Consider the following 42,821-nt stretch of genomic DNA (forward strand, 5'->3'; position numbering starts at 1 on the left):
GGGCTGTTTGGGCCGTTCAGGCGCTGCGCTCCACCACAATCAACACATTACAAGGCGACTCGTCCACCAAGGCCTTGGCGGTCGAACCGCTCCACCAGCGGCGCAGCAAATTGCTCTCGTGCCGATGGCCCACCACCAGCAAGTCTGCCGACATGCGGTCGGCATACTCAGACAGCGCCTTGATGACTTCGCCAAATGTGCGGTGGCCTACAAGGCACTGGACAACTTCAAGGCCCGCATCCGGCAACTCACGCGCCGCTCGGGTGGGCGCAGCATGGCGCAAGTGGTGGAAAAGCTGCGGCCCTACGTGCTGGGCTGGAAGGCGTACTTCGGGATGTCGCAAACGCCCAGGGTCTGGCGAGAGTTGGACGAGTGGCTGCGTCATCGATTACGAGCGATCCAGCTCAAGCACTGGAAGAGGCCCAGGGCGATCTATCGGGAACTGAAGGCATTGGGAGCAAAGGAGAACGTGGCGCGGCAAGTGGCGGTGAATAGCCGTCGCTGGTGGCGCAACAGTGACCGGCTGCTCAAGACGGTGCTGACGATTGCGTACTTTGATAGGTTGGGAGTGCCAAGGCTGTCATGACCTCAAGCTCTCGAACCGCCCGGTGCGGACCCGCATGCCGGGTGGTGTGGCAGGGGCGGCTGCGAAAATCGCGGCCCCCCTATGCCGATTTCTTTGAAAAAGATCTCATGGTGGGATTTAATTATTAAATCTTGTCTGATTGAGATCGTTCGATAAGTCGAGGTAAGTTCCCAGTGCTAAATCAATGCTAATTTAGGGGAACAGGGGGGCATGGAAATGTTGCGTTTCTAATGAAATCAAGGACTTACGTGCCCCTGTATGCCCCTAGGTACCATTCAGATGAGGGTTCGAGCCCCATCAGCCACCCCATTTAAACCAACAATTTAGCCCACTCCTCACCGAGTGGGCTTTTTTGTTTCTGGCTCTTGCAAGCGACTTCGTTTGATCTTTTTGTGGCAAGCATGACGCCAATTTCCGGGTGCTTTTCACAGGCACTGAAGATGGCCACTTTCATTCTTGTCCTTTTCCAGTATTTTTGAATCTGGAGTTCAAAAACGCGCGACAGGCTTATCTGCTGTTATCCATTGTCTGCATCGCTGCCCGGCTGAACTCGCCGATCAGGTCTGCCGGAGCCCCTGCAACGTTTTCATTTGGCACGAATCAAAGTCTGTCTCAATGACAGGTGTGTCGAAAAATGACTAAGCAAATGAGATATAGCCCGTGACCCGGACACTACTGAGCAAGGGATACGTTTTTCGAGCGCAAGGTCAATCCAAATCGAAGGGCTTTGTTGATGAAGATCAACTTTTGGTTGACCCTGGCAGTCGATAACAGATCAATGTGCAATAGCATGAATGTTGATGAAACTTTTTGATGTAAATGGTTTTCTCTTGAATTTTGCTCTTGAGAGACGCATTAAAAATACCTCCTTTTAGCACCATGATCAACAGTCTTACGGATCTCGATACCCTTATAGCCCAGGGCGCAGTTTTGGTATTCATTGAGACCTTGGAGGATTCAAGGATCCTTAATCATGTTGAAGCCTTGGCTCGTGAACGACAAACACCCTTGTTCACGTGGAATGCAACAGGCGCGCTGACGTGTCTAACCCAATTGGACCAACAGCCACAGATCAAAGACATAAAGGAAGCACTCTCTTACGTCAAAAGTGACATTCACGCGGGCTTGGTCGTTATATTGGATCCGCAACCCCATCTCAAGGACCCTGCGGTCTTGCGCCTCCTGATAGATTTGGCGGAAGACGCGCATGGCCAATTACGAACAGTGATATTGGTGGGCGACCACCTTGAATTGCCCGATCACTTGAAGCGAGTTGGAAAGTATTTCACACCCCCACTCCCCGACAGTGAACTCATTCGTGAAATTTACTATGAAGAAGTCTATCGATGGCTGTGGGAAGACCGTGGACGCAAGTTCATAAAGCCTGGTGACATGGAGGACAAACTGGTCAGACACCTTGCCGGATTAAACGAAGAAGATGTGCGTCGACTGATGGCGGAGAGTATTCGTGACGATGGACGTTTGACACTGATAGACCTGAAGCGGATCCTCAATTTCAAAAGAGAAAACTCCGGTAAAGACGGACTGATTGAGTTTGTTATTGAGACACAAGGTCTTGATCTCGTCGGAGGACTGAACCACCTCAAGCAATGGCTGGAATTGAGGCGCGCCACTTTCACAGGAGAGCGCGCCGATCAGGGTATTGACCCGCCCAAGGGCTTGCTGCTTTTGGGCGTGCAAGGTACGGGCAAAAGTTTGGCGGCCAAGGCCGTAGCGGGGTGTTGGCATGTGCCGTTGATGCGCTTGGATTTTGGCAACTTGTACAGCAAGTGGCTGGGCGAATCCGAGCACAACCTGAAGGAGGCCTTGCGCCAAGCGGAGGCAATGGCGCCCTGTGTCTTGTGGATTGATGAAATTGAAAAAAGCGTGGCCAATGGCTCGGGCGATGCCGATGGTGGTGTATCACACCGGATTTTGGGCAGCCTGTTGACTTGGATGAATGAACGACACGCAAAAGTTTTCCTTGTGGCCACCGCCAACGATGTATCACGACTACCTCCTGAGTTGCTCCGAAAAGGCAGATTTGACGAGATTTTTTTTGTGGACCTGCCGAGTCAGGCGGTTCGACAAGATATTTTTGCCATTCACCTGGGCAAGCGCAATTTGGACCCGCGTTTTTTTGACCTCAGTCAGCTTTCACGAGCTAGTGAAGGTTTTTCTGGCTCAGAAATTGAACAGGTGGTCATTGACGGTATGTACCGCGCATTGAGCGAGCGAGAAAACCCCGGCACAGATCACATGCTCAAGGAGTTGTCTGTGACAAGGCCCTTGTCAGTTGTCATGCATGAGCAGATCGCTTCATTGAGGGCGTGGGCATCTGGCAGGACGGTCCCAGCTGACTAAAGCGCGGTCTTGGGTAAAAGGCGTGAACAGTTCCACATGGACCTCAGGGTGTGTGGGCAAGCCTTCACGCATGGGATAAGGGGTCGAGAATCAAGCCCACTGAAGCTCAGATGGGTTGGGTCTGAACATGGCCGTCACTGCATCACTTGCTCAGGCCATCCTTCTCCAACATTCCCACCATGGCCGCAAATCCCCGGGCTTTCGCCAGCACCAGCGGCGTATTGCCCTGGCGGTCGGTCAATCGGGTGCTGGCACCGGCCGCCAGCAGCGCCTGCAACACAGCTTGATGCCTGACACCACCCTGGCCCAACACAACGGACTCGATCATGGCTGTCCAATGCAGGTTGTTGACATGGTCCAGCGGAGCACCCGCAGCAATCAATTGCCTCACCACCCCGTCGTGCCCCAAGTGGGCCGCTGCAATCAGGGCGGTGCCGTCGTACCGGCTTGTGGTGAGTTTGGCACTGGCACCCAAACCGAGCAACACCCGCAAGGTCTCTTCGTCATCGGCCACTGCAGCAATCGTGACCGCGTCGTAGCGGTCGTTTTCCAGCAGTTCAAGGCTCGCACCCGCCAAGGCCAGGGCACGAATGATCTCGGGATGCTTGGCAAAAGTGGCCACATGCACTGGCGTGCGGCCAAATGGGTCTCGCGCATTGACGCTGGCACCGCTGGCGAGCAGCTTTTTAAGCTGCACCAAATCACCCTTGTGCGCTGCCGCATGCAAGCCTGTGTAACGCGCAGCCTCTGCCGCGCTGGGGGCTATCTGCGCTTGGGCTGGTCCCGCCCATGTGGCGAGGGCCAAGAGCGCAGCTGTGAACCAGGTGAGGAATGAGGTTTTGATTTCCATGTCTTTTCTTGCTTGGCTTAGAGTTGGCTTACTTCAGCATGTCTTGCAAACTGGCGATGCCTGCTAAGGCACATTTTTCATCCAGGTGGCCACCGGGTGCACCACCCACGCCCACGGCGCCAATCACCTCGTCGCCGACCTTCACTGGCACACCACCCCCCAGCAGCAGGTAACCTGGAATCATGGCCACATTGGCCGAAGCCGGGTTCTTTTGCACACCTTCCCACATGGCCGTGGTGGTATTTTTGCCAGAAGCCGAGGTGAATGCCTTGGCCTGGCTGGCGGCCAGGGTGTGTGGGCCAGCATTGTCAGCGCGATGCACTGCACGCACGCCACCAGCACGGTCAACAACGGTGGCGGTCACGTTGTATTTGTCGGCACTGCAAGCGGCCACGGTGGCGGCCGCGAGTTTGGTGGCCAGTTCAAGTGACATGTTCTTTTCAACACGAACGGCTTGGGCGCTGGCGCCCAAACTGGCCAATGACAAAACAAAAGCGGTGGAGTAATGAATGGATCGCATGGGGTTTCTTGCTTAAAAAAATGGGTGATGAAGCCACTGTTCATCCCCTGCAGAAAATGTAATCAAGCCTGCGCACGCTGACCATTCGTGCAGTTACGTGCGAGCATCCGTAGAACTACGCAGTCTTTCCGAGCCAATCAGCAAAGTAGCCGCTTGGTTCAGGCATCGGATTGCGCGGCCACCGTGGCGTAGTGGCGTATCAGGTGCGCCAGAGACTCCACTTGCAGTTTGCCAAACAGGTTGGCGCGGTGGGTCTCTACGGTACGGGGCGACAAGCCCAGAGAACGACCAATTTCCTTGTTGGTCAGCCCCTCGATGATCAGGCCCAGCACTTCACGCTCGCGTCCGGACAACTGTGCATAACGCTCATGCGCTTGCCGGCTGGCTTGGTGCCGTTCACGTGAGCGCACATGCTGGCGCACGGCGTTTTGCAAGGTTTCGACCAACAGCTCGTCATTGATCGGTTTTTCCAAAAACTCGGTCGCACCCGATTTAAAAGCACGCCGACACAGCTCTACCGTGCCGTGCCCGGTGAGCATGACCACGGGCTGATCCACACCTTGGGCCATCAGCGCGTCGAGCACAGTCAGGCCGCTGGTGCCGGGCATGCGCACATCGAGCACGATGGCACCAATGCCCTGACGGTCGAAACCCTGCATGAAATCCTGCGGATCAGCCCAAGTCTGCACCCGCAAGCCCACGGTGCCGATCAGCAGCGCCAGGCTGGCGCGTACGGCCTCATCGTCGTCAATCAAATGGATCAGCGGTGAGAGCGGTGCATTCATGGGCCGGGTGCCATTGGCAGGGTGAGGGTAAAAACCGCGCCACGTGGCGCATTGGCCTGGGCAATCAGTTGCCCATCCATGCCTGTGGCCAGAGTTTCACACAAGCTCAGCCCCAATCCGAGTCCGCCTTCGCGGGTGGTGAAAAAAGGTTCAAACACATGTGGCAAAGTCTCTGGTGCAATGCCCGGTCCGGTATCTGCCACGCGCAGCACACCCCTACCTGACACCACTTCAATGTGCAGACTCAGATGACGCTCTGACATCGGCACCAGGTCCAGTGCCTGCAAGGCATTGGTCAGCAGGTTGTGCACGATTTGCTCCAGCGCCACCCGTTCGGCCAGCACCTGGACAGGCTGCACCACTTGCACGGAGACGGTGACACCTCGGCGCTTGCCCTCGGGCGCCAGCAAGTCCAGCGCATTGCGCACGGCTTGTGCCAAGTCAACCACCTGACTCGGCTGCGCCGCGTTGGGTTGCTCTACCGCGCGGCGCAAGCGGGCCAATACATCGGCTGCGCGGCGGGCTTGCACCACGGCTTGATGCATGGCTTGCAGTGCGGCGGGCAGTTCGTCGGGGTCGTCTTGAAGCAAGCGTTTGGCCGCCTGGGTGTTGGCCAGAATGGCGGTGAGTGGCTGGTTCAGTTCATGGGCCATGCCTGCAGCCAGCTCCCCCAGCGTGTTCAGGCGCTCCACCTGCCCCACGCGCAGCAATTCTTCGGCACGTCGGCGTGCGTTGCGCTGGCGCTGCCAAGCTGACCAGCCCGCCATCAAGGCCGCCATCAGCAATGTCCACACGGCCATCACGCCCCAGGGCAACTCAAGCCAGCCCACCTGGCGCACGGCCACCAGCTCAAATGGCTGGCTCAGGCTGGCCAGATTTTTGCGAAACTCAAAGCGCCAGCCCGACGGGGTCACACGCCCTGGTTGCACCACAAACACTTTGCCCGCTTGCTCCAGCGTCACCCGAACGGGGCTGCTTTGCACTGGCATGGACCAGTCGCTCCAAGGCACGCTGGCAGACATGTCAATCAACAAAGAAAAACTGCTGGGTTGGGCCGCGAGCACCAGTTGGTAGCGTCCAAGTTGATCCGTGAAATCCAGATTCGCCAGTGCGGCGTGCTGCGTCTGGCGCGAGGCGTTTTCTGCATCCACCAAGCTGGTGTTGGGCCAGATGCTGCCAGGGTCACGCCGTTGCACACTCAGAATTTGCGGGTACACCGATGACAAACGCTGTTCTGCCGTGTCGGCAACGCCAGGCTGCGCCGTCGGTTGCAGCAAGGCCAGCGTGGCCAGCACTGCTTCGTGCTGGACCGCGCGTTGGCTGAGCAAGCGGTGGCTAATGCGGGCATCGGTCTCAAACGCTTCGCGCAGCTGCCTCAGCTCGGAGCGTGCCAGCAGCACAGCCCCCAGGGCAGAGAGCACCAACCACAGCAAGAGGCGTTGTCCATAGGCGTTGAGTTTGAAGGGCATGGTCAATTCTTGCATGACGCCAATTTCCGGGTGCTTTTGACAGGCACTGAAGATGGCCACTTTCATTCAAGGCTGGGCTTCCATTGACGACAAACAGTTGGCGTGCAGCGGGAACTGCACAGATGACAGACAAATCGCTGACTTTGGAATAACCTTGCTGAATGTCTGGACTGTTGGAGATGAACCGTGCAAAAAATGAAGATTCAAGCTTGGGCCCAAGGTCTGGGCATCCTGTCGGCTGCTGGCGTTTTGGTCGCCTGCAGCGCCTTGCCCGAACGCCCCGTGGCTCAACTCAAAGCCGCAACCGGGGGCAGTCTGGTGAACTGCACCGCATTGACGGGTCAGTTGAAGCTGGACCACACCCGCATTGAATCGGCTGCCGTGGTGTCCTCAGGCGCACTGCGGCAGGGCACACAAGCCATACCCGAGCATTGTTTGGTCAAAGGCCGCATGCATGAGCGCAAGGGCAGCGATGGCCGCGATTACGCCATTGGGTTTGAGATGCGTTTGCCCGTGGCGTGGAATGGCCGTTTTTATTACCAAGGCAATGGTGGCCTGGATGGCAACGTTCAGGCGGCGATTGGGGCCTTGGGTGGGGGGCCACTGACGGGGGCACTCATGCAGGGGTTTGCGGTCATCAGCTCGGATGCAGGGCACAGCGGACCACAAACCACGGTGTTTGGCCTGGAGCCCCAGGCGCGGCTGGATTACGGCTACCAGGCGGTAGAAAAACTCACCCCCATGGCCAAGCAACTGATTCGGGGGGCCTATGGCAAAGGACCTGACCGCTCCTATATCGGTGGCTGCTCCAACGGTGGGCGGCACGCCATGGTGGCCGCTGCGCGTTTGGGCGACCAGTACGACGGCTATCTGGTGGGGGCTCCGGGTTACCGTTTGCCCTATGCGGCACTGGCCCAAATCTGGGGCGCTCAGCAGTGGGCACCGCTGGCCACACCCGGGGCCACCGTCAAAAACCCGCTCAACCCCAACGGCACACTGCCCGATCTGGCCAGTGCCTTCACCCCGCAAGAGCGCTTGACCGTGGCCAAGGCCATTGCGGACAAGTGTGATGCGCTGGATGGGGCCCAAGACGGCATGGTGCAAGCCACGCAGGCTTGTCAGGCGGCTTTCAAGGTGAAGACCGATGTACCCACCTGCACGGGGGCGCGCCATGGCGCTTGCCTGACCACTGAACAAAAAGACGTGGTGGCCCGCGTGTTTGAGGGGGCACACACCCCCGCAGGTCAACGGATTTACGCCAGTTTTCCTTATGACCCGGGCGTGGCGGGTGCCAACTGGGGCACCTGGAAGTTCGTCGATTCTTTGATCCGCGATCCGCTGGCGCTTCGCACGATCTTCAGCGTGCCACCTACGCCAGTGGACCCGCTCAAGGACAACATCGCTGCGCGTTTGGAGATGTTCAGCGCCACCAACGACACCTACCGCGAGTCGGGTTGGTCGATCATGACCCCGCCCGGCGAAGCCCATCCCACCAACTTGGCCGCTGTGCGCGCTCGGGGGGCCAAGGTGGTGCTGTACCACGGGGTGAGTGATGCGATCTTTTCTGCCGAAGACACCCGCCAGTGGGTGGAGCGCGTGGGCAAGGCGGGCCTGAACCCCGGCGCTGACTTTGCACGCTACTTCCCGGTGCCCGGCATGAACCACTGCAGCATGGGCCCGGCCGCTGACCAATTTGACTTGCTCGGACCCTTGGTCAAGTGGGTCGAGCAGGGCGAGGCACCGCAAGCCGTGGCGGCCAGTGTGCGTGGTGCAGGCAACGCGGGCGGCGTGAACACCGAGCTGCCCGCCGATTGGTCGGCCAAGCGCACACGCCCGCTGTGCGCTTACCCCACGGTGGCCACTTACAAGGGCAGCGGCTCGCTGGAAGAGGCCAGCAGCTTCAGTTGCCGTTGAGCGCGTGCAGTTGCCAAGTACCAGGCGCGGTGAAATCTTCCGCGCCTGGCCTGTGTATGGCTGGAGACCTCAGCCCTGCGCACCCAGCAGGTAATCGATCTTGCCCACTTCCACGCCGTTGTGGCGAAGGATGGTGTACGCCGTGGTGATGTGGAAGTACAAGTTGGGCAGCATCCAGCCCGTCAGGTAATCCTGACCTTTGAGGGTGCGGGTTTTGCCCGGGCCTGCGGGGAAGGTGATCTCTTTGTCTTCGGTGCCGTCCAGCGCTGTGGCGGGCACAGTGGCGATGAAGGCCAGGGTTTTCTGGATGCGCTCTTGCAACTGGGCCAGGGTGGTTTCGGTGTCCTCAAACTTGGGCGCGTCGATGCCTGACAGGCGTGCCACGCCGTTTTTGGCGGCGTCGCAGGCAATCAAGACCTGGCGAGTGCAGGGGAACATGTCGGGGGCCAGACGGTAAGTGGTGAGCGCCGTGGGGTCGATCTTTTTGGTTTCGACGAATTGCTCGGCCTTGGCCAGAATGTGGCTCAGGTTGGTGAGCATGCGGGTGCACACGGGCAGGCTGGCGCTGGACATGGAAATGGTCATGAAAGTCTCCGGTTGTTGAAGGTTGCTGGTTTGGAAATTCAGGCGTTGACCACAGGCAAAGCCTGGACCGCCTCGCCAATGGCATAAAAGTGGCCGCCCGCCACATGGTGAAGGCTGCGCAATTCGGGTGGGGCGTTTTCAAAGTGCCAGCGGCCTTGGCTGAACACACGTTCATCGGCCCAGGCACCGATCACCTCGGCCAAAATCAAATCGTGTGGCCCCGCCACATGGGCAGTGGCGGGCAGCACGCGGCACTCCATCTGGGCGATGCAGCCTTCTACCAATGGGACGCCGGTTTGCGGTGCGGGCTGAGTGCTGATCTTGCACAGGCTCAGTTTGTCGGGGTGGTTCTTGCCGCTCATGCTGCCTGCGGCCATGACCAGGTGTTTCATGGCCACCGTGGGCACGCAGAGGCTGAGCACGCCCGAAGCATCGATCAGATCACGGGTGAGGGTGCTTTTGTCGACCACGACCGCGATCTTGGGGGCGTCAAAGTCCAAGGGCATGGCCCAAGCGGCGGCCATCACATTGCTTTGGCCTGCATGCTGGCTGCCCACCAGCACCGTGGGGCCGTGGTTGAGCAAACGGTAAGCGTGTTTCAGTTCAACAGGTTGCATGCGGTGTTCAACGGGGTTCGGGCGAGAGCACTGAGCGCTCTTTTTGGTATTGATCGTAGGACGGCAGAGGGGTTCCCGGGGCGGCGCCGCTGCCCACGGCCTTGGCCCTTTCCTGGGCGCGGATTTCTTCGTACACGCCTTGCGTTGAAATCAGGCCGCAACCTGACAGGCCCCCCAGCAGGGTCAGCGCGATGAGGGCCTTGTTCATGGTTTGCGTTGGTTGAACTTTTGCCAATACTGGAATTCGTCCGCACGGACTTCGTATTCAAGGTCTTCCACGCGCATGAGCATGCGCTCTTTGGCGTCGCTCACGGCGCGGTTGTAGATGCTGGGGCCGATTTCTTCGAGGACAAAACCAAGCAGGGCACCGGCAGAAATGTTGCCGATTTTCTGCTCGAAGTTGGCCTCAAAGTAGCGCTCGATGCTGGCAATCGCCTGAGCGCGGTCCTCTTTGCTCAGCTCAATGGGCATGGCCGCAGATCAGCCGATTTCGGCGATGAGTTCGATCTCGACGCAAGCGCCCATGGGGATTTGCGCCACACCAAAGGCGCTGCGGGCATGCGCACCGACTTGGGGGCCAAAGACCTGGCCGAGCAATTCGCTGCAGCCGTTGGTCACCAGGTGTTGCTCGGTGAAGTCGCCTGTGGAGTTGACCAGGCTCATCACTTTGACGATGCGCTTGACCTTATTCAGGTCGCCCACGGCGGCGTGCAGGGTGCCCATCAGGTCAATGGCCACGGCGCGGGCGGCTTGCTGGCCTTCGGCGGTGCTGATGTTTTTGCCATGCTGGCCGACCCAGGCTTTGCCGTCTTTCTTGGCAATGTGGCCGGACAGGAAAACCAGGTTGCCGGTCTGCACAAAGGGCACATAGGCCGCAGCAGGCACGGCCACGGGGGGCAATTCAATGTTCAGGGATTTCAGGGTGTCGTAAACGCTCATGGTGGTGATCTCGGTCGCGGGTTGAAGTTGGACTCCCGCCTGTGCAGGAGTGGCAAAAGGGAGATTGTCGCTGAAGGGGCGGGTGGATGGCCGCCGATATCTCACGCCCAGATCGCTGGTCCAGATCAAACGTCCAGATCAAATGTCCAGATCAAATGTCCAGAGGTGCCACCGTGACGGCGACCTCGAGGGTGTGCGAGCCGCCGCCTTGCAGCACGCCGCGCAGGGGCGAGACATCGGCAAAATCGCGGCCCACGGCCAGACGCACGTAGTCTTCGCCCGGACTCGCCAAGCCACAGCGGTCGTTGGTGGGGTCGAGGTCCAGCCAGCCTTGACTGGCGTGGCTGGCCAGCTCGGGCACATACACCGAGGCCCAGGCGTGCGAGGCGTCGCTGCCCACCAGGCGGGGCTGGCCAGGCGGCGGCTGGGTGAGCAGGTAGCCGCTCACGTAGCGGGCGGGCAAGCCCAGCGAGCGCAGACAAGCCACCAGGATGTGGGCAAAGTCCTGGCAAACCCCGCGTTTGTTTTGCAGCGCCTCCAGCGCCGGGGTGTTGATGTCGGTGCTGGCCGTTTCGTAATGGAAATCGCGGTGCATGCGGGCCGTGAGTTCTTGCGCGGCTTGCTGAAGTGGGCGGCCAGGGGGGAAGCTGCTTTGGGCATAGGCCACAAAGGCTTCGTTCACGGGGGCATGGTGAGAGCCGAAAACGTAGCCACTGTGCACATCACCGGCATGCCCGCCACGGTAACGAAAGTGCTCGCGGACCGACTCCCAGCTTTGCTTGCTGCTGCCCGGGGGCAGTGGCTTGGTGATGATTTCGCTGTGTGCCCGAACCGTCAGGCCATCGTGTGGATGGGTCAATGCCCAGTAAGCGCGGTGGTTCAAAAAGGCATCGATGTGGTGCACCACCGTGGCCTGGGGTTCGACCCACATGACATGGCTCACGACTTTTTGGCACGGGGTATGGGCCGGCTGCAAGTGCGCCACATGCTGCGCCGTTTGAACGGAGGGGCTGTAGCGGTATCGGGTGTCGTGCGTGATGGACAGGTGCATGCGGGGTTCGGGGTTCAAGCGCCCACGCTGTAGCGGGCTTGACCGCTGTGGGTGAAAAACAAAGCACACAACTGGTCTGAAACCTCATGGGCCGCAGTTTGGCAATGGGCCAACACGGCATCCAGGGGCAGTGCCAAGGTGCAGGGTGGACGTGGCCGCCCGGCACGGTCGTGGGTTTCAGGGGGCCACAGCGATTCGGGGGGCAGGTCAATCATTTGCGGCACTTGTTGGGCCAAGGCCAAGGTGGCACCGTCGGCCAAGTTGCCCATGCGCAGCAATCGGGAGCGCAGGGTGTGTGCCACCCAGCCGAGTGATCGCGGGTTGTCCGAATGCGTGACCAGCAGGTCCATCAAAGCCTGTGGGGTTCGACTTTGTTGGTACTGGGCATGAAAACTGATGGTGCTGTCGAACAGGTCCAGCACGGCGTCAAAGCCGGCTTGTTCGGCCATCAGCCCCAGGTGCACGGCTTCACTCAAAGCATGGGACAAGAAGGTCAAACGCTCAATGTGCCGGCCAATCGAGAGCAAACGCCAGCCATCGTCGCGGCTCATGCGGTCGGTTTGGGCACCGGTGAGGGCCGCCAGCATTTGGCTGGTGTCGGCCAAAAGGCTTTGGGCTGCCACGGTGTCGGGGGCCACCCAAGACACCTCGGTGCCGACGGGTTTGAAAAAACGTGTTTCGGCTTGTTCCAGCAAGCGCCAGTGTTCCGGGGAGAGGCGCTCGCGCACCGCTGCGGCAGCCAAACGCACAGAGCGCAAGTTGAACCCCACGCTGGTGGCCAGTTCGCGGTCCCACAGTCCGGCAATCAACGAGCGTTCAAACACCCGGTGCGCCTGCGTGGCGGCGGGCACACCGGCACGCACCAAGCCATGGCGGGTGGCCATGCGGGTGATGAAGTTCAGCAGGCTGGGCAGGTTTTGGTTTTCGCTGCCCAAAATTTCCAGGCTCAAGCGCACCAGGCGCAAGGTGTTTTCGGTGCGCTCGGTGTAGCGGCCCATCCAGAACAGGTTTTCAGCAGCCCGACTGGTGACCAAGCGTTGTCTTTGCAGGGCACTGACGTCGGCCTGCGTGTCCATGGCGCTGAGGTCCCGCGGGGCCACCGGAGCTGGCGCAGGACGCCATGGCATGGGTGACGACTGCGACTGTGACTGTGACTGTGACTGTGACTGTGACTGTGACTGTGACTGCGACTGCGACTGCGACTGCGTCGGGCCACTGGAGGCCTTTTGCACCCACACGTCGGCGCTGCTGCCACCGCGCTGCATCGATGCGATGCCTTCACGGGTGCCCAGTCTGGCCAAACCTCCGGGCAGTACCTGCCAGCCGCCCTGGGCATCGGTCACGGCAAACACCCGCAGCACCACGGGGCGCGATTGAATGCAGGCTTGGCCCTGTGCGTCGGTTTGCCAAGTCGGTTGGTGCGACAAGGGCAGCCACGACTGCAAAGTGTGCGCATCGGGGTCGCGCAAAATGCGCCCGGCCCATTCGTTTTGCGCTTGACGCGACAGACTGTGGCCCAACACCGGTTCAAAACTTTGGCGGTCCGTGTTGTAGGGGTAAGTGGGTTTGATCACGCAGCCCTGAATGCGCGGCAGCACGTCTTGCAGCGCTGCCGCTTCACCACACCACCAGCTGGGGATGGCGGGCAACTGCAGCGCTTGCCCCAGCAAATCACGCGCCAAAGCGGGCATGAAGCCCAGCAGCGCATTCGATTCGAGAAATCCCGAGCCGGGTGTGTTGGCCACCAGCACATGGCCGCTGCGCACGGCTTGCAGCAAGCCGGGCACGCCCAGGGTGGAGTCGGCACGCAACTCCAGCGGGTCCAGCCAGTCGTCATCGACGCGTTTCAAGAGCCCGTGCACTGGCTGCAGCCCCTGCAAGGTCTTGAGGTACAGCTTTTCATCGCGAACTGTCAAGTCATTGCCTTGCACCAGACTCAAACCCAAATAGCGTGCCAGATAAGCGTGCTCGAAATAGGTTTCGTTGTAGGGGCCAGGTGTGAGCAGCGCGATGTGGGCACCGGCACCGGCGGGGCTGCGGGCCTTGATGCCGTCGATCAGCGTGCGGTAGGTTTCGGCCAAGCGTTGAACCGGGAAAGCTTCAAAGGCCCGTGGAAACAGGCGCGAGACGATTTGCCGGTTTTCCAGCAAATACCCCAGCCCCGAGGGTGCCTGGGTGCGCTGGGACAAGAGCCACCAGCAGCCGTCTGCACCGCGTGCCAGGTCAAAGGCGGCCAGTGACAAGTAGCTCCCCCCCACGGGAGGCACGCCCTGCATGGCGGGCAAATAGGCGGGGTGACCCTGAACCAGGGCGGCGGGCAACTGGCCTTTGAGGACCAGTTGTTGCGGCCCATAAGCGTCGGCCATGATGCGTTCGAGCAGCTGCATGCGCTGCAGCACCCCCGATTCAATTTGTTGCCAGTCGGCTTGGTCCAGCATCAGCGGAAACAGGTCCAGAGACCAGGGCCGCTGGGGTTGGTCGGCTGCGGCGTACACGTTGTAGGTGATGCCGTTGTCGCGCACTTGCCTTTGCAAGTTGAGCATGCGTGTATTCAGATCGTGGGTGTCGGCCACTGCGTGGGGGCCATCTGCTGCCCCCTTGGGGGGCAGGGTGGCCATGTCCTGCTGCGCTGCAAAGCTGAGCCAGGCGCTGCTTAGCGTGGCTTGCGGCTTGGGGGGTTCATCGCGTCCGTTCAACGAGCTGTCGCCAGCTTCCGTCAAGGCCCCGCGCATTTCATCCCAGTGCCCTGCGGGCGCGCATTCTTGCTGCAGACCCAGCCACTGGTTGGCGTGGGGTGGCAAGGCAGGGTGGTTGGCGTGAGAGAACTCGTTCATCGGATGCATTGTCGCTTGCAAACTCCGCCATGCAGGCGTGAGTTCCAAGCGTCATTACCCAGCGTGTGTTTCACACCCTTCGCAAATCCAGGGTGTAGGGGAACTCTGCACTGGCGTGCAGCGAAGCGTTGGGCACCAGCGTGGGCAGGTGCTTCATGGTTCCGGGCGTGTGTCCCATGCGGAAGAAGCGGGCCATGCGGCGGCTTTCGGCTTCATAGGCGTTGACCGGGAAGGTGTCGTAACTGCGCCCGCCGGGGTGCACCACATGGTATTGGCAGCCACCCAACGAGCGCTTCATCCAGGTGTCCACCAAGTCCACCGTCAGCGGGGCGTGCATGCCGATGCTGGGGTGCAATGAGGAAGGGGGATTCCACGCTTTGTAGCGCACGCTGGCGACGTACTCGCCGACCACGCCTGTGGCTTGCAGGGGCAAAGGTTTGCCGTTGACGGTGAGGGTGTGGCGCGCGGGGTTCATGCCGCTGACATGCACCTCGATGCGTTCGAGCGATGAATCCACATAGCGGGCCGTTCCGCCCGCGCTGCTTTCTTCGCCCATGACGTGCCAGGGCTCCAGCGCATTGCGCAGGGTGACGACCGTGCCGTCCACCTGGATTTGGCCCACCAAGGGGAAGCGAAATTCAAAATGCGGTGCAAACCAGGTGGGGTCGAAGTGAAAACCAGCGTCGCCCAATTCGGTCAGCACGTCGTCAAAGTCTTTGTGGATCCAGTGCGGCAGCATGAAGCGGTCGTGCAGCTCAGTGCCCCAGCGGCTCACGGGGGCCAAATACGGTTTGTCCCAGAAGCGGGCCACCAGCGCTCTGAGCAGCAATTGCTGAACAATGCTCATGCGGGCGTGGGGCGGCATTTCGAAGGCACGCAATTCCAACAGGCCCAAGCGCCCGGTGCTGCTGTCGGGCGAGTACATCTTGTCGATGCAAAACTCGCTGCGGTGGGTGTTGCCGGTCACGTCCACCAAGATGTTGCGCAGGGTGCGGTCCACCACCCAGGGGGCCATGTCGGTGCCGTATTTTTTTCGGTTGCGCGTGATCACGCGCAGCGCAATCTCCAGCTCATAGACCTGGTCGTTTCGCGCTTCGTCCACACGCGGGGCTTGGCTGGTGGGGCCGATGAACATGCCGCTGAACAAATAGCTCAGGCTCGGGTGGTTGTGCCAGTAAAGGATCAGGCTGGCCAGCAGTTCGGGGCGGCGCAAGAACGGGCTGTCGTCAGGCGTGGCGCCTCCCATCACCATGTGGTTGCCCCCGCCCGTGCCGGTATGGCGGCCATCGGTCATGAATTTTTCGGCCGACAGGCGGGTTTCAAAGGCGGCTTGGTACAAGAACTCGGTGTGCTCGACCAGTTCGGTCCAGTTGTGCGCCGGGTGGATGTTGACTTCGATCACGCCGGGGTCGGGCGTGACCTGCAGCAGTTTCAGGCGCGGGTCGCGCGGGGGCGGGTAGCCTTCCAGGACGATTTTCATGCCCAGCTTCAGCGCCGTGGCTTCCACCGCGCTGACCAGGGCCAGGTAGTCTTCCAGACGCGCCAGAGGCGGCATGAAGACGTACAGCACGCCGGATTTTTCGCCTTTGGCCAGGGCATCGGCCTCGACTTTGGGGCCGTTGGCACGGTTGGGGTCGCGCACTTCTACGCACAGGGCGGTGCGCACCACCGAGGGGTCAGACTTGAATTTTTCAGGCGCGGTGCGGACCGTTGGGGCGGTGTGGTTGCGCGATTGCAAGCTCAGGGGGGTGCTGGTGGGCAGTGGCGTTCTGGGGGCAAAGGGGTCTTGCTCGATCATGTGCCAGCGCTCGGTCGGCGCGGCCCAAGGCAGCGAGTCCAGCGGCAAGCGCCAGCCCATGGGGGAGTCGCCGGGCATCAAATACAGGCGCTCTTCGCGGACAAACCAGTTGCCGGTTTGCCATGGCGAAACACTGCCTGCGGGCAGCGGGGCGCCTTCGGGCACCTCCACGGGCTGCAGCGGCAGCACATAGCCCACGGCCTGGTCCAACCCTTGGCTGAAAATGCGGCGCAGGCGGTTGCGCTCCATTTCGTCGTCCAGCCGCGCATCAAACGGGTCCACGTTCACCGGCAAACGGCGCTCGCGCCACAGGTAGTACCAGGTGTCTTCGTAGCCGGGCAGCACGGTGTCGTCCGGCAAACCCAGGTGTGACGTGAGGGCCTGCATGAAGCGCTGGGCATCGGCGCTGGTGTAGGCGCTGGGTTCGCGTTCATCGGCAAAGACCGCAGGATCTTGCCAGCAGGGCGTGCCGTCGGCCCGCCAGTAAATGCTCAGCGCCCAGCGCGGCAGTTGTTCGCCCGGGTACCACTTGCCCTGGCCAAAGTGCAAAAAACCGCCTTGGCCGTATTGCTGGCGCAGTTTGTGCACCAACTCGGTGGCCAGTCCCCGTTTGGTGGGGCCCAAGGCGTCGGTGTTCCACTCTGCCGCATCGCGGTCCTGCGTGGCCACAAAAGTGGGCTCGCCGCCCATGGTCAGGCGCACGTCTTGGGCCACCAATTGCGCGTCCACTTGCTCACCCAAGTGCAGCACGGCGTCCCATTGTTCTTCGGTGTAGGGCTTGGTCACGCGGGGGGACTCGTGGATGCGGGTGACGCTCATGTCATGGTGAAACGTCACCTCGGCCTTGTCCATCAGGCCCTCGATGGGCGCGGCGGCCGAGGGTTGTGGTGTGCAGGCCAGTGGAATGTGGCCTTCACCGGCCAGCAGACCCGAAGTGGGGTCCAGCCCCACCCAGCCTGCACCGGGCAAATACACCTCGCACCAGGCGTGCAGGTCGGTGAAATCGACTTCGGTGCCGCTGGGGCCATCGAGCGATTTCACATCCGGTGCCAGTTGGATCAAATAGCCCGAGACAAAACGGGCCGCGATGTTCATGTGACGGAACAGCTGCACCAAGAGCCAGGCCGAGTCCCGGCAAGACCCGCTTTTGAGCGTGAGTGTTTCTTCGGCCGTCTGCACCCCTGGCTCCATGCGGATGGTGTAGCGAATGTCCTGGTGCAGACGCTGGTTGATTTGCACTAAAAAGTCGATGGTGCGCTGGCGCTTGCGGTCCATGCTGGCCAGGTATTTCTTGAACAAGGGCGTTTTGTGTTCCTTGACCAAGTAGGACTGCAGCTCTTCTCGCACGGTGTCCGTGTATTTGAACGGCACTTTTTCGGCTGTGGGTTCCAGAAAAAAGTCGAAGGGGTTGAACACGGCCATTTCGGTGACCACATCCACCGTGACTTTGAACGAGGTGGTTTTTTGGGGGAAAACCAGACGGGCCTGGTAATTGGCAAAGGCGTCTTGTTGCCAGTTGATGAAGTGCTCCTCGGGCTCGACTTTGAGGCTGTAGCTCAGGATGCGGCTGCGGCTGTGCGGGGCAGGACGCAATCGGATGACTTGCGGGCCGAGCTGCACGGGGCGGTCGTAGGTGTAGTGGGTGACGTGGTGCAGGGCAACGTGTATCGACATATTTCTAAAGGCGCAACAGGGGCTGCACGCATGACAAATGCAGCTTGGGCGGTTACAACAAGCAAGACACGCGCCAGGATGGGCTTTTGTCTGCCCCTGCAGACCCGGGCAGACGCCATTCCAATACAAGAGCGCCACAAGCCAAGCACAAACACCAGCCAAATCAGGGAGGCTGCCATGAAGCGTGACGGTAAGACGGAGCAGATGAGCGAGCAGGGCAGGGGGTGCCATGGGCCAGAACGGCCCAGCCATGCACCCCCTCAAAACGCCCGGCACCCAGGGCAAGCCAGCACTGAGCCCAGACGCTCAGCAGCGGCATGTGCGGAGTGGGCGTCATGACATCGATGGGCTGGGCCCGCAGTTTGGGGTGGGCCTTGGCCGCTTGGTGCATGGGGGTGGCATTGGCCTTGCAGCAAGCGGTCTTGTGGCCTTGGCAGGCTTATGCGGGGGGCTTGTGTGCCGTGATGGCTGGCGCTGTGGTGCTGCGGCGTAAGCTGGGCCATGAAAGAGCCGGGTGGGCTGTTCATCATGCGGCTTGGGCCTTGGTGTGGGCAGCGGCTGCTTTTGGCGTGACGGGCTTGCATGCTTGGACGCGGGTCAGCACCATCGATCCGATCCTCGAGGGGCAGGATCTGGATGTGGTGGGTGTGGTGCAGGCCATGCCGCAGCGCCAGGACTTGGGTTGGCGCTTTCGTTTTCGGATTGAACAAGCCTGGCAAGTGGACGGATCGGGGGCCACAGGTGCCAGCCATGCGCTGGTGGTGGATGCCCAAGTGCCGTCCCAGGTTTATCTGGGCTGGTACGGCCAAGAGGGCCTGCACGACAGTGGCTGGAACCTGTCGCCCCTGCCCGAGCCCGTCAAAGCGGGTGAGCGCTGGCGCTTTCGGGTGCGTTTGAAAGCGCCACACGGCCACCTCAACCCGCGAGGCTTTGACTACGAGCTGTGGCTGTGGGAACAAGGCATCCGCGCCACCGGTTATGTCCGAACCCGTGCCAAAGACCCCGCTCCCCGGCGCTTGGCCAGCACTTGGGCCCACCCGATCGAGGGCTGGCGTCAGGCGGTGCGCGATCGCTTGTTGACCCATCTGTCTCCCCCAGGCAGCGATGCCGAGGCCGCCAAGCGGGCAGGGGTGGTGGCTGCGCTGGTCACCGGTGATCAGGCGGCGATTGACCGCAGCGATTGGGATGTGTTTCGGGCCACGGGTGTCTCGCACCTGATGAGCATCTCGGGCTTGCATGTGACCATGTTTGCCTGGATCGCCTCTGGCTTGGTCGCGGGGTGCTGGCGCAAGTCGGCTCTGTGGGGGTTTTCAGGTCCTTTGCGCTGGCCTGCTGTGCATGTGGGGGCTGTGGTGGGTTTGGCCTTGGCGGCTTTTTACGCTTTGTTCAGTGGTTGGGGGGTGCCGGCCCAGCGCACATTGCTCATGCTGCTGGTGGTGGCGGGCCTCAACAGCTTGGCCCGGCAATGGTCGGGTGCACTGATTTGGTGGACGGCGGGGGCCGTGGTCTTGACGTTTGACCCTTGGGCTTTGTTGCAACCGGGTTTTTGGTTGAGTTTTGTGGCGGTGGGGGTGTTGATGGCTTCTGGACCCGATCAAAAAGGTCCTCCCCAGTCACCTGCACCGCAGGGCCTGAGCCCGGGCACCAAATCAGAGCATCCTGGAGTCACGCACCGTTTGAGTGCAAAAAAATTACCCATTTGGGGATTTTTTGTGCTCCAGCGTTTGGTGGCTTTGTGCCGCGAACAAGCCACGGTCACGCTGGCTTTGGCCCCACTGACCTTGCTTTTTTTTGGTCAGGTGTCGGTGGTGGGCTTGTTGGCCAATTTGCTGGCGATACCTTGGGTGACCCTGGTGGTCACGCCCTTGGCCATGCTGGGGGTCGTCTGGACCGAGGCCTGGGTCCTGGCCGCTTGGGCTTTGTTGCCCATGGCTCAGGTGTTGGCATGGTTGGCGTCGTGGCCCTTGGCCAGTGTCGCGGTGGCCCAGCCGCCATGGGGTTTGGCGCTGTTGGCTTTGCTGGGCGCAGCGGGACTCGTGCTCAAGTTGCCTTGGTCCTGGAAATTGTTGTGCTTGCCCTTGCTTTGGCCTGTGATGGGGTGGTCTCCACAACGCCCTGCCCACGGCGTGTTTGATCTTTTGGCGGCCGATGTCGGGCAAGGCAACGCGGTCTTGGTTCGCACGGCCACGCACAGTTTGTTGTATGACGCCGGGCCACGTTATTCCGCCGAGAGCGATGCGGGCCACCGGGTGCTGGTGCCTTTATTGGCCCAAATGGGTGAACAGCTCGATGCCCTGGTGCTCAGTCACCGGGACAGTGACCACACGGGGGGTGCTGCGGCCGTGCTCGCCATGCAAGCGCAGGCCAAGTTGTGGACTTCGCTGGAGGATGAACACCCCCTGCACGCGCTCAGGCCTGACTGGACACCTTGTCAAGCGGGGCAGTCTTGGGTTTGGGACGGTGTTCATTTTGAAGTGCTTCATCCCTTGGCGGCATCCCGGGTGGCCAAGGGCCCAAGCGTGTCCAAGATCCGCCCCAACGCCGTCAGCTGTGTGCTGCGCATTCAGGGTGCAGGGGGGTCTGCCTTGTTGGCCGGGGACATCGAGGCAGCCCAAGAGCTGGATTTGGTGCGCCAGGGTTTGAAGCCCGTGGACTGGTTGTTGGTGCCCCACCACGGCAGCAAGACATCGTCGAGCACCGCTTTTTTGCAAGCCCTGCAGCCCCAATGGGCCATGGTGCAAGCGGGTTATCGCAATCGATTTGGACACCCTGCACCCGAGGTGATGGTCCGTTACAAGGACTTGCAAATCCAATGGGTGGACAGTCCCCGTTGTGGTGCAGCCCGCTGGCGCAGCGACAGGCCGGAGCAACTGGTTTGCGAACGGGTCCAGTCACGCCGCTATTGGCACCACCTTCCCCCTTGATGAACAATCAAGTCTTTTTCCCCTCGACATGGAGGATCTCTGCCCGTGCCACGGGGGTGGGTATACATCTTGCTTTGAGGTCATCAGGAGTGAAGAGTCATGCGCCAATTCGATGAAATGTACAGCCGCTTGCCTGCAGCAGGCGATACCGCAGAAGTCAGAGACCATTACTTGGCCTATGCCCGATGGTTACAAGCGCAAGACCCCCAGACCATGGCTTCGCGACGCGAAGAAGCAGAGATGATTTTTCGCCGTGTGGGCATCACTTTTGCTGTTTATGGCGACAAAGACGAAGACGGATCGGGCACCGAGCGCTTGATCCCCTTTGACCTGATTCCCCGCGTCATTGCCGCCCAAGAGTGGAAAAGCATGGAAGCCGGGTTGGTGCAGCGCGTCACGGCCCTGAACCGCTTCATCCACGACGTCTACCACGACCAGGACATCTTGAGGGCCGGGGTGGTGCCGCGCGAGCAGATCGAGCGCAACGCCCAGTTCCGCCCCGAGATGGTCGGCGTGGACGTGCCGAACAACATCTATTCACACATCAGCGGCATCGACATCGTGCGTGCCCCCGACAGCGCAGGCCATGGCGAGTACTACGTGCTCGAAGACAACCTGCGCGTGCCCAGTGGCGTGAGCTACATGCTGGAAGACCGCAAGATGATGATGCGGCTGTTCCCCGAACTGTTCAGCCAGCACCGCGTGGCCCCGGTGGCGCATTACCCCGACTTGCTGCTGGAGACCCTGCGTGCCAGCAGCCCTGCCACCACGGCCGAGCCCACGGTCGTGGTGCTCACGCCCGGCATGTACAACAGCGCCTACTTTGAGCACGCCTTTTTGGCCCAGCAAATGGGTGTGGAGTTGGTCGAAGGGCAAGACCTGTTTGTCAAAGACAAGTTCGTCTACATGCGCACCACGCGCGGCCCCAAGCGGGTGGACGTGATCTACCGCCGGGTTGACGACGACTTCTTGGACCCGAATGTGTTCCGCCCTACCTCCACACTGGGCTGCGCGGGCCTGATGGACGCCTACAAAGCCGGTCATGTGGCGATCTGCAACGCGGTGGGCACGGGCGTGGCCGACGACAAGTCGATCTACCCCTATGTGCCCGACATGATCAAGTTTTATTTGGGTGAGGAGCCGATCCTCAAAAACGTGCCCACTTATCAGTGCCGCAAACCCGACGACCTGCAGTACACCCTGGCCCACCTGAAAGACCTGGTGGTCAAAGAAGTGCACGGCGCAGGCGGCTACGGCATGCTGGTCGGCCCCGCTTCCACCCAGGCAGAGATCGAGCGCTTCCGTGGCGCATTGCTGGCCAACCCCGAGGGCTACATCGCCCAGCCCACGCTCAGCTTGTCCACTTGCCCCACGTATGTCGACAGCGGCATCGCGCCGCGCCACATCGACCTGCGCCCCTTTGTGCTGAGTGGCCGCACGGTGCAGATGGTGCCTGGCGGGCTGACCCGCGTGGCGCTGAAAGAAGGCTCTTTGGTGGTCAACAGCAGCCAAGGCGGCGGCACCAAAGACACCTGGATATTGCAAGACTGAACCATGCATTCACAAGGTCTCCCCGTAGGTCGGCGGCTTTAGCCCCGACATCGTGCTTGATTAACCTTGAATGTCGGGGCTGAAGCCGCCGACCTACAAAAACCAAGTCAAGCCTGTCCAAGAATCTCCAAGGAATTCACCATGCTATCAAGAACCGCCGACCACCTTTTCTGGATGTCCCGCTACATGGAGCGGGCCGAGAACACGGCCCGCATGCTCAATGTGAGCTATGAAACCTCGCTTTTGCCCCAGTCTGCCGCTGCGGTCGAAGTTGGCTGGGAGGGCATTTTGTCCATCAGTGAGCTGTTGCCCTCGTATTTGTCACTCTACAAAACCATCACGCCGCGCGATGTCATGGCTTTCATGGTCAAAAACGAGAACAACCCCTCGTCCATCCTGTCGTGCTTGCGTGCCGCCCGTGAAAACGCCCGGGCGGTGCGCGGCACCCTGACCACCGAGGTGTGGGAGACACAAAACCAGACCTGGCTTGAAGTCAACCGCATGCTCAAAAGCGGCGAGTTCGAACGCGACCCGGGGCAGTTTTTCGAGTGGGTGAAATTTCGCTCGCACCTGTCACGCGGCGTGACGGTGGGCACCATGCTGATGGACGAATCGCTGTACTTCATGCGCATGGGCACATTTTTAGAGCGTGCCGACAACACGGCCCGGCTGGTGGACGTGAAGTTCCACGCCATGAACAACGACTTTTTTGGCGCACCACAATACGGCGCATCCGAGACCGAGAGCACGCAGGAATACGACTTTTATCACTGGAGTGCCATCTTGCGCAGCGTCAGTGGCTTTGAGGTCTACCGCAAGGTTTACCGCGACGTGATCCGGCCCGAGCGGGTCGCCGAGTTGCTGATCTTGCGCCCGGACATGCCGCGCTCGTTGCACGCCAGCCTGAACGAAGTCTTGTCCAACTTGAAGCTGGTCTCGCACGATGCTGACAGTGACACCTTGCGGCATGCGGGGCGTTTGCGTGCCGAACTGGCCTTTGGCCGCATTGACGAGATCTTGGCCACAGGTCTGCACGCCTACCTGACCCAGTTTTTGGAACGGGTGAACGTGCTGGGCGGACGCATCAGCCGTGAGTTTTTAATGCCCAGCCACGGTTGATGCAGGCCGCTGAGTCCCTTGTGTTGGCAGGGGCACAACGCCTTGCTCAGTCGAGCAAAAAGTAGTCCGACGATGGCCCCGATGCATGGATCAGGCGCAAACCGCCGCTGATGCGTTCGGCGCGAAAGGTGTCGTTTTGGATGCTCAATTGCTGACCGCTGAGCCACTGCCCTGGCACCGTCAGGCCTTGCCGGAAGACTTTGATTTGCCCATTTCTCTCGATGGTCAAGTCTTCGTTTTTTTGTGTGGACGGGTTGCGTCCTCTGAACCCACCCACCGCCCAATTGGGGGGCATGGTCGCCGAAGAGCTTGCCGCTGGTGGGGCTTTTTTGTCGTCATCGCCCATGGCCAATGCGCCTAAAAGCAAACCCCCAATGATGATGGCCGCTGCGGCTTCGCCATTGGACAAGCCGCTGTCTTGGGTGACCTCAAATTCGGCTTCGCAGCCGTTGTCCACCCACACCCCGCGTTTGTCGTAACCCCAATCACGCCCTTCGCGGCAGGATGACACCGACAGTTGCCGTTTGAGTCGCACGCTTTTGTTGCTGATGTCGCAACGCACACGTTCGAAATCGCGGCTGTCACAGGTGATGGTTTTGGTGCTGGCCGCGTAAACGGGGGCCGCTGGAACCATCAAGATGAGCGATTGCGCGAGGCAGACAGCACGGACCAGAGGGTGTTTGAGAAAGGGCATTGTCAAAATCAGAAGTTTTTCTGATTTTAAAAATTACGATTCATTTTTTGGTTTTTTAAAATAAAAAAGGGTAAATTTTTGTAATCACCCTCGTAGACCACCAAGAATCGCCCCGAGGGCGGGGCTCCTACAAAATCCAGGGGCTCCCACAAAATGCGGGGCCTCCAAAAAATGCGGGGCATTCCCTTGTAGGAGAGACGCCCTCGTCGCGATCACCCTCGCAGACCACCACCCATCGCCCCGAGGGCGGGGCTCCTACAAAATCCAGGGGCTCCCAAAAAATACTGGGCCTCCAAAAAATGCGGGGCCTTCCCTTGTAGGAGCGACGCCCTCGTCGCGATCACCCTTGCAGACCACCACCCATCGCCCCGAGGGCGGGGCTCCCACAAAATGCAGGGGCTCCCACAAAATCAAGAGACTCCCACAAAATGCGGGGCCTTCCCCTGTACAAACTTCACAGGGCCGGACCCATGGCCTTAGAGCGTGATGACCACGGGCGCGTGGTCGCTGGGGCGCTCGTTTTTGCGGGGCGCACGGTCAATCACGCAAGCCGTGGCCCGGGCTTTGAGGGCTTGGGAAATCAAAATATGGTCAATCCGCAGGCCCCGGTTGCGTCGGAACGCAAACTCGCGGTAGTCCCACCAGCTGTAGCTTTTTTCAGGCTGCTCAAACAGCCGGAAGCTGTCGGTCAGGCCCAGGTCGATCAGGGCTTGCAGCTTTTCACGTTCGGCGACGGTGCAGTGGATCGTGTCCTTCAGGCCCACCGGGTCCCACATGTCGAGTTCGTCAAAGGTGATGTTGTAGTCACCCAGCAGCACCAAGTTCGGGTGTTTTTGCATCTCGCTGGCGACCCACTCGCGCAGCGCATCCAACCAACGCATTTTGTAGACAAACTTGTCGCTGTCGGGGGCCTGGCCATTGGGAAAGTAAGCACCAATCACCCGAATTTCACCACCCAGGCCATCCGGGTAAGTGGCCGCAATCACCCGGGACATGTCGTCTTCGAAGCCCGGAATGTTCTTGACCACATCGTGGCCCGAAGTGCTGGAAATCAAGGCCACGCCGTTGTAGGTTTTTTGGCCAAACCACTGCGCTTGGTATCCGGCCTCGGCCAATGCGGCGGCGGGAAACTTGTCGTCGGTGAGTTTGAGTTCTTGCAAGGCCAGCACATCCACACCGCCCTCGGCTTTTTGTGCGGCCAGCCAATCGAGCACCTGAGGCAGGCGCACCGACAAGGAGTTCACATTCCAAGTGGCAATTTTCATGAAGCCCCTTAAATGTGCAAAGCAGCCAGGCCGCCGATGATCACGCCCACAGCACCCGCGCCGTACATCACGTATTCGAGCCACTTTTTCTTGGACAACAGGGCAATGGCGGCCATGGCAATGGCCACTTGCAAGACGGTGGTGGCCTGGGCCCAACGGTGGTGTTGGTGCATCTGCTCATCCGATTGCTGATCCCATGACTTGGATTCGGCTTCCAACTTTTCAGCGGCCACTTTGATCTCGGCTTTTTCGCCCTTGTAGCGTTTGATTTCGTCGACGTAAAAGTCTTTTCGGCTCGCAGGTGCCAACTCCAGCGCCAATTCGCTCAGGTTTTGCTTGCTACTCTTGGCTTGGTAATAGTTCCACTGGTTGGACGCCTCGGTCTTTTTGATGGCGGCGTTGTTTTTGTACAGACCTGCATTGGCCTGTGTGGCCCCACCCATGTAACCAAACAATGCACCCACTGTGGCAATGACCGCCGTGAACATGGCAATGCTGTTGGTGTGACTGCCGCCATGGCCTTGGGCGGCGTGCTCGAGTTCGTGGTCGTGCGGGCCGTGCACGTGAAAACCGTGTCCTGACATGTGAGGATTCCTTAAGGGGTGTGTTGGTAATGGACAAAACTGAAGTGCAGGCCTTGTGCCGAAACATGCGATTCACGCTGCACTTCATGCCAATCTGGGCCGAATTCGGGGGCGAAGGCATCGCCTTCGACATCGAGTTCAATTTCAGTGACCACGGCGGTATGGGCCAATGGTTCGGCCTGGCGGTAAATGTCGGCGCCACCCATGATCCAGGCATCGGGCACATCGCCACACAGACGCATGGCCTCTTCGATGGAGCCTGCCCGAAGTGCGCCATCGGCCTGCCAGTCGGTCTGGCGTGTGATGACGATGTTCAGGCGACCGGGCAGTGGGCGAAACCGGGGGGGCAGAGAGTCCCAGGTCTTGCGCCCCATGATGACCGGCTGGCCTAAAGTGACGCGCTTGAAGTGCGCCAAGTCTTCGGGCAGGTGCCAAGGCATCTGGTTGTTCTTGCCGATGACGCCATTGCGGGCGCGGGCGTAAATCAGGTGCAGCTTCATCGAATTGGGTCTCAAACCGCCACCGGGGCTTTGATGGCGGGGTGGCATTCGTAGCCCACGACCTCGAAGTCCTCAAATGCGTAATCAAAGATCGACGCAGGTTTGCGCTTGATGTGCAGTGTGGGGTAAGCCATGGGCGAGCGGCTGAGCTGCAGCTCGACTTGCTCGTGGTGATTCGCGTAAATATGGCAATCACCACCGGTCCAGATGAAGTCGCCCACGTCCATGTCGCATTGCTGGGCCACCATGTGGGTGAGCAAGGCGTAACTGGCGATGTTGAAGGGCACGCCCAAAAAGATGTCGGCGCTGCGCTGGTACAGCTGGCAGCTGAGTTTGGCTTTTTCACCGGGGTTTTGTGGTGGGGCCACATAAAACTGGAACAAGGCATGGCAAGGCATGAGGGCCATTTGGTCCAGCTCAGCCACGTTCCAGGCACTCACGATGATGCGGCGGCTGTCGGGGTTGTTTTTGAGTGTGTCCATGACCTGCTGCATCTGGTCGATGTGGCCGCCGCCCGGTGTCGGCCAGCTGCGCCATTGCACCCCATACACCGGGCCGAGCGAGCCGTCTTCACGCGCCCATTCGTCCCAGATGGTGCAACCGCGCTCTTGCAGCCATTTCACGTTGCTGTCGCCGCGCAAAAACCACAGCAGCTCCACGATGATGGCCCGCAAAAACACCTTCTTGGTGGTCACCAGCGGGAAGCCTTCATTCAGATCAAAACGCATTTGGTGGCCAAACACACTGCGCGTGCCGGTGCCGGTGCGGTCGCCTTTTTGCACGCCTGTGGTGTAGACGTGGCGCATGAAGTCTTCGTATTGGCTGCGGATGGGGTGTTCAACAAGGCTCATGGGCGTGAAGTTTAAGGCAAAGGTCCCCCGGCGAGGTCGGGCAAGTTCTTTTCATTTTCAGGGGGTCTTGTGGCCCTGAATCGGGGGGTGTGTGCCACAGCGCACTGTCCACTTTGGGTGTGGCCTTTAGCCTGATGGCATGACTTTGTTCTCTATTTTTTGACATCGAAAGTGCTTATGCAAACAAACCCCTGGAGCCCTTGCCTTTTGCTCATGGTGTCAAGTGGTTTGATGGCCCAAACCCTGCCCAGTGCAGGTGGGCTGTTGCAGCAAATGCCGCTGCTGCCCGCTGCGCCACAGCGTGCGCCCCAGCTGGACTTGCCAACACCCAAGCCTGCATCCGGTTTGCCAGCCCCTGCGGCGGTTTTTGTGGCACAACGCTTGAATGTGACCGGTGCCAGCGCCTACACCGAGGCCGAATTGGTCAAGGTTGCAGGTTTTGAGCCAGGCCAATCCCTGAGTTTGAGGGTGCTCGGTGAGATGGCCGACAAAATCACCCAGCATTATCGGCAGCGGGGCTATGGGGTGGCCCAGGCTTATTTGCCAGCCCAGGAAGTTCAAAACGGGGCGGTGACCCTTGTGGTGTTGGAAGGGCAATATGGCCAGATCACCCTGAACAACAGCAGTGACCTGGACGATCAACTGCCCCGGTCCTTGCTGGCTGACTTGAACTACGGGGATGTGATCATGGCGCAGCCGCTGGAAGAGCGCCTCTTGTTGTTGTCCGATGTGCCGGGTGTCCAGGTTCGCTCCACCTTGATGCCGGGCGCATCAAGGGGTTTGTCCGACCTGGTGGTGGAACTCAAGCCCGGCCCCTTGGTCAGTGGCAGTCTGGACGCCGACAACGCAGGCAACCGTTACACGGGCGAATACCGGGCCGGTGCCACGGTCCATTTGAACAACCCCAGCGGACGGGGTGACTTGTTGACCTTGCGCGGACTGAGCTCGGGTGAGGGTTTGAATTACCTGCGCGCCGCGTACCAAGCCCCCCTGGGCCGAGCGCGTTTGGGGCTGGCTTACAGCGACTTGTCGTACCAGTTGGGCCATGAGTTTGAGCCCCTGCAGGCCCAGGGTCACGCCCGAATCACCACCTTGTTTGCCAGCTACCCCTTGCGCCGTTCTCGGCAATCCAACATGAATGTGGGCTTGAGCTGGGACCACAAGGTGTTTCAGGACCGCTTGGAGGCCATGGCCTTGGTCACGGACAAACAGGCGCAAGTGGCCACGGTGTCCTTGTATGGCGACCAACGCGATGGGCTAGGTGCTGGCGGTCTGAACACCTATTCCTTGGCCTGGTCGACTGGCCATGTGGACATTCAGACGCCCGCAGCACGGGCGCTGGACGCCAGCACGGCCGACACCAACGGCCACTTCAACAAACTGTCATTTGCCGTATCCCGTATGCAGCAAGTGCGTCAGGGGCTGACCTTGTGGACTTCGCTCAGTGGGCAGATGGCCTCTCAAAATCTGGATGTTTCAGAAAAAATGGCCTTGGGGGGCATGTACGGGGTGCGCGCTTATCCCGAGGGCGAAGCGGCTGCCGACGAAGGTTACTTGCTGACCCTTGAAGTCAGGCAGCAATGGCTGGGCTTGGCACCGGCAAATGGGCAGGTGCATCTGGCGGCTTTTGTCGATGCGGGTGTGGTCAAGCTCAACCACAGCCCCTGGACCAGCACACCGACCCACCGCCACCTCAGCGGTGCCGGTGTGGGGGTTTATTGGACACAGACGCGTGACTTTTCAGTCAAGGCGTTTTACGCCCGCAAATTGGGCAATGCCGACGCCGTTTCTGCGCCAGACCGCTCAGGCCGTTTCTGGATTCAGGGCGTCAAATATTTCTGAATGGCCGATGCCGCCCCTTGCTTTACTGCGCCCCTTCCATTCCTTGCGAGAAAACACCATGTCCACCATACAGCCACTTCGAACCCACTCAGTTTTCCCCACCGGCTGGGTCTTTCAAGCGGTGAGCGTCACCGCCCGCCGGGCAGCCGCCGGTGGCCGCTGCAGCCGGGGGGGCCGCTCGGGCCTGGGCTGGCGAAAATTGTCTTGGGCCCTGATGTTGGCCTGGTCGGGTGTGGCGCAGGCCCTGCCCAGTGGGGGCGTGGTGAGTGGAGGGCAAGCCAGTTGGGGTGGCCTGCCGGGTCAGCTGACGGTCACCCAAACCACGCCCCAAGTGGTGCTCAATTGGCAAAGCTTTGGCATCTTGCCCGGTGAATCGGTGCGTTTTGTTCAGCCCAACCGGCACGCGCTGGCGCTTAACCGCGTGCTGGGGCCAGAGCCTTCGGTGATCCAGGGCAGTTTGACCGCCAACGGTCAGGTCTTTTTGATCAACCCTCAAGGGGTTTTGTTTGGGGCCGGGGCTTCGGTCAGTGTGGGCGGCTTGGTCGCCTCGACACTGGGCCTGAGCGATGCCGATTTTCTGGCGGGTCGTTACCGTTTTGACGGCGCAGGTCCGGGCAACATCGTCAACCAGGGGCAGCTCCAAGCTGCAGACGGCGGCTATGTGGCTTTGCTCAGCCGCAGTGTCCACAACGAAGGCGTGGTCAAGGCTCAGCTGGGTTCGGTGGCCTTGGCGGCCGGTCAAGTGGTGACCCTGTCGCTTTTGGGGGACGGCTTGCTGAATGTGGCCGTTGACCAAGGGGTCGCGCAAGCCTTGTTGTCCAATGCGGGCTTGTTGCAAGCCGATGGCGGCACCGTGCTCATGAGCACACAGGCGGCTGGTCAGTTGCTGGGCAATGCGGTCAACAACACCGGTGTGTTGCAGGCGCAAACGCTGGAAAACCAGCAAGGCCGCATTGTTTTGTTGGGCAGTCCCGACAGTGGCACGGTGAACTTGGGCGGGCAGTTGGATGTGCGCGGTGGCGCAGGCCAGCAGGGGGGCAGCGTGACCGCCCTGGGGCAGCATGTGGGTCTGTTCTCGGCGCAAATTGATGCGTCAGGCGGGCTGGGCGGGGGCGCGGTTTTGGTGGGGGGTGGTTTTCAGGGCAAAAACCCGGATCTGCCCGCCGCCTCGGCCGTGTACATGAGCCCGGACTCGCTCATCCGTGCCAATGCGACGGCGCGAGGGCCAGGCGGACAGGTGGTGCTGTGGGCCACCGATTCGGTGCGTGCAGGTGGGCAGATCTTGGCGCGTGGCGGTCCCCAAGGGGGGGCGGGTGGCATGGTTGAAACGTCGGCGCACGGGCTGAATGTGCAAGGCTTGAGGGTTGACACGCAGGCGCCGCAAGGCCCAACAGGCACTTGGTTGCTGGACCCCGCCGATGTGACCATTTCTTCGTCGGCCACGACCGGTGCCAGCCTGGTGGGCAATGTGTTTATGCCCGATTCGGGCACAGGTGCGGCACAAATCAATGTGGCCGATTTGGTCACCGCTTTGGGCGGCACCAACGTCACCGTGACCACCACCAATGCGGGCGTGAGTGGCGGGGGTTTGGGCGATATTCAGGTGAATGCGGCCATTGTCTGGACGGCCCCCACCACCCTGAGCCTGAACGCCGCACGCGATGTGCGGGTGAACCAAGCCATCACCGCCACCGACGGCAGCTTGGCCGTGACAGCCGGTCGCAACGTCCAGGTGGATGCGGCCGTGACCACGACCACGGGCCAGCTCAGCTTCACCGCCGTGCAGGATGTGGCCCTGAACGCGGCCACCACCATCACGACAGGCCAATTGACGGCTGTGGCTGGCCGAGACGTCATGGTGGCTGCGCCCGCCACCGTGACCACCGGCAACATGGTGTTTCGCGCCGACAACGATGGCACGGGCCCCGGGGTGGCTGCGGGCACCGTCAACATCAGCTGCAGCCTCAATTGCCTGACGCTGACCACGGGCCAACTCGATGTGCGTTTCAACCCCGTCAGCTACGCCAGCACCAGCGCTGAAATTCTGGCCTATGCCAACAAGCTCACCGGTGGCGGCACCCTCAACGCCAAGGCCTGGGTGTTTGGCAAAGGAGACAACAAAATCTACGACGGCACCCCCAGCGCCACAGTCAGTGGCCTGTTGCCCGATGTGACCAGCGTTGCGCCCCCGGTGGCTTTGGGGTCGGTCAGCGCCGCGCAATTTGACACCCGCCACGTTGGCACGGCCAAGCCCATCGTCTTTGAGACCACCTTTTTGGAGGCGGCCTACGATTTGTTTGCGCCCTTTGGAACACCTGCGGGCACTTACCAGGCCCGTGCCGATGTGCTGGTCCGCCCCTTGACCGTCTCAGCCGTGACCGATGTGCGGGCCTATAACGGCAGCACCCAGTCGGTGGGGGTGCCCACGGTGACAGGCTTGCAAACCACAGACACTTTGAATGGCGTGTTGAGTCAGGAATTTGCCAGCCAAGACGTGCTGGGCACCGGCAACAGCACCTTGGTGACCAGCGGGAGCTACACCGTGACCGATGGCCATGGGGGCCAGAACTATGCCGTCTCGGTGCTCACGGCCCCGGGCACCATCACCCCGGCCGCGCTGACGATCACGGCGCAGGATCTGAGCAAGGTGTATGGGCAGACCCCCGCCTTGACGGGTTTCAGCACCAGTGCTTTGGTCAACGGCGAGACCGTGGGCAGTGTGACCTTGAGCAGCCCCGGCCAGTCGGCCACGGCAGCGGTGGCCGGCAGCCCTTATGCCATCACCGCCAGCGACGCCACAGGCGGCACTTTCACGCCGGGCAACTACAGCATCAGTTATGTCAATGGTGCACTGAGCATCACCCCAGCCGCGCTGACGATCACGGCGCAGGACCTGAGCAAGGTGTATGGGCAAACACCGGCTTTGACCGGTTTTGTGACCAGCGCCTTGGTCAACGGCGAGACCGTGGGCACTGTGGCCCTGAGCAGCCCAGGCCAGTTGGCCACGGCATCGGTGGCCGGCAGCCCTTATGCCATCACCGCCAGCGACGCCACAGGCGGCACCTTCACGCCGGGCAACTACAGCATCAGTTATGTCAATGGTGCACTGAGCATCACCCCGGCCGTGGTGCCTCCACTCGTGGTGGTGCCACCCGATGTGGTGATTCCCCCAGACGTAGTGGTGCCGCCGGTGGTGGTGGTGCCACCTGAGGTGGTCGTGCCCCCCGAGGTCGCGATCCCCCCGCAAGTCACTGTGCCCAACGAGGCGTCGATTCCCCCGGTTGCGCCGTCAGATGACTTTCCAGTTGTGTTGGGCCTGATCCCGCCCACGGCCACCGTGCCAGGCCCTGTGGTGGTGCCGGAGGCTCAGGCGCTCACGCCCGTGCCTGTGCGGCCCGCCCAGGCCACGCCAAGCCGAGCTGCCACCACACCCCCTTCAAGTCCACAAACCACCCCAGCGCTCAAGCCTTTGACGCGGCCCCTTGCAACGCCTGTTCTGCCACGCAAGCAAGACCGCAATTGAGCCCCTGAGGTCCTGCGCCCTTGAGTTCCGTGACTGCTTCACTCCACCGCCCACAACGCTGGACTTGGCGTCGTCCGGGAGTGGCCGCTGCGCTGGTTTTGGGCACACCCATCTGGGCCAGCGCCGTGATGCTGGTGTCTTTGCACACGCCAGTTCTGGCGCAGGTCCAGTCCATTGACTTTGGCCAAGAACGGCCTTCTGCCGAAGTTCGGGCCGTGGCCCATGGGGTGATGCAGTCGGGTGACCACCAGGCATTGCCTTTTGTGCTGGTCGATAAACACCACGCCAGGGTGTTTGTGTTTGACCGCCATGGTCATTTGCAAGGGGCCTCACCCGCCTTGTTGGGGCTGGCCCGTGGCGACGAGGGGGTGGCCGGTATTGGCGACCGACCCCTGTCGAGCATTCAGCCCTGGGAGCGCACCACCCCAGCCGGCCGATTTGTGGCGACCATGGGGCGCAATGTGGCCGATCAAGCCATTTTGTGGGTGGACTACGAGCAGGGCATCTCCTTGCACCCGGTTCGCCGTCATCCAGCGAAAGAGCGCCGCCTGCAACGCCTGGCCAGTCCTGAGCCGGACGATAACCGCATCTCTTATGGTTGCATCAATGTGCCGGTGGCCTTTTGGCAAAAGGTGGTGGTGCCCACGTTTGCGCAGCACATCGGCGTGGTTTATGTGTTGCCCGACACCTTGCCGCTGCGTGCGGTGTTTGAGATGCCCCTTGCACCATGAAAAATGCACGCAAACGCGTGCATTTTTCAAGTGCCCAGATCGTGTCCGCCACGAACTGTGGCCGCGCCCGCGAGGCCTTGGGGGTTCAGGCCTTGGGCGCTGGGTTCATGCTGGCCAAGTTCGGTGCTGGGTCAGCTGGATGCGCGGGGCTCAGGGCCGAACCGCGATCTCGTTTTTCACCGAGGTCACGCCTCTGACCCCGCGTGCAATGGTCTCGGCCTTGTTGCGTTCCAAGGCGCTTTTGGCAAAGCCAGACAGCATGACTGTGCCGTTCAGTGTTTCGACACTGATGGCGGTGCCTGCCACATCCTTGTCCTCAAAAAAGCGCGACTTGACCAAGGTGGTGATGCCTGTGTCGTCCACGTAAGCCCCCATGGACTCTTGTCCGCGCGAGACCGCGCAGCCAGAAGCAGCCAGCAACACCAAAGAAGCGGCCAATGCGGCCCAGGTCGTTTTTTGAATCATATGAAGTCCTATCGTGCAGTCAGTCAGAACGACCAAGCCAAGGCCTGGCCCCATGCGTGAACAGGAGCTGAATTAGCCTTCTGTTCAAGCCTCTTCATCGTAGAAAGCAATGGCTGTGTGGTCGGTGCGCTGCACCACCAAGGGGCTTCATTCGATGGGCGGTACATCGACCCAAGTGATCAGCACCCCAGGGGCCAAGGGGTTGGGGCAGGCCGCAGCGCACACGGTTTGTGGGGCTCGGCCACGCACGGTCAAAGTCAATTGCAGGCTTTGGTGGGTGTGGGTCTGCTGAACTTGGGACAGCCAGGCTTGAAGGCGGGGGGTGTCCTGGATGGGCAGCCATGAGGCCAAAGGCGTGCCTTGCAAGGTGGGCAGCGTTTGCTGCAAACAGGCCAAGGCCTGGGCATTGCAGGCCAGCACAGCACCTGCAGCGTCGAGCGTGATGTGGGCACTGGGCCAGGCGTCGTGCAACAGTTGCTGGCGCTGGCAGGTTGACTCCAGCTCGGCGCGTGAAGCCAACAGTTCTTCGTTTTGCAGGTCCAACTCCACTTGGTGCACCTGCAACTCGTGCAGCAAAGCCAGAGCGTCGTGCGCCGTGTCTGGCGAGGAGGCCAAGTCAAACAAGACCTTGAGGGCCGAGCTGGCATCGCGGCCCACCAGGGCGTCATGGGCGTTGCTTGAAAGCTGGGTGCGGGCTCGTTCACGCAAGCTGGGTGGGGTCGGCGTGCTGGACATTGATGGCTGGTTCATGGGGTGTTCCGGTTGGATTGAGGTTCAATTGGCTTCGCGCAAACGAAACTCCAAGGCCTTGGCCGTGCTGATGTCCACAAAAGTCAGCACCGCACCATTGACGGTGTTGGCCAGCGTCTTGTAGGGCATGATGCGCACCGAAAACCAACGACCGTCTGCCGCGCTGACCGCTTGGGTGTGGGCGGTCAGGGATTGCAAGGTGGCTTGCACATCGTGCAGCAAACCTGGGTAGTTCAATGTGTTGGCCAAATCACTCAAAGGTCTACCCACATCGGACTCACGCAGGTGAAAGATGGGCACCGCTTGTTCGGTGTAGCGGCGCACATTCAGCCCGTTGTCCAGAAACAGCGTGGCGATGTCGGTGCTGTTGAGCAGGTTTTGCATGTCGCTTTGCGCCAGCGCCAAATCGTCCAGTCGTGTTTGCAGTTCACTGTTGATGGTTTGCAACTCCTCGTTCATGGACTGACCCTCTTCTTTGGCCGTGGTCAGTTCCTCGTTGGCCGCCTGGAGTTCTTCGTTGCTGGCTTTGAGCGATTCGTTGAGCGCATGCATCTGGTTTTTGGAGCTGCTCATTTCCTGGCGCAAGGTCTGCATTTCATCGCGGGCCATTTGCAGTTCGGCCTGTTGCACGGGGTCTTTGTTCCCTGTGGCCTTGTCGGGCAGGGCCAGGGCAGCCAGACGGGGCATCTCTTGGAATATCAGCATGGCGGTGCCTTCCAGACCCTTGGGCTCTTGCAAGGGGTGCACCGTGATTTGCAGTTGCCGATCTGCCACCGCTTGCAGGGGCAGGGCATTGAGGACCACGGTTTGCTGGTCCTGCAAAGCCTGGCGCAAGGCCACGGCCACTTGAGCTCGCCAGGCTGGGCGCAGCATGACATGCACATTCCAATTGGCTTTGCCCGCAGCGGGCTCCAGGTAAGCACCTGTATGGCCGCTGATGTAGAGAATGTCGCCCGAGGCGTTGACCAAGACAGCCGCCGGTGAGAAGGTTTGCAGCAACACATGATCGGCCAGCGATTGCAGGTTGTGCGGGGGAGTGGTGGGGGCTGAGGACACGGTCAGTTCCTTGTGGGTGGGTCGCGCGTCGAGGCGGCGTTGAACCGGGAACACCAGCGAGTCGGTGGGCGCACTTTGCGCCATGCGGCCATAAATGCGCGAGCCCGGGATCAGTGATGTGAACAAATGTTGCGATCGCCCGACTGTTTCTGCGCTGCCCAGCACCAAGACGCCTGCATTGCGCAAGCTGAAATGAAACAGGGGCATCAAACGCCGTTGCAGCAAGGCGCTGAAATAAATCAGCACATTGCGGCACATCAACAAGTCCAGTTGCGTGAAAGGCGGGTCAACAATCACATCGTGTTGGGCAAACATGACCATGGACCGGATGTCGGGATGAACCGTGTAACCACCGTCTTTGGGGATGAAAAACCGCTCACGCCGTTCTGGGCTGACAGAGGCCAAAGCCGCTGCGCTGTACCAGCCTTTGCGGGCCAAGGCGATGGCCGCAGGATTGAGGTCGGTGGCGTAAATTTGCACGGCCCTGCGTGGGCCTGAAGCCAGGTCTTGCGATTCGCGCAAGGCCATGGCCAGGCTGTAGGCTTCTTCGCCGGTGGAGCAACCCAAGACCCAAGCCCTCACACTGGGCTGCTGTGCTGCGTCAAGCCATTTGGGGAAAACATGGCTTGCCAGATCTTGCCAAATTGGCGGGTCCCTGAAGAACGAGGTGACCCCGATCAGCATTTCCGAAAACAGCAACTTCAACTCTTGCGGGTTGTCCTCAAGATGTTGCACATAGTCGGCCATGCGGCTCAATTGGTGCACATGCATGCGCCGCTCCACCCGGCGTTGCAAAGTGCTGGGCTTATACAGAGAAAAGTCGTGGTGCAGTTGCTGGTTCAGCATGTCCACAATGGCCCGCAATCCATCGACTGGCCTTGAGCTTGTCGTGTCAGTGTCTGAGTCGGCGCTGGGGGCAGGGGGTGTTGACGTGGTGCCCATGGACGCGGCTTTTTGCAGCAGGCACAGGGGCAGGTCTTCGGGCGAGGCCACCGCATCGATGCCTCCGGCATCGATGGCACTTTGTGGCATGGAGGCAAACGCGGCGGTCTCGGGTTGCTGCACCAAGCACAAGCCGCCCGCTGCATGAATGGCTTGCATGCCCTGCACCCCATCGTTGCCCATGCCCGACAAAATCACCCCCACAGCCCGATCTTGTTGGTCCAGCGCCAAAGACTTCAAAAAGTCATCGATGGGCCAGTGCAGGCCCTGCGCTTTGGGGGCCACCTGAAAATGCAGGCAACCGCGCTCTACGGTGAGTTCGCCGCCGGTGGGCATCACATGCACAGTGTCGGGTTTCAACACAAGGCCGTTGTGGGCGTCTTGCACGGGCAAACGGGTCACGGTCTGCAACAAAGAGGCCAACAAGGTTTTGTACTGCGCACTGGTGTGCTGCACCACCACAAAGGCCAGGCCTGTGTCCAAGGGCACATGGGCGAAGAATTTTTCCAGAGCGTCAAGCCCTCCGGCTGACGCACCGATGCCCACAATGCGCGGACCCTCAAGGGGTGAGGCCCCGGAATCGTCAGTCAACAGCGGCAATCGTGGCGGTCATGTGGGGGGCTTTGTCATTGGGCCATCAGCTTGGGCAACAAGCGATCGTATTCGGTCTTGATCACTTTGTAGCATTCACAAGTGCTTTGCTCCAGACCCGTGCGATCGAGCAGCTGAATGTGCCCTCGAGAGTAACGGATCAATCCTTGTCGCTCCAGGCGCTTGGCCGCTTCGCTCACCCCGACACGCCGAACGCCCAACAAGGTGGCGACTTTGTCATGGGTCAGCAGCAGTTCTTTGTCTGCGGAGCGGTCCAGGCACAAGAGCAAAAATCGGCTGAAGGCGTTTTCGACGGTGTGATGGCGGTTGCACACCGAGGTTTGTGCCATTTGCGTGATGAGCGCTTGTGTGTAGCGCAGCAGCACATGCAGCAAGGGCGTGGAGTGTTCAAACTCTTGCAGCAAATCCACCGCACGCATGCGCAAAAAGGTGCCCGCCAACAACACCGTGGCATGGCTGGTGGTGGATTGACCCCCCATGAAGCTCGACACCCCCACAAAGCCTTCGTGGCCCACCAAAGACAGCACGGACGAGTCACCGTTTTCTACCAAACCATGCAAGGCCACGATGCCCAGCAAGGGAAAGTACACATGCTGAAAACGGCTGCCTGCCTCGTGCAAAGATTGCCCAGAGGGCAGATTGACCAAGCTCAGCAGGGGCCTTAGGCGCTGCCAATCGGCCTCGGGCAAGCAGGACAAAATTGTGTTGGCCGGACGCGTCAGGGTGTCCATCATGCTGGCACTCGGGGCGAACTCGCCTGAAGGCATGACCGTGTGATGGACGGATTTGCAAATCGTCTCATGAAGCCTTTTGTAAAAAACCGATTCGGCCCTTGCTTTGGAGTCAAGCAGTGCAGGGTCTTGAAATCATCTTGCACCAGCAGCCAGGGCACTGATTGACTTGCATCAATCAACAGCTTGTTTCAATTGTGGTTATTGACCCCGCCGGGCACGACGACGGGGTGCCGGGACACACAGCTTGGAGGGCCAACCCAAGAATGCGTGGGTGCGTGCGCCACACCACAGACCCCAGCGCAATGGGCTTTTAAAGTGAACACGTCTCCTTGGTTTTCATTCACTTCAAAGGCTTGTATGTCAGATTCCAAAACGGCTCAGGAAAAAATTTCGTCCATGGGTGCCAATGTGTCCAGCCACGTCAACGACGCGATCAAAGAAGCGCGTCCGGTGATGGAGCGTGTGAGCCACCGCATCAAAGATGAGCTCAACCACATGGGCGATGTCGGCATGGATGCCGCTGCCGATGTGAAGCACAAAATTGAAAACGAAGCCCACCACGTTCGCGTGACGGCCGCGCATTTCGTCCAGCACCAACCCCTCAATGCCATCTTGATCGCGGCAGGCACAGGTGCTCTGGCGGCCATGGCTGCTTCTTGGTTGTTGCGCTCGCGTCAACCCTGATGCTCAAGCTGCTGTTCAAGTTGTTGGCCTTGTCCCCAGATTTGTACAAAGGGCATGCCAAGGCGTATGCCGATTTTGCAAGCTGGGCATGGGCTCAACATTTGCGCAGATTGAGATGCCGCTGGGCCTTGTATGTGCTCAGCGCAGCCAGCCTCATGCTGGGCCTGACTTTTTCAGGCCTGGCGATCTTGCTCTGGAGCGCCTTGCCCGTTGTGGATGGCCGCTACATCGGGGTCATGTGGGGGCTGCCGTCGCTCTTTTTGGGCTTGGGTGTGGCCTTTGGGGTATGGGCCAGAAGTTTCCAGACACAGGCTTTTTGGGACGTTCTCAAAGAGCAGATTCAGCTGGACATCCTGATGCTTGAACAAGCCAAAACGCCTTGAAGGCCGAATCGCTTGGGCCATTTGACCTTGCGCAGGGCGCACCTCAAGTACCGGCGAACTGTCCCTTTTGAAGTTCAACGAATTGACGCTCATTTCAAGGAATTCCCTCATGAGTCACTCCCTCTTGCGTTCTGGCCATCTCGCTGGCGTGTTGGCCTTGGTGTCTGCGGTCACTTTGACCGCTTGTGGCGGCGGCAAAGATCCGATTTTGGGCCTGGGCACCGGACCTGCTCTGGTTCCCAGTGTCAGTGCAACAGCACCCTTGGCCCGTCAACCGGCGGTCACTGGCGTGGCGACCAACACGCAGTTGGCCGCCACCTTCAACAAGCCCATGGACCCCGCGACACTGAATACAGGCACTGTTTTGTTGGCCTGCCCCTCGGCTTCGCCGGTTGCCGGCACGGTGACCTATGAGCCAAACAGCCGTGTGGTGAGCTTTGTGCCGCTTGGCTTGTTGCCCGCCAGCACCTTGTGTGTGGCCACCGTGACCACGGGGGCCCAGGATGCATTGGGGGTGCCCCTGGCCAGTGATTTTGTGTGGTCGTTTGAAACCGCTGCTTCGGCCGACACCCAAGCCCCCTTGGTGACGGGTTTTGTTCCGGCCTTGAACGCTGTGGCGGCCACCAATGCGCAGATCACGGTGAGCTTCAATGAAGACATGGCGCCCTTGTCGCTCAACACCGCCAGCCTGATGCTCAACGCCAGCGTGGGCAATGTCCCCATCAGTGGCACGGTGAGTTATGCCGTCGGGGCTCGCACGGCCACATTCACACCGACCAACCCGGCGCTGCTGCCTGCCAACACCGATTTCACAGCCACGGTCAGCACGCTGGCCACGGATTTGGCCGGCAATCCCTTGGCGGCCAACACGGTCTGGACATTTTCCACCGCCAATGCGCTCGACAGCACGCCACCCTTGGTCAGCTTGACTTTGCCCGCACCAGGCAATTTGGGCATTTGCATCAACCCCACCCTGACCGCCCAATTCAGCGAGGCCATGGACCCCTTGAGCCTGACCACGTCCACCCTGACTTTGGCCCCAACAAGTGCGCCGGGTGCCGCAGTGGGTCTGGTGCTCAGTTACGACCCCCTGACGAACACCGTCTCCATGAACCCCGGCTCCATGCTGAGTGCCCAGACCGCTTACACCGCCACGGTCCGCTCGGGCACTTTGGGCGTGAAAGACTTGGCCAACAACGCACTGGCCAGCGACAAGGTCTGGTCGTTCACCACGGGCAACGCCACTTGCCAGGTGCCCGTCGTTTTGGGCGCATCGTCTGGTTTTGCCATTCTGGCCTCCGCATCTGTGACCAACATTCCCACATCCACCATCGTGGGCCATGTGGGCTTGACGCCGGACACCGGGGCCAACATCACCGGCTTCAGCTCGCCGCTCACTTGCCCTGAAGTGGTGGGGCAAATTTATGCGGTGGACAGCACCGGTCCGGCCTGTGCCTTGCCCGATGGGGTGCTGTTGAGCCAAGCCAAAACCGACGCCTTGGCCGCTTTTGCCAATGCCAACCATGCCGTGCGCGGTACCCCTGTGTCGGTGACCACCAACTTGGCAGGCCTGACCTTGTACCCGGGTCTGTACGAGTCCCTGACCTCGCTGGATTTGTCTGCCGGTGGTGCCTTGACCTTGGACGCCCAAGGCGATCCGAACGCCGTGTTTTTGTTGCGCAGCGCCACCTCGATCACCACCTTGTCGACCAGCCAAATCGTGCTGAGCGGCGGTGCCAAAGCCAGCCAAGTGTTCTGGACGGCGGGCAGCGCCATCACCCTGGGCGTCAATTCGGTCATGAAAGGCACTTTGCTGGCAGGCACGGCCGTGACCTTGCAAACCGGTGCCACTTTGGAGGGCCGAGCCCTGAACCAAGGCCCGGCAGCGGCGGCCATCACCTGTGACGCCTGCACCATCACCTTGCCCACACCGTGAGCAAGCCTTCCCCTTTCGGTAGAGGCATTTCGCCTGTTTTTTGGAGAAAAAGAAATGAAACGATTGACTTTCAAACAAGGTCCGGTGCTGGCGGCTTTGGTGGTCTTGACCACCCCGATGCTGCATGCTCAGGACGCCCCCGTGAACACGGGCATGTACATGGGCATCAGTGCGGGCGAGTCTCGCGCCAACATCGACAACGCCCGCATCACACAAAGCCTGCTGGGCGCTGGTTTCACCACGGACAGCTTGACCGAGGACCGACGGGGCATGGGCTACAAAGCCTTCATTGGCATGCCGATCAACCCGACCTGGGCGGTCGAGGCAGGCTACTTTGATTTGGGCCATTTTGACTTTGTGGCCAACACCGTTCCGTCTGGCAGTTTGACGGGCCGCGCCCGCATCAAGGGCCTGAATCTGGACGTGGTGGCCACTTTGCCCATCACCGAGCGTTGGTCCTTGCTGGGGCGTGTGGGGGCTGCTTATGCGCAAACCCAAGACACCTTCAGTGGCACCGGTGCGGTCACCGTGCTGGACCCTTCGCCCCGCAAACGCGAGACAAATTACAAATACGGCGTTGGCACCCAGTACGCTTTCACACCCGCTTTGACCCTGCGCCTGGAGGCCGAGCGCTACCGAGTCAACGACGCTGTGGGCAACCGGGGTGATGTGGACATGGTGTCGGTGGGCCTGGTTTACCGTTTCGGCGGTTCACAGCCCTCGGTCAAAACGGTCTACACCCCTTATGTAGCCCCAACGCCCGCCCCGATGGTGGCGCAAGCACCTGCACCCCAGCCGCCCGCAGCCCAGCCGGTCATCGTCGTGGTGCCCGCACCTGTTGCGGCCCCCGTGGCGGCCCCGGCACCCAAACCTTGGGTCAAGGTGAAACTGCAAGCGGATTCTTTGTTTGGTTTTGACCAAGACCGTCTGCAAACCGATGGCAAGCAAGCTTTGGACAAACTGCTGCTCGAACTCAAAGAGGTGAACGTCGAGGCGATCCAGGTGATTGGCCATACCGACCGTTTGGGCACGCCCGCTTACAACGACAAACTCTCGATGCGACGGGCCGAAGCGGTGCAGAATTACCTGATCCAAGTCGGTGGTGTACCGGCCAACAAGGTCAGTGCCAAAGGCGTGGGCTCGAGCCAGCCCGACACCTCGCCAGACGAGTGCAAAGGTCAAAAGGCAGGCCAAGCCCTGATCACTTGTTTGCGCGTGGATCGCCGTGTGGAAGTTGAAGTCACGGGTGCCAAGCAAGTACGCTGAAGCAGCCCATTCAAAAGCCTGCACCTTGGGTTCAAGGTGCAGGCTTTGGTGTTGTTGGAGGGTGCCCTGTGCAGACAGGGCCCCTGAGCGCCTGCTAAAGTCGTCTGCCTTGAATCAAGCGCACCAACAGGGTCACCACGGCGATGACCAACAAAATGTGGATGAAGCCACCCAGCGTGTAGGAAGACACCAGCCCAACCACCCACAGCAAGAGCAAAACGATCGCAATGGTTTCAAGCATGGTGTGGGCCTAGTTTGTGTTCTTGTTGATTTCGTGGCCAACCACACCCCCCACGGCCGCACCACCCAAGGTGCCTGCCGCGCTGCCGCCCGTCAAAATGGAGCCGCCAACGGCCCCCACACCTGCGCCAATGGCGGTTCTTTTTTTTTTNCTCCGTCATGCCCGCGCATGCGCTGAGGGCC

At 60.5% G+C, this 42,821-nt stretch carries 35 protein-coding genes and 2 pseudogenes; 13 read left to right on the plus strand and 24 right to left on the minus strand.

Going from position 1 to position 42,821, the window contains the following annotated elements:
• Positions 1–16: 16 nt before the first annotated feature.
• On the minus strand, positions 17–283 hold the full coding sequence (locus AMM41_RS20145; protein ID WP_089963543.1) for a universal stress protein: 267 nt from the start codon (positions 281–283) through the stop codon (positions 17–19).
• Here AMM41_RS20145 and AMM41_RS20150 point away from each other — a divergent pair.
• Together AMM41_RS20150 and AMM41_RS20155 are read left to right on the plus strand one after the other, a co-directional pair.
• A pseudogene (locus AMM41_RS20150) lies at positions 203–586 on the plus strand (group II intron maturase-specific domain-containing protein); the annotation flags it as partial. The gene AMM41_RS20145 and the pseudogene AMM41_RS20150 sit on opposite strands and share 81 nt — an antisense overlap.
• Before the next feature lie 879 nt (positions 587–1,465).
• On the plus strand, positions 1,466–2,950 hold the full coding sequence (locus AMM41_RS20155) for an AAA family ATPase (protein WP_089963545.1): 1,485 nt from the start codon (positions 1,466–1,468) through the stop codon (positions 2,948–2,950).
• A 142-nt stretch (positions 2,951–3,092) separates the two neighbouring features.
• Here the strand turns inward: AMM41_RS20155 and AMM41_RS20160 are convergent, their stop codons facing one another.
• The 4 genes from AMM41_RS20160 to AMM41_RS20175 form a co-directional block, all read right to left on the minus strand.
• A complete protein-coding gene (locus AMM41_RS20160) occupies positions 3,093–3,800 on the minus strand; it encodes an ankyrin repeat domain-containing protein (protein ID WP_089963547.1) in 708 nt (235 codons plus the stop codon).
• Between the two features lie 28 nt (positions 3,801–3,828).
• Positions 3,829–4,320 carry a GlcG/HbpS family heme-binding protein gene (locus AMM41_RS20165; protein ID WP_089963548.1) on the minus strand — a complete coding sequence of 164 codons (492 nt, stop codon included), beginning with the start codon at positions 4,318–4,320 and terminating at the stop codon, positions 3,829–3,831.
• Between the two features lie 158 nt (positions 4,321–4,478).
• Entirely contained in the window at positions 4,479–5,105 is a 627-nt protein-coding gene (locus tag AMM41_RS20170; protein WP_089963550.1) for a response regulator transcription factor, read from the minus strand.
• The gene (locus tag AMM41_RS20175) at positions 5,102–6,589 is read right to left on the minus strand and encodes a sensor histidine kinase (protein ID WP_228769378.1); all 1,488 of its coding nucleotides are present in this window, start codon (positions 6,587–6,589) and stop codon (positions 5,102–5,104) included. Before AMM41_RS20175 ends, AMM41_RS20170 begins: the two co-directional genes overlap by 4 nt.
• 180 nt (positions 6,590–6,769) lie before the next feature.
• Between AMM41_RS20175 and AMM41_RS20180 the strand changes: the two genes are divergently transcribed.
• Positions 6,770–8,488 carry a tannase/feruloyl esterase family alpha/beta hydrolase gene (locus AMM41_RS20180; protein ID WP_089963552.1) on the plus strand — a complete coding sequence of 573 codons (1,719 nt, stop codon included), beginning with the start codon at positions 6,770–6,772 and terminating at the stop codon, positions 8,486–8,488.
• Between the two features lie 69 nt (positions 8,489–8,557).
• On the opposite strand, the gene AMM41_RS20185 is transcribed toward AMM41_RS20180, so the two are convergent.
• The 8 genes from AMM41_RS20185 to AMM41_RS20220 form a co-directional block, all read right to left on the minus strand.
• Positions 8,558–9,073, minus strand: a complete 516-nt coding sequence (locus AMM41_RS20185) for a DUF1993 domain-containing protein (RefSeq protein ID WP_089963553.1) — start codon at positions 9,071–9,073, stop codon at positions 8,558–8,560.
• A gap of 38 nt (positions 9,074–9,111) precedes the next feature.
• Positions 9,112–9,690 carry a flavin reductase family protein gene (locus tag AMM41_RS20190; RefSeq protein WP_089963555.1) on the minus strand — a complete coding sequence of 193 codons (579 nt, stop codon included), beginning with the start codon at positions 9,688–9,690 and terminating at the stop codon, positions 9,112–9,114.
• A gap of 7 nt (positions 9,691–9,697) precedes the next feature.
• Positions 9,698–9,898 (minus strand): hypothetical protein, encoded by a 201-nt coding sequence (locus AMM41_RS20195; RefSeq protein ID WP_089963557.1) that lies wholly within the window; start codon positions 9,896–9,898, stop codon positions 9,698–9,700.
• Positions 9,895–10,161, minus strand: a complete 267-nt coding sequence (locus AMM41_RS20200; RefSeq protein ID WP_089963559.1) for a DUF2164 domain-containing protein — start codon at positions 10,159–10,161, stop codon at positions 9,895–9,897. The genes AMM41_RS20195 and AMM41_RS20200 overlap by 4 nt, the downstream gene beginning before the upstream one ends.
• A gap of 9 nt (positions 10,162–10,170) precedes the next feature.
• Entirely contained in the window at positions 10,171–10,629 is a 459-nt protein-coding gene (locus tag AMM41_RS20205) for a RidA family protein (RefSeq protein WP_089963560.1), read from the minus strand.
• 151 nt (positions 10,630–10,780) lie between these two features.
• Positions 10,781–11,698, minus strand: a complete 918-nt coding sequence (locus tag AMM41_RS20210) for a transglutaminase family protein (RefSeq protein ID WP_368664980.1) — start codon at positions 11,696–11,698, stop codon at positions 10,781–10,783.
• Positions 11,695–14,514, minus strand: a complete 2,820-nt coding sequence (locus AMM41_RS20215; protein ID WP_089963562.1) for a circularly permuted type 2 ATP-grasp protein — start codon at positions 14,512–14,514, stop codon at positions 11,695–11,697. The genes AMM41_RS20210 and AMM41_RS20215 overlap by 4 nt, the downstream gene beginning before the upstream one ends.
• 70 nt (positions 14,515–14,584) lie before the next feature.
• Positions 14,585–17,986, minus strand: a complete 3,402-nt coding sequence (locus tag AMM41_RS20220; RefSeq protein ID WP_089963564.1) for a transglutaminase family protein — start codon at positions 17,984–17,986, stop codon at positions 14,585–14,587.
• Positions 17,987–18,321: 335 nt separating this feature from the next.
• On the opposite strand from AMM41_RS20220, the gene AMM41_RS20225 reads away from it, so the two are divergent.
• The 3 genes from AMM41_RS20225 to AMM41_RS20235 all read left to right on the plus strand — a co-directional run bounded on the left by AMM41_RS20225 (position 18,322) and on the right by AMM41_RS20235 (position 23,580).
• Positions 18,322–20,910, plus strand: a complete 2,589-nt coding sequence (locus AMM41_RS20225) for a DNA internalization-related competence protein ComEC/Rec2 (RefSeq protein WP_089963595.1) — start codon at positions 18,322–18,324, stop codon at positions 20,908–20,910.
• Positions 20,911–21,009: 99 nt separating this feature from the next.
• Positions 21,010–22,461: a circularly permuted type 2 ATP-grasp protein gene (locus AMM41_RS20230; protein ID WP_089963565.1), complete on the plus strand. Its 1,452-nt coding sequence runs from the start codon at positions 21,010–21,012 to the stop codon at positions 22,459–22,461.
• A 141-nt stretch (positions 22,462–22,602) separates the two neighbouring features.
• On the plus strand, positions 22,603–23,580 hold the full coding sequence (locus AMM41_RS20235) for an alpha-E domain-containing protein (RefSeq protein ID WP_089963567.1): 978 nt from the start codon (positions 22,603–22,605) through the stop codon (positions 23,578–23,580).
• Between the two features lie 46 nt (positions 23,581–23,626).
• On the opposite strand, the gene AMM41_RS20240 is transcribed toward AMM41_RS20235, so the two are convergent.
• The 5 genes from AMM41_RS20240 to AMM41_RS20260 all read right to left on the minus strand — a co-directional run bounded on the left by AMM41_RS20240 (position 23,627) and on the right by AMM41_RS20260 (position 27,474).
• Positions 23,627–24,274, minus strand: a complete 648-nt coding sequence (locus tag AMM41_RS20240) for a DUF3011 domain-containing protein (RefSeq protein ID WP_089963568.1) — start codon at positions 24,272–24,274, stop codon at positions 23,627–23,629.
• Between the two features lie 476 nt (positions 24,275–24,750).
• Positions 24,751–25,539 carry an exodeoxyribonuclease III gene (gene xth / locus AMM41_RS20245; protein ID WP_089963570.1) on the minus strand — a complete coding sequence of 263 codons (789 nt, stop codon included), beginning with the start codon at positions 25,537–25,539 and terminating at the stop codon, positions 24,751–24,753.
• 8 nt (positions 25,540–25,547) lie between these two features.
• Positions 25,548–26,123, minus strand: coding sequence for a DUF4337 domain-containing protein (locus AMM41_RS20250; RefSeq protein ID WP_089963572.1), 576 nt, complete (start codon positions 26,121–26,123; stop codon positions 25,548–25,550).
• Between the two features lie 11 nt (positions 26,124–26,134).
• Entirely contained in the window at positions 26,135–26,623 is a 489-nt protein-coding gene (locus tag AMM41_RS20255) for a dihydrofolate reductase (RefSeq protein WP_089963573.1), read from the minus strand.
• An 11-nt stretch (positions 26,624–26,634) separates the two neighbouring features.
• Entirely contained in the window at positions 26,635–27,474 is an 840-nt protein-coding gene (locus AMM41_RS20260) for a thymidylate synthase (protein WP_089963575.1), read from the minus strand.
• A 177-nt stretch (positions 27,475–27,651) separates the two neighbouring features.
• On the opposite strand from AMM41_RS20260, the gene AMM41_RS20265 reads away from it, so the two are divergent.
• From AMM41_RS20265 to AMM41_RS20275, 3 genes are read left to right on the plus strand one after another with little or no spacing between them, the layout of a single operon-like run.
• The gene (locus AMM41_RS20265; protein WP_089963576.1) at positions 27,652–29,316 is read left to right on the plus strand and encodes a ShlB/FhaC/HecB family hemolysin secretion/activation protein; all 1,665 of its coding nucleotides are present in this window, start codon (positions 27,652–27,654) and stop codon (positions 29,314–29,316) included.
• Positions 29,317–29,374: 58 nt separating this feature from the next.
• Positions 29,375–32,839, plus strand: a complete 3,465-nt coding sequence (locus AMM41_RS20270) for a two-partner secretion domain-containing protein (protein ID WP_194944904.1) — start codon at positions 29,375–29,377, stop codon at positions 32,837–32,839.
• A 29-nt stretch (positions 32,840–32,868) separates the two neighbouring features.
• Positions 32,869–33,570: a hypothetical protein gene (locus tag AMM41_RS20275; RefSeq protein WP_228769379.1), complete on the plus strand. Its 702-nt coding sequence runs from the start codon at positions 32,869–32,871 to the stop codon at positions 33,568–33,570.
• Between the two features lie 150 nt (positions 33,571–33,720).
• Here AMM41_RS20275 and AMM41_RS20280 read toward each other — a convergent pair whose 3' ends face one another.
• The 4 genes from AMM41_RS20280 to AMM41_RS20295 form a co-directional block, all read right to left on the minus strand.
• Complete coding sequence (locus tag AMM41_RS20280; protein WP_089963581.1) at positions 33,721–34,035, minus strand: BON domain-containing protein; 315 nt, start codon at positions 34,033–34,035, stop codon at positions 33,721–33,723.
• Between the two features lie 147 nt (positions 34,036–34,182).
• Complete coding sequence (locus tag AMM41_RS20285; protein ID WP_089963583.1) at positions 34,183–34,785, minus strand: PAS domain-containing protein; 603 nt, start codon at positions 34,783–34,785, stop codon at positions 34,183–34,185.
• A 24-nt stretch (positions 34,786–34,809) separates the two neighbouring features.
• A complete protein-coding gene (locus AMM41_RS20290) occupies positions 34,810–37,374 on the minus strand; it encodes a chemotaxis protein CheB (protein WP_089963596.1) in 2,565 nt (854 codons plus the stop codon).
• 35 nt (positions 37,375–37,409) lie between these two features.
• The gene (locus AMM41_RS20295) at positions 37,410–38,129 is read right to left on the minus strand and encodes a Crp/Fnr family transcriptional regulator (protein WP_368664981.1); all 720 of its coding nucleotides are present in this window, start codon (positions 38,127–38,129) and stop codon (positions 37,410–37,412) included.
• Between the two features lie 357 nt (positions 38,130–38,486).
• Between AMM41_RS20295 and AMM41_RS20300 the strand changes: the two genes are divergently transcribed.
• The 4 genes from AMM41_RS20300 to AMM41_RS20315 all read left to right on the plus strand — a co-directional run bounded on the left by AMM41_RS20300 (position 38,487) and on the right by AMM41_RS20315 (position 42,398).
• Positions 38,487–38,813 (plus strand): hypothetical protein, encoded by a 327-nt coding sequence (locus AMM41_RS20300; protein ID WP_089963584.1) that lies wholly within the window; start codon positions 38,487–38,489, stop codon positions 38,811–38,813.
• Complete coding sequence (locus tag AMM41_RS20305) at positions 38,786–39,196, plus strand: hypothetical protein (protein WP_194944905.1); 411 nt, start codon at positions 38,786–38,788, stop codon at positions 39,194–39,196. The genes AMM41_RS20300 and AMM41_RS20305 overlap by 28 nt, the downstream gene beginning before the upstream one ends.
• 109 nt (positions 39,197–39,305) lie before the next feature.
• Entirely contained in the window at positions 39,306–41,132 is a 1,827-nt protein-coding gene (locus tag AMM41_RS20310) for an Ig-like domain-containing protein (RefSeq protein WP_089963588.1), read from the plus strand.
• A gap of 54 nt (positions 41,133–41,186) precedes the next feature.
• A complete protein-coding gene (locus tag AMM41_RS20315) occupies positions 41,187–42,398 on the plus strand; it encodes an OmpA family protein (protein WP_089963590.1) in 1,212 nt (403 codons plus the stop codon).
• A gap of 94 nt (positions 42,399–42,492) precedes the next feature.
• Here the strand turns inward: AMM41_RS20315 and AMM41_RS22075 are convergent, their stop codons facing one another.
• Positions 42,493–42,639, minus strand: coding sequence for a lmo0937 family membrane protein (locus tag AMM41_RS22075; RefSeq protein ID WP_108377532.1), 147 nt, complete (start codon positions 42,637–42,639; stop codon positions 42,493–42,495).
• Between the two features lie 9 nt (positions 42,640–42,648).
• Positions 42,649–42,821, minus strand: a pseudogene (locus AMM41_RS20320) (glycine zipper 2TM domain-containing protein); the annotation flags it as partial.

The sequence above is a fragment of the Limnohabitans sp. 2KL-3 genome (assembly GCF_001269405.1).
Taxonomy (GTDB): Bacteria; Pseudomonadota; Gammaproteobacteria; order Burkholderiales; family Burkholderiaceae_C; genus Limnohabitans_A.

Excerpts from the sequence above, each read along its gene's own strand:
- AMM41_RS22075 (WP_108377532.1), bottom strand. The coding sequence starts at position 42,639 with ATGCTTGAAACCATTGCGATCGTTTTGCTCTTGCTGTGGGTGGTTGGG.
- AMM41_RS20230 (WP_089963565.1), top strand. The coding sequence starts at position 21,010 with ATGCGCCAATTCGATGAAATGTACAGCCGCTTGCCTGCAGCAGGCGAT.
- AMM41_RS20280 (WP_089963581.1), bottom strand. The coding sequence starts at position 34,035 with ATGATTCAAAAAACGACCTGGGCCGCATTGGCCGCTTCTTTGGTGTTG.
- AMM41_RS20235 (WP_089963567.1), top strand. The coding sequence starts at position 22,603 with ATGCTATCAAGAACCGCCGACCACCTTTTCTGGATGTCCCGCTACATG.
- AMM41_RS20215 (WP_089963562.1), bottom strand. The coding sequence starts at position 14,514 with ATGAACGAGTTCTCTCACGCCAACCACCCTGCCTTGCCACCCCACGCC.
- xth (WP_089963570.1), bottom strand. The coding sequence starts at position 25,539 with ATGAAAATTGCCACTTGGAATGTGAACTCCTTGTCGGTGCGCCTGCCT.
- AMM41_RS20185 (WP_089963553.1), bottom strand. The coding sequence starts at position 9,073 with ATGACCATTTCCATGTCCAGCGCCAGCCTGCCCGTGTGCACCCGCATG.
- AMM41_RS20175 (WP_228769378.1), bottom strand. The coding sequence starts at position 6,589 with ATGCAAGAATTGACCATGCCCTTCAAACTCAACGCCTATGGACAACGC.
- AMM41_RS20310 (WP_089963588.1), top strand. The coding sequence starts at position 39,306 with ATGAGTCACTCCCTCTTGCGTTCTGGCCATCTCGCTGGCGTGTTGGCC.
- AMM41_RS20285 (WP_089963583.1), bottom strand. The coding sequence starts at position 34,785 with ATGAACCAGCCATCAATGTCCAGCACGCCGACCCCACCCAGCTTGCGT.
- AMM41_RS20195 (WP_089963557.1), bottom strand. The coding sequence starts at position 9,898 with ATGAACAAGGCCCTCATCGCGCTGACCCTGCTGGGGGGCCTGTCAGGT.
- AMM41_RS20250 (WP_089963572.1), bottom strand. The coding sequence starts at position 26,123 with ATGTCAGGACACGGTTTTCACGTGCACGGCCCGCACGACCACGAACTC.
- AMM41_RS20240 (WP_089963568.1), bottom strand. The coding sequence starts at position 24,274 with ATGCCCTTTCTCAAACACCCTCTGGTCCGTGCTGTCTGCCTCGCGCAA.
- AMM41_RS20200 (WP_089963559.1), bottom strand. The coding sequence starts at position 10,161 with ATGCCCATTGAGCTGAGCAAAGAGGACCGCGCTCAGGCGATTGCCAGC.
- AMM41_RS20205 (WP_089963560.1), bottom strand. The coding sequence starts at position 10,629 with ATGAGCGTTTACGACACCCTGAAATCCCTGAACATTGAATTGCCCCCC.
- AMM41_RS20220 (WP_089963564.1), bottom strand. The coding sequence starts at position 17,986 with ATGTCGATACACGTTGCCCTGCACCACGTCACCCACTACACCTACGAC.
- AMM41_RS20225 (WP_089963595.1), top strand. The coding sequence starts at position 18,322 with ATGACATCGATGGGCTGGGCCCGCAGTTTGGGGTGGGCCTTGGCCGCT.
- AMM41_RS20295 (WP_368664981.1), bottom strand. The coding sequence starts at position 38,129 with ATGATGGACACCCTGACGCGTCCGGCCAACACAATTTTGTCCTGCTTG.
- AMM41_RS20180 (WP_089963552.1), top strand. The coding sequence starts at position 6,770 with ATGAAGATTCAAGCTTGGGCCCAAGGTCTGGGCATCCTGTCGGCTGCT.
- AMM41_RS20300 (WP_089963584.1), top strand. The coding sequence starts at position 38,487 with ATGTCAGATTCCAAAACGGCTCAGGAAAAAATTTCGTCCATGGGTGCC.
- AMM41_RS20155 (WP_089963545.1), top strand. The coding sequence starts at position 1,466 with ATGATCAACAGTCTTACGGATCTCGATACCCTTATAGCCCAGGGCGCA.
- AMM41_RS20260 (WP_089963575.1), bottom strand. The coding sequence starts at position 27,474 with ATGAGCCTTGTTGAACACCCCATCCGCAGCCAATACGAAGACTTCATG.
- AMM41_RS20315 (WP_089963590.1), top strand. The coding sequence starts at position 41,187 with ATGAAACGATTGACTTTCAAACAAGGTCCGGTGCTGGCGGCTTTGGTG.
- AMM41_RS20190 (WP_089963555.1), bottom strand. The coding sequence starts at position 9,690 with ATGCAACCTGTTGAACTGAAACACGCTTACCGTTTGCTCAACCACGGC.
- AMM41_RS20255 (WP_089963573.1), bottom strand. The coding sequence starts at position 26,623 with ATGAAGCTGCACCTGATTTACGCCCGCGCCCGCAATGGCGTCATCGGC.
- AMM41_RS20270 (WP_194944904.1), top strand. The coding sequence starts at position 29,375 with ATGTCCACCATACAGCCACTTCGAACCCACTCAGTTTTCCCCACCGGC.
- AMM41_RS20165 (WP_089963548.1), bottom strand. The coding sequence starts at position 4,320 with ATGCGATCCATTCATTACTCCACCGCTTTTGTTTTGTCATTGGCCAGT.
- AMM41_RS20170 (WP_089963550.1), bottom strand. The coding sequence starts at position 5,105 with ATGAATGCACCGCTCTCACCGCTGATCCATTTGATTGACGACGATGAG.
- AMM41_RS20160 (WP_089963547.1), bottom strand. The coding sequence starts at position 3,800 with ATGGAAATCAAAACCTCATTCCTCACCTGGTTCACAGCTGCGCTCTTG.
- AMM41_RS20265 (WP_089963576.1), top strand. The coding sequence starts at position 27,652 with ATGCAAACAAACCCCTGGAGCCCTTGCCTTTTGCTCATGGTGTCAAGT.